This is a genomic window from Burkholderia sp. AU4i (genome assembly GCF_000466765.1).
Lineage (GTDB): Bacteria > Pseudomonadota > Gammaproteobacteria > Burkholderiales > Burkholderiaceae > Burkholderia > Burkholderia cepacia.
The window spans coordinates 1-55,847 of sequence record NZ_ASSI01000083.1 but is presented as its reverse complement, the minus strand read 5'-3'; the positions used below and the strand labels follow the sequence as shown (position 1 = coordinate 55,847).

At 67.2% G+C, this 55,847-nt stretch carries 54 protein-coding genes, 1 pseudogene and 1 riboswitch (1 of these 56 running past the window's edge); of the genes and pseudogenes, 21 read left to right on the top strand and 34 right to left on the bottom strand.

Features of this window, described 5'->3' with window-relative positions; translation table 11 throughout:
- Positions 1 to 208, bottom strand: partial view of a hypothetical protein gene (locus L810_RS19570; RefSeq protein ID WP_021159999.1) — the 5' portion only. It extends 149 nt beyond the left edge of the window; the window shows 208 of its 357 coding nt (coding positions 1-208); it begins with the start codon at positions 206 to 208; its stop codon lies beyond the left edge, outside the window.
- A gap of 266 nt (positions 209 to 474) precedes the next feature.
- Here L810_RS19570 and L810_RS19565 point away from each other — a divergent pair, with 266 nt between their 5' ends.
- Entirely contained in the window at positions 475 to 1,146 is a 672-nt protein-coding gene (locus tag L810_RS19565; protein WP_042975392.1) for a heavy metal response regulator transcription factor, read from the top strand.
- On the top strand, positions 1,143 to 2,555 hold the full coding sequence (locus L810_RS19560) for a heavy metal sensor histidine kinase (protein WP_021159997.1): 1,413 nt from the start codon (positions 1,143 to 1,145) through the stop codon (positions 2,553 to 2,555). The genes L810_RS19565 and L810_RS19560 overlap by 4 nt, the downstream gene beginning before the upstream one ends.
- 73 nt (positions 2,556 to 2,628) lie before the next feature.
- Here L810_RS19560 and L810_RS19555 read toward each other — a convergent pair whose 3' ends face one another.
- The 3 genes from L810_RS19555 to L810_RS19545 are packed head-to-tail and all read right to left on the bottom strand — an operon-like array spanning position 2,629 to position 4,109.
- Complete coding sequence (locus tag L810_RS19555; protein ID WP_021159996.1) at positions 2,629 to 2,814, bottom strand: DUF1289 domain-containing protein; 186 nt, start codon at positions 2,812 to 2,814, stop codon at positions 2,629 to 2,631.
- A gap of 2 nt (positions 2,815 to 2,816) precedes the next feature.
- The gene (gene dmeF / locus L810_RS19550; RefSeq protein WP_021159995.1) at positions 2,817 to 3,821 is read right to left on the bottom strand and encodes a CDF family Co(II)/Ni(II) efflux transporter DmeF; all 1,005 of its coding nucleotides are present in this window, start codon (positions 3,819 to 3,821) and stop codon (positions 2,817 to 2,819) included.
- 12 nt (positions 3,822 to 3,833) lie between these two features.
- Positions 3,834 to 4,109 carry a metal/formaldehyde-sensitive transcriptional repressor gene (locus L810_RS19545; protein ID WP_021159994.1) on the bottom strand — a complete coding sequence of 92 codons (276 nt, stop codon included), beginning with the start codon at positions 4,107 to 4,109 and terminating at the stop codon, positions 3,834 to 3,836.
- Between the two features lie 119 nt (positions 4,110 to 4,228).
- Positions 4,229 to 4,403, top strand: a riboswitch (yybP-ykoY riboswitch).
- Positions 4,404 to 4,477: 74 nt separating this feature from the next.
- Here L810_RS19545 and L810_RS19540 point away from each other — a divergent pair.
- Positions 4,478 to 5,488 (top strand): sodium:calcium antiporter, encoded by a 1,011-nt coding sequence (locus tag L810_RS19540; protein ID WP_021159993.1) that lies wholly within the window; start codon positions 4,478 to 4,480, stop codon positions 5,486 to 5,488.
- A 73-nt stretch (positions 5,489 to 5,561) separates the two neighbouring features.
- On the opposite strand, the gene arsH is transcribed toward L810_RS19540, so the two are convergent.
- The 10 genes from arsH to gstA all read right to left on the bottom strand — a co-directional run bounded on the left by arsH (position 5,562) and on the right by gstA (position 15,954).
- A complete protein-coding gene (gene arsH, locus L810_RS19535) occupies positions 5,562 to 6,299 on the bottom strand; it encodes an arsenical resistance protein ArsH (protein WP_081057066.1) in 738 nt (245 codons plus the stop codon).
- Complete coding sequence (arsC, locus tag L810_RS19530; RefSeq protein WP_042975391.1) at positions 6,277 to 6,699, bottom strand: arsenate reductase (glutaredoxin); 423 nt, start codon at positions 6,697 to 6,699, stop codon at positions 6,277 to 6,279. The genes arsH and arsC overlap by 23 nt, the downstream gene beginning before the upstream one ends.
- 20 nt (positions 6,700 to 6,719) lie before the next feature.
- Positions 6,720 to 7,790, bottom strand: coding sequence for an ACR3 family arsenite efflux transporter (gene arsB / locus L810_RS19525; protein WP_021159990.1), 1,071 nt, complete (start codon positions 7,788 to 7,790; stop codon positions 6,720 to 6,722).
- Positions 7,787 to 8,119, bottom strand: coding sequence for an ArsR/SmtB family transcription factor (locus L810_RS19520; protein ID WP_042975389.1), 333 nt, complete (start codon positions 8,117 to 8,119; stop codon positions 7,787 to 7,789). The genes arsB and L810_RS19520 overlap by 4 nt, the downstream gene beginning before the upstream one ends.
- A 209-nt stretch (positions 8,120 to 8,328) precedes the next feature.
- A complete protein-coding gene (locus L810_RS19515; RefSeq protein WP_021159988.1) occupies positions 8,329 to 8,697 on the bottom strand; it encodes a copper-binding protein in 369 nt (122 codons plus the stop codon).
- Positions 8,694 to 11,900 (bottom strand): efflux RND transporter permease subunit, encoded by a 3,207-nt coding sequence (locus L810_RS19510; protein ID WP_021159987.1) that lies wholly within the window; start codon positions 11,898 to 11,900, stop codon positions 8,694 to 8,696. Before L810_RS19510 ends, L810_RS19515 begins: the two co-directional genes overlap by 4 nt.
- Complete coding sequence (locus L810_RS19505) at positions 11,897 to 13,438, bottom strand: efflux RND transporter periplasmic adaptor subunit (protein WP_021159986.1); 1,542 nt, start codon at positions 13,436 to 13,438, stop codon at positions 11,897 to 11,899. The genes L810_RS19510 and L810_RS19505 overlap by 4 nt, the downstream gene beginning before the upstream one ends.
- 11 nt (positions 13,439 to 13,449) lie before the next feature.
- Entirely contained in the window at positions 13,450 to 14,742 is a 1,293-nt protein-coding gene (locus L810_RS19500; RefSeq protein WP_021159985.1) for a TolC family protein, read from the bottom strand.
- Positions 14,743 to 14,835: 93 nt separating this feature from the next.
- Positions 14,836 to 15,219, bottom strand: a complete 384-nt coding sequence (locus tag L810_RS19495) for a hypothetical protein (protein ID WP_042975387.1) — start codon at positions 15,217 to 15,219, stop codon at positions 14,836 to 14,838.
- A gap of 102 nt (positions 15,220 to 15,321) precedes the next feature.
- The gene (gstA, locus tag L810_RS19490; RefSeq protein WP_021159983.1) at positions 15,322 to 15,954 is read right to left on the bottom strand and encodes a glutathione transferase GstA; all 633 of its coding nucleotides are present in this window, start codon (positions 15,952 to 15,954) and stop codon (positions 15,322 to 15,324) included.
- A 136-nt stretch (positions 15,955 to 16,090) separates the two neighbouring features.
- Here gstA and L810_RS19485 point away from each other — a divergent pair, with 136 nt between their 5' ends.
- Both L810_RS19485 and L810_RS19480 read left to right on the top strand, forming a co-directional pair.
- Positions 16,091 to 16,483 (top strand): winged helix-turn-helix transcriptional regulator, encoded by a 393-nt coding sequence (locus L810_RS19485; protein ID WP_021159982.1) that lies wholly within the window; start codon positions 16,091 to 16,093, stop codon positions 16,481 to 16,483.
- Between the two features lie 31 nt (positions 16,484 to 16,514).
- On the top strand, positions 16,515 to 16,883 hold the full coding sequence (locus L810_RS19480; RefSeq protein ID WP_021159981.1) for a hypothetical protein: 369 nt from the start codon (positions 16,515 to 16,517) through the stop codon (positions 16,881 to 16,883).
- Here L810_RS19480 and L810_RS19475 read toward each other — a convergent pair.
- On the bottom strand, positions 16,880 to 17,614 hold the full coding sequence (locus tag L810_RS19475) for a YbhB/YbcL family Raf kinase inhibitor-like protein (RefSeq protein WP_257008911.1): 735 nt from the start codon (positions 17,612 to 17,614) through the stop codon (positions 16,880 to 16,882). The genes L810_RS19480 and L810_RS19475 overlap by 4 nt on opposite strands.
- A 32-nt stretch (positions 17,615 to 17,646) precedes the next feature.
- Between L810_RS19475 and L810_RS19470 the strand changes: the two genes are divergently transcribed.
- Positions 17,647 to 18,507 carry an XAC2610-related protein gene (locus tag L810_RS19470; RefSeq protein ID WP_021159979.1) on the top strand — a complete coding sequence of 287 codons (861 nt, stop codon included), beginning with the start codon at positions 17,647 to 17,649 and terminating at the stop codon, positions 18,505 to 18,507.
- Positions 18,508 to 18,688: 181 nt separating this feature from the next.
- Entirely contained in the window at positions 18,689 to 20,074 is a 1,386-nt protein-coding gene (locus L810_RS19465; protein ID WP_021159978.1) for an MFS transporter, read from the top strand.
- A gap of 57 nt (positions 20,075 to 20,131) precedes the next feature.
- Here L810_RS19465 and L810_RS19460 read toward each other — a convergent pair whose 3' ends face one another.
- The 4 genes from L810_RS19460 to L810_RS19445 all read right to left on the bottom strand — a co-directional run bounded on the left by L810_RS19460 (position 20,132) and on the right by L810_RS19445 (position 26,074).
- Positions 20,132 to 21,208: an acyl-CoA--6-aminopenicillanic acid acyl-transferase gene (locus L810_RS19460; protein WP_021159977.1), complete on the bottom strand. Its 1,077-nt coding sequence runs from the start codon at positions 21,206 to 21,208 to the stop codon at positions 20,132 to 20,134.
- Positions 21,209 to 21,324: 116 nt separating this feature from the next.
- Positions 21,325 to 22,923: a DUF3138 family protein gene (locus tag L810_RS19455; RefSeq protein WP_021159976.1), complete on the bottom strand. Its 1,599-nt coding sequence runs from the start codon at positions 22,921 to 22,923 to the stop codon at positions 21,325 to 21,327.
- A gap of 97 nt (positions 22,924 to 23,020) precedes the next feature.
- On the bottom strand, positions 23,021 to 24,136 hold the full coding sequence (locus L810_RS19450) for a polyamine ABC transporter substrate-binding protein (protein WP_021159975.1): 1,116 nt from the start codon (positions 24,134 to 24,136) through the stop codon (positions 23,021 to 23,023).
- A 213-nt stretch (positions 24,137 to 24,349) separates the two neighbouring features.
- Positions 24,350 to 26,074, bottom strand: a complete 1,725-nt coding sequence (locus tag L810_RS19445) for an amidohydrolase (RefSeq protein WP_021159974.1) — start codon at positions 26,072 to 26,074, stop codon at positions 24,350 to 24,352.
- Positions 26,075 to 26,312: 238 nt separating this feature from the next.
- Here L810_RS19445 and L810_RS19440 point away from each other — a divergent pair, with 238 nt between their 5' ends.
- Positions 26,313 to 27,143: a helix-turn-helix transcriptional regulator gene (locus L810_RS19440; RefSeq protein ID WP_042975384.1), complete on the top strand. Its 831-nt coding sequence runs from the start codon at positions 26,313 to 26,315 to the stop codon at positions 27,141 to 27,143.
- A 15-nt stretch (positions 27,144 to 27,158) separates the two neighbouring features.
- On the opposite strand, the gene L810_RS19435 is transcribed toward L810_RS19440, so the two are convergent.
- The 4 genes from L810_RS19435 to L810_RS19420 form a co-directional block, all read right to left on the bottom strand.
- Complete coding sequence (locus tag L810_RS19435) at positions 27,159 to 28,079, bottom strand: LysR family transcriptional regulator (RefSeq protein ID WP_042975417.1); 921 nt, start codon at positions 28,077 to 28,079, stop codon at positions 27,159 to 27,161.
- Positions 28,080 to 28,208: 129 nt separating this feature from the next.
- Positions 28,209 to 29,405, bottom strand: a complete 1,197-nt coding sequence (locus tag L810_RS19430; protein ID WP_042975382.1) for an MFS transporter — start codon at positions 29,403 to 29,405, stop codon at positions 28,209 to 28,211.
- 87 nt (positions 29,406 to 29,492) lie between these two features.
- Positions 29,493 to 30,950, bottom strand: a complete 1,458-nt coding sequence (locus tag L810_RS19425; protein ID WP_042975380.1) for an NAD(P)/FAD-dependent oxidoreductase — start codon at positions 30,948 to 30,950, stop codon at positions 29,493 to 29,495.
- An 84-nt stretch (positions 30,951 to 31,034) separates the two neighbouring features.
- Positions 31,035 to 31,379: a cupin domain-containing protein gene (locus L810_RS19420; RefSeq protein WP_042975378.1), complete on the bottom strand. Its 345-nt coding sequence runs from the start codon at positions 31,377 to 31,379 to the stop codon at positions 31,035 to 31,037.
- Positions 31,380 to 31,577: 198 nt separating this feature from the next.
- Between L810_RS19420 and L810_RS19415 the strand changes: the two genes are divergently transcribed.
- From L810_RS19415 to L810_RS19405, 3 genes are all read left to right on the top strand, one after another.
- Complete coding sequence (locus L810_RS19415; protein WP_021159967.1) at positions 31,578 to 32,477, top strand: helix-turn-helix transcriptional regulator; 900 nt, start codon at positions 31,578 to 31,580, stop codon at positions 32,475 to 32,477.
- 158 nt (positions 32,478 to 32,635) lie between these two features.
- On the top strand, positions 32,636 to 33,586 hold the full coding sequence (gene speB / locus L810_RS19410; RefSeq protein ID WP_021159966.1) for an agmatinase: 951 nt from the start codon (positions 32,636 to 32,638) through the stop codon (positions 33,584 to 33,586).
- 28 nt (positions 33,587 to 33,614) lie between these two features.
- Positions 33,615 to 35,096: an aldehyde dehydrogenase family protein gene (locus L810_RS19405; RefSeq protein WP_021159965.1), complete on the top strand. Its 1,482-nt coding sequence runs from the start codon at positions 33,615 to 33,617 to the stop codon at positions 35,094 to 35,096.
- A 157-nt stretch (positions 35,097 to 35,253) separates the two neighbouring features.
- Here the strand turns inward: L810_RS19405 and L810_RS19400 are convergent, their stop codons facing one another.
- Positions 35,254 to 36,138 (bottom strand): patatin-like phospholipase family protein, encoded by an 885-nt coding sequence (locus L810_RS19400; RefSeq protein ID WP_021159964.1) that lies wholly within the window; start codon positions 36,136 to 36,138, stop codon positions 35,254 to 35,256.
- A 517-nt stretch (positions 36,139 to 36,655) separates the two neighbouring features.
- Between L810_RS19400 and motA the strand changes: the two genes are divergently transcribed.
- The 4 genes from motA (at position 36,656) to L810_RS19380 (ending at position 40,952) form a co-directional block, all read left to right on the top strand.
- Positions 36,656 to 37,525, top strand: a complete 870-nt coding sequence (gene motA / locus L810_RS19395) for a flagellar motor stator protein MotA (protein WP_042975376.1) — start codon at positions 36,656 to 36,658, stop codon at positions 37,523 to 37,525.
- Between the two features lie 10 nt (positions 37,526 to 37,535).
- Entirely contained in the window at positions 37,536 to 38,492 is a 957-nt protein-coding gene (motB, locus tag L810_RS19390; protein WP_021159962.1) for a flagellar motor protein MotB, read from the top strand.
- Between the two features lie 431 nt (positions 38,493 to 38,923).
- Positions 38,924 to 39,475, top strand: a complete 552-nt coding sequence (locus L810_RS19385) for a hypothetical protein (RefSeq protein WP_021159961.1) — start codon at positions 38,924 to 38,926, stop codon at positions 39,473 to 39,475.
- Positions 39,476 to 39,605: 130 nt separating this feature from the next.
- A complete protein-coding gene (locus tag L810_RS19380) occupies positions 39,606 to 40,952 on the top strand; it encodes a DUF2325 domain-containing protein (RefSeq protein WP_021159960.1) in 1,347 nt (448 codons plus the stop codon).
- Positions 40,953 to 41,054: 102 nt separating this feature from the next.
- Here the strand turns inward: L810_RS19380 and L810_RS19375 are convergent, their stop codons facing one another.
- The 4 genes from L810_RS19375 to L810_RS19360 all read right to left on the bottom strand — a co-directional run bounded on the left by L810_RS19375 (position 41,055) and on the right by L810_RS19360 (position 43,632).
- Positions 41,055 to 41,378 (bottom strand): winged helix-turn-helix domain-containing protein, encoded by a 324-nt coding sequence (locus L810_RS19375; protein ID WP_021159959.1) that lies wholly within the window; start codon positions 41,376 to 41,378, stop codon positions 41,055 to 41,057.
- A gap of 120 nt (positions 41,379 to 41,498) precedes the next feature.
- Positions 41,499 to 41,999: a molybdopterin-dependent oxidoreductase gene (locus tag L810_RS19370; protein WP_021159958.1), complete on the bottom strand. Its 501-nt coding sequence runs from the start codon at positions 41,997 to 41,999 to the stop codon at positions 41,499 to 41,501.
- Between the two features lie 141 nt (positions 42,000 to 42,140).
- Positions 42,141 to 42,908: a DeoR/GlpR family DNA-binding transcription regulator gene (locus tag L810_RS19365; protein ID WP_042975374.1), complete on the bottom strand. Its 768-nt coding sequence runs from the start codon at positions 42,906 to 42,908 to the stop codon at positions 42,141 to 42,143.
- A 43-nt stretch (positions 42,909 to 42,951) separates the two neighbouring features.
- Positions 42,952 to 43,632 carry an MgtC/SapB family protein gene (locus L810_RS19360; protein ID WP_027789870.1) on the bottom strand — a complete coding sequence of 227 codons (681 nt, stop codon included), beginning with the start codon at positions 43,630 to 43,632 and terminating at the stop codon, positions 42,952 to 42,954.
- 269 nt (positions 43,633 to 43,901) lie between these two features.
- On the opposite strand from L810_RS19360, the gene L810_RS19355 reads away from it, so the two are divergent.
- Complete coding sequence (locus L810_RS19355; RefSeq protein WP_021159956.1) at positions 43,902 to 44,846, top strand: choline ABC transporter substrate-binding protein; 945 nt, start codon at positions 43,902 to 43,904, stop codon at positions 44,844 to 44,846.
- A gap of 23 nt (positions 44,847 to 44,869) precedes the next feature.
- Entirely contained in the window at positions 44,870 to 45,550 is a 681-nt protein-coding gene (locus L810_RS19350; protein ID WP_021159955.1) for an HAD family hydrolase, read from the top strand.
- Positions 45,551 to 45,627: 77 nt separating this feature from the next.
- Here the strand turns inward: L810_RS19350 and L810_RS47330 are convergent, their stop codons facing one another.
- Positions 45,628 to 45,822: a hypothetical protein gene (locus L810_RS47330; RefSeq protein WP_021159954.1), complete on the bottom strand. Its 195-nt coding sequence runs from the start codon at positions 45,820 to 45,822 to the stop codon at positions 45,628 to 45,630.
- Positions 45,823 to 45,900: 78 nt separating this feature from the next.
- Here L810_RS47330 and L810_RS19340 point away from each other — a divergent pair, with 78 nt between their 5' ends.
- On the top strand, positions 45,901 to 48,351 hold the full coding sequence (locus tag L810_RS19340) for a phosphocholine-specific phospholipase C (RefSeq protein ID WP_021159953.1): 2,451 nt from the start codon (positions 45,901 to 45,903) through the stop codon (positions 48,349 to 48,351).
- A gap of 73 nt (positions 48,352 to 48,424) precedes the next feature.
- Here the strand turns inward: L810_RS19340 and L810_RS49775 are convergent.
- A pseudogene (locus L810_RS49775) lies at positions 48,425 to 48,559 on the bottom strand (porin); the annotation flags it as partial.
- A gap of 746 nt (positions 48,560 to 49,305) precedes the next feature.
- Between L810_RS49775 and L810_RS19330 the strand changes: the two are divergent.
- Entirely contained in the window at positions 49,306 to 49,896 is a 591-nt protein-coding gene (locus tag L810_RS19330; RefSeq protein ID WP_021159949.1) for a GNAT family N-acetyltransferase, read from the top strand.
- Positions 49,897 to 49,925: 29 nt separating this feature from the next.
- On the opposite strand, the gene tam is transcribed toward L810_RS19330, so the two are convergent.
- Complete coding sequence (gene tam, locus L810_RS19325; protein WP_042975414.1) at positions 49,926 to 50,711, bottom strand: trans-aconitate 2-methyltransferase; 786 nt, start codon at positions 50,709 to 50,711, stop codon at positions 49,926 to 49,928.
- A 139-nt stretch (positions 50,712 to 50,850) separates the two neighbouring features.
- On the opposite strand from tam, the gene L810_RS19320 reads away from it, so the two are divergent.
- Positions 50,851 to 51,747 carry a LysR family transcriptional regulator gene (locus tag L810_RS19320; protein WP_021159947.1) on the top strand — a complete coding sequence of 299 codons (897 nt, stop codon included), beginning with the start codon at positions 50,851 to 50,853 and terminating at the stop codon, positions 51,745 to 51,747.
- Positions 51,748 to 51,887: 140 nt separating this feature from the next.
- A complete protein-coding gene (locus L810_RS19315; protein ID WP_021159946.1) occupies positions 51,888 to 53,171 on the top strand; it encodes a cystathionine gamma-synthase family protein in 1,284 nt (427 codons plus the stop codon).
- 139 nt (positions 53,172 to 53,310) lie between these two features.
- Here the strand turns inward: L810_RS19315 and L810_RS19310 are convergent, their stop codons facing one another.
- The 3 genes from L810_RS19310 to L810_RS19295 all read right to left on the bottom strand — a co-directional run bounded on the left by L810_RS19310 (position 53,311) and on the right by L810_RS19295 (position 55,847).
- A complete protein-coding gene (locus L810_RS19310; protein WP_021159945.1) occupies positions 53,311 to 53,745 on the bottom strand; it encodes a GNAT family N-acetyltransferase in 435 nt (144 codons plus the stop codon).
- 369 nt (positions 53,746 to 54,114) lie between these two features.
- Positions 54,115 to 54,954: an ABC transporter permease subunit gene (locus tag L810_RS19300; RefSeq protein ID WP_027788939.1), complete on the bottom strand. Its 840-nt coding sequence runs from the start codon at positions 54,952 to 54,954 to the stop codon at positions 54,115 to 54,117.
- Positions 54,951 to 55,847 (bottom strand): ABC transporter permease subunit, encoded by an 897-nt coding sequence (locus L810_RS19295; protein WP_042975366.1) that lies wholly within the window; start codon positions 55,845 to 55,847, stop codon positions 54,951 to 54,953. Before L810_RS19295 ends, L810_RS19300 begins: the two co-directional genes overlap by 4 nt.

The following is a 55,847-nucleotide window of genomic DNA, read 5'->3' as shown; positions in this document are numbered from 1 at the left end:
AGGACACGCACGCGGAACACGCCGGCGCATGCCGGGCGTGGCTGTCGGCATCGTGATGGCCGTCCTGCGCGGCCGCCATCGTGTGCGACGCCGCTTCCATCGGCGCTATGGCAACGCGTTCGCACTGCATCGAAACAGTCGCGAACGACTGGATCGGCAGGCTCAGCGCCAGCAGCACGACGACGAGGAATTTGCGCCAGTACGACATGGATGCGGAATCAGGCAGGCAACGACCGGATGGGCCGGCGCGGCGCCGTGACAGCGCGTGCCGGGGGACAAGACGGCCGCAGCTTAGCGCCGTCGCGGTGACGACGACATGGCCGAAACATGACCGGATTTTCATGAAACTCGGGCGACGCGGCGCAAGCGCTTCATGACCATTCCGTCATCCGGCGGTCATTCTTCGCGCACGCTCGGCGCCCTATGCTCACGCGTTACACTGACCGGCTGGAATCACGGACAGCCTGCCTCACCATGCGGATACTGATAGTCGAAGACGAACCCAAGATGGCGTCGTACCTCCGGAAAGGGATGATGGAGGCGAGCTACACGGTCGACATTGCGGAAACCGGCAAGGACGGGCTGTTCCTTGCGCTGCACGAGGATTTCGATCTCGTCGTGCTCGACGTGATGCTGCCGGAAATGGATGGCTTCGAGGTGCTCCGGCGCCTGCGCGCGCAGAAGCAGACGCCGGTGCTGCTGCTCACGGCGCGCGAGGCGATCGAGGACAAGGTCGCCGGGCTCGAGCTGGGTGCCGACGACTACCTGCTCAAGCCGTTCGCGTATGCCGAGTTTCTCGCGCGCATCCGCTCGCTGCTGCGACGCGCGCCGCGCAACGTGCGCGACATCCTGCATGTCGCCGATCTCGAAGTCGACCTGATCCGCCGCCGCGTGCGGCGCGCCGACACCCGCATCGACCTGACCGCGCAGGAATTCGCGCTGCTGCAGTTGCTCGCCGAACGCGAAGGCGAAGTGCTGACGCGCACCTTCATCACGTCGCAGATCTGGGACATGAATTTCGACAGCGACACGAACGTCGTCGATGCCGCGATCAAGCGCCTGCGCGCGAAGATCGACAACGCCCATGAGAAGAAGCTGATCCACACGATCCGCGGGATGGGCTACGTGCTCGAGGATCGTTCGTGACGCGCAGCAGCCCGGCCTCGTATTCGCTGCTGCGGCGCCTGACGCTGGCGTTCGCCGTCGTCGCCGCGCTCGTGTTCGCGCTGACCGGCGCGTACCTGTATCGCTCGCTGTCCGCCGAGCTGACGCGGCGCGACGACATCGAGATCTCCGGCAAGCTCAACCAGTTCCTGCAGCTTGCGCACGCGAGCGGCTCGGCTGCCGCGCTGCGCGCCGATCCGGCCGTGTTTCATGAAGTGCTGCTGTCGCATCCGGGCGTCTATCTCGGCATCTACGACGCGCGGAACCGCGCGCTCGTCGAGCATTCCGACGAAGCCGGCCACTCGCTGGCGTCGGTGATCGCCGCGCCCCATCCGGCCAGCGCAACCGGCACGCCGTTCACGTGCGCGCCGCCCGGCATCGGCACGTCGCGCTGCGTGTATGCGCGCGCCACGCTGCCGTCCGGCGATGCGATCCAGGTTGCGCTTGCACGCACGGCGACCGATCGCCAGTCGTTGCTCGAAAGCTATCGCGTCGACATCTGGCTCGCGGCGGCCGCGGGCGCGCTGCTGGTCGGCGCGCTCGGTTACGCGGTCGCGTCGCGCGGCCTGCGCCCGGTCGAGAGCCTCGGTCGCCAGACGTCACGCATCGAGGCGCACAACCTGAACGCGAGGCTCGACGCGCGTGGCGGCCCGGTCGAGCTGCGTGAACTCGCGACGTCGGTCAACCGGATGCTCGACCGCCTCGAACGCGCGTTCGTGCGGCTCTCCCAGTTCTCGTCCGATCTCGCGCACGACATGCGCACGCCGCTCGCCAACGTGATCAGTTCGTCGCAGGTCACGCTGTCGCGCGCGCGCACGACCGAGGAATACGAAGCGCTGATCGATTCGAACATCGAGGAATGCGAACGGCTGCAGCGGATGATCGAGAACATGCTGTTTCTCGCGCGCACCGACAATGCGCGCCAGCACCTGAAGACCGCCGAACTTGACGCGGGCGGCGAACTGCGCCGGCTCGCGTCGTATTTCCAGGCGCTTGCCGATGAAGCCGGCGTGCGCATCGACGTGCAAGGCGAAGCGACCGTCGTCGCCGATGCGACGCTGTTCCGGCGCGCCGTCAGCAATCTCGCGTCGAACGCGCTTGAACACGCGCAAGCCGGGTCGACGATCGAGCTGGCGGTGTCCACGCAAGGCGGCTATGCGGTCGTCGAAGTCACCAATCGCGGTGCCGCGATTCCGCCCGAACAGGTCGAACGGATCTTCGAGCGTTTCTACCGCATCGATTCGTCACGGCACGGCGCGGCGCGCAACGCGGGCCTCGGGCTCGCGATCGTGAAATCGATCATGGAGCTGCATCGCGGCAAGGTCGAAGTCGCAAGTCGTGACGGGCGCACGACGTTTGCGCTTCATTTTCCGCTCGGCGCCGAAGGGTAAGGCGCTTCCCGCGCGTGTCGCATCGGCATGACGGCCGGCGCGACACCAGGCGAAGCACGACGACGACGCCCCTTCACTCCCCAGGTTCGCGCCGGATTTTCGCCTGGCGGCGATTGCGATCGTTCAGTATCTGGTGCCGGCGATGGTCGGTCAGCTTCTTCCAGTCACGCGCCTCGTCGCGCGTGCGCAGGCAGCCGACACAAAAGCCCGTCCGGCCGTCGAACGCGCACAGCTCGATGCACGGTGATTTCACGGCCACGGTCAGGCCTTCGCAGGCGTCATCACTTCGACGGTCACGTGCGACACGCCGTCGAAACCCTCGATCAGCGCATGGTAGAAACGCGCGTCGCGCACCGTCTCGACGGTCTCGACCGACACGATCGCACTCATGTGGCCCGGCCCGACACGCCACACGTGAAGATCGTTGACCTTGTCGCCCAGCGCCTCGATCGCATCACGTATGCGCGCCGCCAGCTTGCGGTCGACGTTGACGTCGAGCAGGATGCCGCCGGTATCGCGCATCAGCCCGTACGACCAGTTCGCGATCACGAGCGCGCCGACAATGCCCGCGACAGGGTCCATCCAGACCCAGCCGAATGCATGTGCGAGCAGCAGGCCGACGATGGCCAGCACCGACACGGCCGCGTCGGCGATCACGTGAACGTAGGCCGACCGGATGTTGTGGTCGCGATGGGCCGCCGTGTGCGAACCGTGATCGTGATGCGCATGATGGTCATCGTCGTGATCATGGTCGTGGTCGTGCCCATGATGATGACCGTGCCCATGGCCATGCCCGTGGTGATGGCCGCCGCTCAGCAGCCACGCGCTGGCGAGATTCACCGCGAGCCCCAGCACGGCAATCGGAATCGCTTCGCCGAAGTGAATGGGCACGGGCGCCAGCAGACGCGCAACCGCCTCGTAGCCGATCAGGATCGCGATCATCGCGAGCACGATCGCGCTCGTGAACCCGGCCAGATCGCCCAGCTTGCCGGTGCCAAACACGAAGCGCGGATCGTCCGCATGCTTGCGCGCATAGGTATAGGCCAGCGCGGCGATCAGCATCGCGCCCGCATGCGTCGACATGTGCAACCCGTCGGCGACGAGCGCGAGCGACCCGAACAGTGTGCCGCCGACGATCTCGGCCACCATCATTGCCGAGCACAGGCCGATGACCATCCACGTCCTGCGTTCGTTCTGCTCGTGCGCCGCACCGAGAAAGATATGGTCGTGCCCGGCGCCGAATGCGTCATCCTGGAAAGCGTTCATGTCCTGCCCCGATTACTTGAAATAGCTGTGCACCACGTCGATCAGCTGCTCGGTCGCGCTGCCTTCGTGTGCGTCAGGCTCGTGCGCATCGACCAGATGCTCGCGAATGTGGTCTTCCAGCACGACGGCCAGCAGCCCGTTCATCGCGCCGCGACAACTCGTGATCAATTGCAGGACCTCGTTGCAGCCGCGCTCCTCCCCGAGCGCGCGCTCGATGGCCTCGACCTGGCCCTTGATCCGGCGCACGCGGTTCAGCAGCTTCTGTTTTTCACGAACGGTATGGCTCATCGACGACGGGCTCCTGGATAGGGAGGGGGAGTATATATCCGGAAGGGTTCCCGTATAGGGGAGAGGGGTATATTTTTTGGGATGAAGGCTTGTCGAAAGGTATCCGCTCGGCTAGACTGCCCTTCGTCTTTGGGGAGTAGCCTGCTTTCCGTCTCCGGAAAGCGAACGCGTCAACACACTCGGCCTGCGGCCGTGGCGCGTTCAGCCTGATCGGCCTGGCGAGACCATCGGCACATCGCGTCGTTCCTGGTCGGACGTCGGCGGATGTGCCATGGTTCGTCAACGTCCGACCACGGAGTCCCCATGTTCCCCGCCACCCTCTCCCCGCGTTTCGCCGCCGTCCGCACGCATGCCTGCGGAGGTGCCGCATGACGTTCATGTTCGTCGAACTGGCGGTCATGCTGATCGTCATCCTCGTCGCCGCCGAGGTCTTCACCAATGCGCTCGAACATCTCGGCGAACGCCTGAAGATTTCCGAAGGCGTCACCGGTTCACTGTTCGCCGCCGTCGGCACCGCGCTGCCCGAAACGATGGTGCCGCTGCTCGCGCTCGCCGGCGGCACGGCGAACCCGGCCGTGAACGAGGAGATCGGTGTCGGCGCGATTCTCGGCGCGCCGCTGATGCTCGCCACGCTCACCACGTTCCTCATGACGCTCGCGGTGATCCGCTCGCGCGGGCCGCGCGGCACGATCACGCCCGAACGGACGGGTTTCGTGCGCGACCTGAACTACTTTCTCGCCGCGTTCTCGCTGGCCACCGCCGCGATGTTCGTCCCGCATCACAACAGCGCCGTGCGCGCGCTGCTCGCCGCGATGCTGGTCGGGATCTACGTGATGTATGTCGTGATGACGTTCCGTGCGTCGAACCAGCTCGTCGATGCCGGGCATGGCACCGAGGCGCCGCACAAGATGTTCCTGTCGCGCGTGGGCTTGCCGACCAACCTGGCAACCATCGCGCTGCAGCTGCTCATCGGCGTCGCGCTGCTGGTCGGCGGGGCGAAGGGTTTCATTCACGGCGTGGAAGGCGTGTCGCACGTGCTCGGCGTATCGGCTCTGCTGCTGTCGCTGATCATCGTGCCGATCGCGACGGAGTTGCCCGAGAAGGTCAACAGCGTGCTGTGGATCCGCCGCGGGAAGGACACGCTCGCGTTCGGCAACATCACCGGCGCGATGGTGTTCCAGGGCACGCTGCTGCCGGCGATCGGCATCATGCTGACGCCGTGGGAGCCGCGCCTCGAAGTGCTGACCGGCGTGATCGTCACGCTCGCGGCGGCCGCATGGCTGCGCGTCAATGCGCGCACGCGCGGGCTCGCGATCTGGGCGTTGCTGGCGAACGGCGTGGGTTACGCAGCCTATCTGTTCCTGACACTGGCCCGGTAACCCGGCTCACGCGGCACGGGCACGCTGCCGCGGTGCGAACGATGCACCGCCGCGCCGCGTGCCCGCGAACGGTTCAGATGCGTGCCTGGTTCACACGCTGCGACAGCTGTTCGGCGCTTTCCTTGCGCTCGCTGTACCGGTCCGTCAGGTACGCGCCGACGTCGCGCGTGAGCAGCGTGAACTTGACCAGTTCCTCCATGACGTCGACGACCCGGTCGAAATAAGCGGAGGGCTTCATCCTGTCATCGTCGCCGAACTCCATGAACGCCTTCGCGACGGACGACTGGTTCGGAATGGTCAGCATGCGCATCCAGCGCCCGAGTACCCGCATCTGGTTGACCGCGTTGAACGATTGCGATCCGCCGCTGACCTGCATGACCGCCAGCGTCTTGCCCTGCGTCGGCCGTACCGCGCCGACCGACAGCGGAATCCAGTCGATCTGCGCCTTCATCACGCCGGTCATCGCGCCGTGCCGCTCGGGGGAGCACCACACCATGCCCTCCGACCATTGCACGAGCTCGCGCAACTCCGCCACCTTCGGGTGATGCTCGGGTGCATCGTCGGGCAACGGCAATCCGGCCGGATTGAAGATCCTGACATCGGCGCCCATGGCCGTCAGCAGCCGCGCCGCCTCCTCGACCAGCAGCCGGCTGAACGAACGCGCGCGCAACGACCCGTAGAGCAGCACGATGCGTGGCGGATGCGTCGACGGGCGCGCGGGTTGCAGCAGGCTCGCGTCCGGCACGCGAAACAGCGCGGCGTCGAGTTGCGGCAGATCGTTCAGGCGGTCAGACACGCTTGCCCTCCGCATCGATCACGATTTCGCCGTCTTCCTTCGCAAACGGCCCGTTCTGCGGATCGGGCAGGATATCGAGCACCCGTTCGGACGGGCGGCACAGCCGCGTGCCGAGCGGGGTGACGACGATCGGGCGATTGATCAGGAGCGGATGCGCGACCATGAAGCCGATCAGATCGTCGTCGCTCCATTTCGGATTGTCGAGATCGAGCGCGTCATACGGTGTGCCCTTGCGACGCAGCACGTCGCGAACGGGGATGCCCATCGCCGCGATCAGCGCGCGCAACGCCTCTTTCCCGGGCGGCGTGTCGAGGTACAGCACGACACGCGGTTCGACGCCGCTGTTGCGTATCATCGCCAGCGTGTTGCGCGACGTGCCGCAATCGGGGTTGTGATAGATCGTGATGTCGGTCATTTCCGGAATCCTGATTGATTTCACTTGCGCTCGTACCAGCCCTTCGAACGGTTGACGACGCGCACGACGAGCAGCATGACCGGCACCTCGATGAGCACGCCGACGACGGTCGCGAGCGCCGCGCCCGAGTGGAAGCCGAACAGGCTGATGGCCGCCGCCACGGCCAGCTCGAAAAAGTTGGACGCGCCGATCAGCGCCGACGGGCACGCGATGCTGTGTTTCTCGCCGACGATGCGATTGAGCCCATAGGCGAGCGCTGCGTTGAAGAACACCTGGATCAGGATCGGCACCGCGAGCAGCGCGATCACCAGCGGCTGCTTCAGGATCGCCTCGCCCTGGAACGCGAACAGCAGCACCAGCGTGGCCAGCAGCGCGGCGATCGACCAGGGGCCGATCTTCGCCATCGCGCGGTCGAACGCCGCCTGCCCCCTGGCGAGCAACAGCCTGCGCCACGCTTGCGCGAGGATCACCGGGATGACGATGTAGAGCACGACCGACGTGAGCAGCGTCGCCCATGGCACCGTGATGGCGGACATTCCCAGCAGCAGGCCGACGAGCGGCGCGAAAGCGATCACCATGATGCTGTCGTTCAGCGCGACCTGCGACAGCGTGAACAGCGGATCGCCGCCGGTCAGCCGGCTCCACACGAACACCATCGCCGTGCACGGCGCGGCGGCCAGCAGGATCAGGCCGGCGATATAACTGTCGATCTGGTCGGCCGGCAGCATCGGCGCGAACAGCTGCCGGATGAACAGCCAGCCGAGCAAGGCCATCGAGAACGGCTTGACGAGCCAGTTCACGACGAGCGTGACGCCGATCCCCCGCACGTGCTGGCGAACCTCATGCAACGCGCCGAAGTCGACCTTGACGAGCATCGGCACGATCATCACCCAGATCAACAACCCGACGGGCAGGTTGACCTGCGCGTATTCCAGGCGGCCGATGCGCTGAAAGAGCCCCGGCAGTGCCAGGCCCAGCGCGATGCCGAGCACGATGCACAGCGCCACCCAGACGGTCAGGTAGCGTTCGAAAAATCCGATGGCGGGCCTGGCCGCCGCAGCTTGCGACGGGGCCGCGTGCGAGCCGCTCATGTGCGATCCCCGCAACAGGCCGGCGCCGCCGGCACGCCGCACGCAGCGCCGGCGCAGCAGTTTTCGGTCAGGAACCCGATGAGGCCGCTCATCGATTCGAAGTTCGCCGCGTAATAGATGAACCGGCCGTCCTGACGCGCGGTGACCAGCTCCGCATGCGACAAATCCTTCAGATGGAACGACAGGCTCGATGGCGACAGCCCGATCTGCTGGGCGATCGCACCGGCCGGCAGCCCTTGCGGCCCGGCGACGACCAGCGCGCGAAAGATGGCCAGGCGCGCTTCATGAGCAAGCGCGCCCAGGGCGCGCACGACGAGATTGGAGTCCATGGCGCGAAGGATAGCGCCTTCATTTCCATATTTCAAGAATTGTTGAAATAAAGGTGCCGATTCCCTGTCGAACGGCATAACCGGGCTGCCCCCGACCCGCCGCGCATCGTCGAACGCCGCCGCGCGAGCCGCATCCGGCCCGACATGCGCGGCGCCGGTGCAGCCGCCGCCCCGGTTCGCCGGCGGCGAGGCACCGGCATGCCGTCAGGTCAGGACGCCTTCACGAGCTTGACGATCGTCAGCGTGCCGTCAACCTTCTCGATCCGCACCTTGACCTTGTCGCCCGCATGCGCGTGCTCGAGCATCGCCGCGTCCTTCGCCTTGAACGCCATCGTCATCGGCGGCATCCCGACGTTGTCGAGCGCGCCGTGCTTCAGCGTGATCCGGCCGCTCACGGCATCGACCTTCTTCACTTCGGCATCGGTCAGCGCGGCGTTCGACTCGGCCGCACTGCCCGACGACATCTTCATGCCCGACATGTCCATGCCGGCCATGTCGCCGGCGGCGAAGGCCGGCGCGGTGAAAGCGCCGCTCGCGAGAACGGCTGCGGTGGTGGTGACAGTGATCCACTTCTTCATCGTGATTCTCCGGTTGGGATGGATGGCACGTTCGTGCCGTGAGGTACTGCATCGGAATGCCGCACGCGGCCCATGCTTCGCGCATGACGGCGCTGCAGCAGGAGCCAGGCGGCGGGAATGACGAACATCGACAGCAGCGGCGCCGTGATCATGCCGCCGACCATCGGCGCGGCGATGCGCTGCATCACTTCTGAACCGGCACCGTGGCCGACCATGATCGGCACGAGGCCGGCGAGCACGACGGCGACCGTCATCGCCTTCGGCCGCACGCGCAGCACCGCGCCTTCGCGGATCGCGTCGAGCAGCAGCGCGTCGGTCAGCGGTTCGCCGGCATCGAGCCGGCGCTGCAGCGCGCCCTTCAGGTACAGCAGCATCACGACGCCGAATTCGGCGGCCACGCCCGCGAGCGCGATGAAACCCACCGACGTCGCGACGGACACCGCATGGCCGAGCGCCCACACGAGCCAGAAGCCGCCGACCAGCGCGAACGGCACCGTCGACATCAGCAGCAGTGCATCGGCCGCCGAGCCGAACGTGAGAAACAGCAGCACGAAGATCACCACGAGCGTGACCGGCACGACGGTGCGCAGCCTGGCCGCCGCGCGTTCGAGATACTCGAACTGCCCCGACCACGCGATCGAATAGCCGGGCGGCAACGCGACCTGTTGCGCGACGGCCTGCTGCATCGCGCGCACGGCGCGCTGCAGATCTGTGCCGCGGATGTCGACGTACACGTAGCCGGAGAGTCGCGCGTTCTCGCTGCGGATCATCGGCGGCCCGTCGGCGATCGCGATGCGCGCGACGTCGCCGAGGCGGATCTGCGCGCCGCGCGCGGTGACGACCGGCAGCTGCCGCAGGTTCTCGACCGAATCGCGCACCTCGCGCGGGTAGCGGAGGTTGATCGGAAAGCGCTCGCGGCCTGCGATCACTTCGCCGACATCGTCGCCGCCGACCGCCGACGACACCACCGACTGGATGTCGGCCACCGACAATCCGTAGCGCGCGGCGGCAAGCCGGTCGATATCGACGTCGATATAGCGGCCGCCGTTCAGCCGTTCCGCAAGCGCGGACGTCACGCCCGGCACGCGCTTCACCGCGGCCTCGACCTGCTTCGCGACCGCGTCGATCCCGGCCAGGTCCGGCCCGGAAATCTTCACGCCGACCGGCGTCTTGATGCCGGTGGACAGCATGTCGAGCCGGTTGCGGATCGGCGGCACCCATACGTTCGACAGGCCCGGCACCTTCACCGTGCGGTCGAGTTCGTCGACGAGCTTCTCCGGCGTCATGCCGGGCCGCCATGCGCTGCGCGGCTTGAACCGGATCGTCGTTTCAAACATCTCGAGCGGCGCTGGATCGGTCGCGGTATCGGCGCGGCCCGACTTGCCGAACACCGTGTCGACCTCGGGCACGGTCTTGATCAGCCGGTCGGTCTGCTGCAGCAGCTCGCTCGCCTTGTCGGCGGAGATGCCCGGCAGCGCGGTCGGCATGTACAGCAGGTCGCCTTCGTCGAGCGGCGGCATGAATTCGCCGCCGAGCCGCGACAACGGTACGGCCGTCAGTCCGAGCGCGACGACCGCGACGCCGATCGCGACCCACGGCCGCCGGAGCGTCGCTTCGAGCAGCGGCCGGTACACGCGGATCAGCACGCGGTTGATCGGGTTCGCGTGCTCGTGCGGAATGCGGCCGCGCACGAGATAGCCCATCAGAACCGGCACCAGCGTCACCGACAGCCCGGCGGCGGCGGCGATCGTGTAGGTCTTCGTGAACGCCAGCGGCGCGAACAGCTTGCCTTCCTGCCCTTCCAGCGAAAACACCGGGATGAACGACAACGTGATGATCAGCAGCGAGAAGAACAGCGCGGGCCCGACCTCCGCGGCCGACGTCGCGACGAGTTCCCATCGTCGCGCGGCCGTGACCGGTTCGCCGGGATGCGCGTGGTCGTACGCCTCGAGATGCTTGTGCGCGTTCTCGATCATCACGATCGCCGCGTCGATCATCGCGCCGATCGCGATCGCGATCCCGCCGAGCGACATCAGGTTCGCGTTGACGCCCTGGTAGCGCATCACGATGAACGCGGCCAGCACGCCGAGCGGCAGCGACAGGATCGCGACGAACGCACTGCGCAGATGGAACAGGAACACCGCGCAGACGATGCCGACGATGACGAATTCCTCGATCAGCTTGTCCTTCAGGTTGCCCACCGCGCGCTCGATCAGTTGCGAGCGATCGTAGGTCGTGACGATCTCGACGCCGGGCGGCAGCGAACGCTTCAGGTCGGCCAGCTTCGCCTTCACCGCGTCGATCGTCGTGAGCGCGTTCTTGCCCGAGCGCATCACGACCACGCCGCCCGTCACCTCGCCCTGCCCGTTCAGCTCCGCGATCCCGCGCCGCATCGCGGGGCCGACCTGGATGCGCGCGACGTCGCCGAGCAGCACCGGCGTGCCGGCGTCGTTCGTGCGCAGCACCACGTGCCGGAAATCGTCGAGCGTGCGCAGGTAGCCGGTCGAGCGCACCATGTACTCCGACTCGGCCAGCTCGACGACCGAGCCGCCGGACGCCCGGTTCGCGTTGCCGAGCGCGTTCGCGATTTCCGCCTGCGTGATGCCGTAGGCGCGCAGCCTGTCCGGATCGAGCACGACCTGGTACTGCCGCACCATGCCGCCGATGCTCGCGACTTCCGAGACGTCCGGCACGGCCTTCAGCTCGAACTTCAGGAACCAGTCGTTGAGCGCGCGCAGTTGCCCGGGATCGTGACGGCCGGTGCGATCGACGAGCGCGTACTCGTACACCCAGCCGACGCCGGTCGCATCCGGCCCGAGCGACACGGTCGCGCCGGCCGGCAGCCGGCTCTGCACCTGGCTCAGGTATTCGAGCACGCGCGAGCGCGCCCAGTACGGATCGGTGCGGTCGTCGAACAGCACGTAGACGAACGCGTCGCCGAACGACGAGTACGCGCGGACGGTTTTCGCGCCGGGCACGCCGAGCAGCGTGGTCGTCAACGGATAAGTCACTTGGTCTTCGACGATCTGCGGCGCCTTGCCCGGATACGACGCCTTGACGATCACCTGCGTGTCCGACAGGTCGGGCAACGCATCGAGCGGCGTCTGCCGGAGCGAGTGGACGCCCCATGCGGCGATCAGCGCGGTGGCGAGCAGCACGAGGAAGCGGTTGTGGACCGACCAGCGAATGATGCGCGCGATCATCGTTCGCCTCCCTGCGGCTCGACCTTCGTCAGCCGGTAGCCGTCGTCGCTTTGCGTGAACGCGAAACGCACCGTCTGGCCCGGCTTCACGCCAGGGAACGCGGTGGCCGACGGCTTGCCGAACGTCATCGTCATCGCACCCCAGCCGAGCGCCGGCACGGGCTGGTGCGAGAACGTGATGTCGTCGGCCGTGACCTGTTCGACCTTGCCGATGGTTTCGTAGATCGGTGCCGCCGCTTTCGGCGCCGGCTCGGAAGTCACCGCCGCCCCGCTTGCGCTGCTGCCGCTCTCCAGCTTCGGCAGCACGCTCTTCAGGCTCGCCTCCGAATCGATCAGGAACTGCCCCGATGCAACGACCGTATCGCCTTCGTTCAACCCGCCGAGCACTTCCGTGTCGCCGCCGATGTCGTTGCCGGTCGTCACCTGCACCGGCTGGAGCCGGCCGTCGCCGTTCTTCACGATGACGATCGTGCGCTTGCCCGTCGCGATCACCGCTTCGGACGGCACGAGCAGGCGCGACACGCTCGCCTTCCCGGCGACCCGCACGCGCATCAGCATGCCGGGCGTGAGCTTCAGCGCGGTGTTGTCGATCTCCACGCGCGCCTGCAGCGTGCGGCTGCTCGTGCTGATGCCGGGCAGCACTTCGCGGATGCGTCCGGTGAAATGCTGCGCAGGATCGCCCGCGAAGGTCGCGTCGACGGCCATCCCCGGCTGCACGTTCAACGCAAGCGCTTCCGGCACCTCGACGATGAGCCACAGCGTAGACAGCCCCGCAATCTTCGCCAGCGTCTGTCCGGGCGCGACCATCGCGCCGTCCCGCACGTTCAGCTCGCTGACGACGCCGGTTTCCGGCGCGCTCAGCACGACGTGCGTCTGCGCGCGGCCGGTGCGATCGAGGCTCGCGATCATCCCGTCGGGAATCGACAGCGCGCGCATCCGCGCACGCGACGCATCGAGCAGGCTGCCGTCCGTCCCGCCGCGCTTGAGTGCGAGGTATTCCTCCTGCGGCGCGAGCCAGTCAGGCACGAACAGCGACGCCACCGGCGCGCCCTTCGCGATGCGCTGCATCGGTGCGCGCGCATAAAGGCGATCGATGTAGCCGGTGACACGCGACTGGACGACCTCCGTACGCGATTCGTCGAACTGCGTGGTGCCCACCGCGTCGAATCCGGCCGCCGTCTGCTGGCGTCTTACCGTCGCATAACGGATGCCGAGATTCTGCTGCAGGCCCGGATCGATCCGGATACCGGACGCGCCGCCGCCCTCGTCCGCATAGACAGGCTGCAACTGCATGTCCATGAATGGCGACTTGCCCGGTTTGTCGAAATGCTGGTTCGGCACCATCGGGTCGTGCCAGTACAGCACCTTGCGGCCCGTGCTCGGGTCGGTGTTGCCGGACGGTGCGGCGCCGGGCGCTACGGACGACGCGGTCGATGCGCCGCCCGCCGCATTGCGCATGCCCGCGACGTAACCGGCGCCGAGCAGCGCCGCGGCGGCAAACGTCAACAGCACCGCGCGCGCCAGTGATTGCTTTTTCATGAGGTTCTCCTTCACTGCGCGGCGGCCATCGTCGACGGCACGACCTGATATTCGAGCTGCGCCCAGGTCTGCGACACGTCGCGCCTGAGATCGAGCACCTGCAATTGCGCGTCGAGTTGCGCGCGCCGCGCGGCGAACGTATCGGCGAGTGAACCTGTGCCCGCCCGGTAGGCGGCATTGGCCAGTTGCACGCGCTGGTCGGCGGCGGGCAACAGCGATGCACTCAGGTTCGCGATGCGTTCGCGGCCGCTCGCGAGCGTTTCGGACTGCGTGCGGATATCGGCCTGCACCTGGCGCAGCGTGTCCTCGTACACCAGGCGCGCCTTCGTCGCCAGTTCGGCCTTCTCGGCGACATCACGGTTCTGGCGGTTCCTGCGATTGAGCGGCAACGGAATCGTGACGCCGACGGACACCATGTTCGAATACGCGCCGCCGCGCTGCTGGTACGCAACCTCCCACGTCCAGTTCGGGCGGCGTTCGCTGTTCGCGACGGCGGTATCGGCTTCGGCGACGGCGATATCGTCGGCGGCCGCAATCAGCGCCGGCTGCGATACGCGCAGCTCGTCCGGCGGCAACGACGACACGAACGACTCCGGCGCGGGCGGCGTGCCCGTGACGTCCGACGCCGGCACGGCGGTCCAGCGCGACAACGCGATGAGCGCGGTCTGGTAGACCTGCCGCGCTTTCAGCCATTGATCCTGCGTCTGCGCGAGCATCGCCCGCGCCTGGACGACATCGGCCGCACTCGCCTTCGCGCCGCGATACGACGCCTTCGTCGCGTCGAATTCATGGTGCATGTGATCGAGCAGCGCCTGCTGCAGCGCGAGCGCCTGCTTCGCGTAGACGGCGTTCAGCCACGCCGTTGCGGTTTGCTGGCGTACGCTCGCGAGCTGCGCGAGATAACCGGCGCGCTCGCGCCCGAGCTGCTCGTTGGCCAGTGCCGAACGCAGGCGCCGCTTGTCGCCGGACACCCACTCCTGCTCGATGCCGATCCGGCGCATTGTCATGAAGTCCTGGCCGACGGTGAAGCGCTGGCCGCCATTGACCGGCAGGTTGTCGATGCCGGCCTTGAGCATCGGGTCGGGCAGCTGGCCGGCCTTCACGGCCGCCTCCGAGCTCGCGCGCACCGACGCCTGGGCGGCCTGCATCGACGCGGAATGATCGGTGGCGGACTGCAGCGCGGCGTCCAGCGTAAAAGGCGGTTGCTGCGCGTGAACCGCGCCCGCAACCAGCAGCGCCGCCCAAAGCATGGGCGCGCGCCGGCGCGCACGCCGCGCAAGCGGCGTGCCGGGATGGAATGACATGGTTTAACCCCAACGACGGAACCCCATGGGGATTCCACGTCCTGCGCACAGGACGAACCTCACCGCGAATGCGGCGAACCTATCGGATCGGGATCAGCTGATGCGTGGAGGGCGCCACAATCCGTTCGGATCGCGGACCGGGAGAATTTGCGCGTAATGGAAGGCAACGACGCTGGCGAATGCAGCGGGACGACTGACTTCGGCGCGAGCGGCCGGATGATAGAGACTGCCGAACTGGCATTGCGCCGTCAGCTTGCAGGACAGGCCCTTCGCTTTCGCGTGGGCCTTGCCGGTGGACGACGACTGCATCGAATCGCAACCCGGCATGTCGGCGGACATGCCGGCGTCCATGTCCGTCGACATCGACATGCCCTGCTGCATCATCGGGCATTCCCCGGCCAGGCCGCTGGCTGCCAGCCCGCTGATGGGCAGCACCGCGCAGAGCAGCAGCAGAATGACGGTCCGGAGAAATTTCATGCGGGCGATTATAGCGCGGGGTTTTGCTGTGTGGCGGCGCATCGATACGGCGGAACGACGCGCCGTAGCCGTACCCATCGCGCTCATCGCACCCATCGCACGCTACCGCGCCAGCGCGTCGGCCTCCAGCACGGCGCGCACCGCCGGCCGCGCACGCACCCGCTCGTACCACGCACGCAGATGCCCATACCGGGTCAGGTCGATATCCGCGTTGTACACCGACTGCATCCAGTCGGCCTTGCCCCAGCCGGTCAGCGCGAACAGGTAGGCATCGGCAACGGTGAACGTGTCGCCGGTCAAGCATGCGTTGCCGTCGAGCTGGCGGTCGATCCATGCAAAACGGCTGTCGAGCTTCGTTCTCGCCGGATCGACGTATTTCCCCGCCTGTACCGCATACAGCAGCGGAATGAACCCCTTGTGGATCTCGGTGCCGAGAAAATTGAGCCATTCCATCAGCCGGTAGCGCGCGAGCGTGCCATACGCAGGCGCGAGCGCGGCTTCCGGGCACAGATCCGCGAGATACTGCGCGATCACCGGGCCTTCGCGCAGCAGCGTGCCGTCGTCGAGTTCGAGCAGCGGCACGTAGCCGAGTTCGTTCACATCGTAGTAATTGCGCCCGTCTTCAATGACGTGCTTGCGTGCGTCGACCTTGATGATCTCCGCGTCGACGCCGCCTTCGCGCAGCACGATGCAGATGGCCTGCGAACAGCTTCCGGGAGCGTGATAGAGCTTCATGCGTTTCCTTCGTGGGTTGTCCATGTATCGATTCGCCGCGACGCGGGCGCTAATATCTCGCATCGGCGCATCGCCGGGAAGACGGCAGTCGTTTGTGCCGTAGTCACAAAAAATTTACCGACCAGGATTCAGCACGATGAAAACGAGTGCGACCGGATGTTCCGTTGAAGAAGCGATGCGCCTGCTCGGCGGCCGCTGGCGGTTGCTGCTGGTGTCGTATCTGCTCGACGGGCCGCGACGCTTCAGCGACCTGCGCCGCGACATGCCCGGCATCTCGCAGCGCATGCTGACGCTCGACCTGCGCGCACTCGAAGACGCCGGGCTCGTGCGGCGCACCGTCTATCCGGAAGTGCCGGTGCGGGTCGAGTACGACCTGAGCGCCGACGGCGACCGGCTGCGGCCCGTCGTCGAGGTCATGCGCGAATTCGGGCTGTGGCTGAAGGCGCGCGATGCCGCTGCGTCGTGCGACACCGGCGCGACGCCCGGCGCGGCGGCAGCGACCGGAACGGCCCTTCATTCGAACCGATAACCCCTATCACCCTTACGCAGGAACCCCGTTCATGGAACTTCACGCTACCGTCGGCGCGGCGACGTCCGACCTCGACGACGACGAAAGCTTCGCCAACATCTACTGTCACGACGCCGAGCAGGACTATTGCGTCGCGCTGTCGCGCTTTCCGGACGACACGCTGATCGAAGTGATGGTGCGCGACCAGATCACCTGGCGCGTCAAGGATCTGTCGGTGACGCTGACGGACGACACGATCGACATCGAGATCGAACCCGGCATCGCCGCGCGACTCGACGGCCAGACGCGTTACGTGATCCATCTCGCGCCCGGCCAGTACGATCCGGCCACGCTGCGCGCCGCGCTGAAGGAGATCTTCGCGGGGAAAAGCGGGTTTCAGGACGACAGCACGCGCGGTTAACGGCTCAACCGCACCGTCATCGTCGCCTTCGCGAGGGCCTGGTAGTGAGCGGTATAGCCGACGACCGCAGGCGTCGCGTCAGGTTCGACCGGCAGCTTCGCCACCTTGAGCGCGGTCAGCGTAATGACGTAGCGATGGGTGTCGCCCTGCGGCGGGCACGGGCCAAGATAGCCGACATGGCCGGTGTCGTTCTTCATCGGGACGGCACCCGCCGGCAGTCCGGCAACGTCATTGCCCGAACCGGGCGCGATGCCATGCGCCGACGCCGGTATGTCGGCAACGACCCAGTGCCAGAATCCGGAGCCCGTCGGTGCGTCGGCATCGAACATCGTCAGCAGGTAGCTTTGCGTGCCTTCCGGAACACCGCTCCACCGTATGGATGGCGAAATGTTTTGACCGTGACAGCCGAAGCTGTCCGATACCTGCGCGCGACCGAACGCGCCGCCGGCAAGCTCCGCGCTTTCGATCGAGAAATCGCCCGCCCGTGCCGTACCGGCAGCGAGCATCGCCACGCAAAGGGCGAAACCGGGCTTGACTATCGTCATCGTCACCTCACCAGCAAGCAGGAATGGAACGGACATTCTTGCAATCGCGCCGGCCCCGAACAAGACAAGCAAAGGTACCGGTATCGCGACTACCCGGCAACATCCGGCCATGCCGGCCCCGCTCGCGGAAAGAGCCGGATGCCGGTACATTGGCGGCAAACGGAAGTCCGGGCCGGCCGCTTCCATCCTCATTCACGCCCTTCATGCCTGATCCGACCATGACGCGCCCTTCACGACTGCGTTCGCTGCTCCACGGCTCCATGCTGTTCGTCGCCTGCGCATCGATCGCGCCCGCCGCGCAAGCGGCCAAACCGCTGCTCACGTTCAAGGTCGACGACACCGTCACGGCCCGCGTCGAACGGGCGGACAGCGAGCACGTTACCGTGCGCTTCCTGCCGAGCGGCAAGACGCAGACGCTCGACGTGACCGCCGCCGACGAAGAAGGCCGCTATCACCTCGCGTCGGACGACTACAACTTCGACGGCCACCGCGATCTTGCGATGCATGCCACGCTCGGCATGGTGAACGATGGCTACGGCATCTACCTGTACGACACCACGCGCCAGCAGTTCGAGCCATTGCGGATGCCCGCGAGCGACATGCCGCACGGCAATTGCGACGGGCTGGTCAACGTCCAGGCGAAGCCGAAGGAGCGCACGCTGTACAGTTCGTGCCGCGGCGGCCCGATCTGGTACACCGATGCGTATCGCTTCGACGGCAGCGGCAGGATGTACCTGTACCAGTCGAGCGAAGCGATACCGGACGACCTGCGCGACCTGCTCGACACCGACAACGGCCCGTCGTCGATGCTGCTGACCTACGACGCGCAAGGCAAGCGTGTCGCGCGCCGCCCCGACGCCTATGGCGGCGGCACCGTCACGTTCAAGGTGCGCCCGGCACGCCTGCCGCTGCACGATGCGATGTCCGATGCACCCACGCGCCGTTATGTCGTCGCGGGCGACACGGTGGAGGTGATCGACGCGAGCGCCGATTTCCAGTGGCTGAAGGTGCGGTATCGCAACCCGCATGCGGGCGCGGTGCAGGGCTGGGTCAGTGCGAAGGAGGCGATGGGCAACTGATGCAAGCGGTCGCGCATTCGCCACGCTTCCCACATATTGAACGCCGAACATCCCATTAATAGGGATACCTGCCCAAATGTTGACGCGCTTCCCGCCGCGACTCTAACGTTCTCCCCAACGCCATTCGATTCGGCCGCCCCGCTCGCGGGCGACGGCCGGGCATGGAACACAGGAGACAACCGTGGGCCAATCCGCGTCGCGCACCCACGCGAACCCGCCGGATCGATTGCCCGCCCACGCCGGCATCGCATCCGATTCAACCGCCCGCGCGGCCGCCGCGCAGGCAGCGCCGCCCAGCCGCAAGCGCCTGCTGATCCTCGCGCTGCTGTTCATCACGGTCGTGATCAACTATCTCGACCGCAGCAACCTGTCGATCGCCGCGCCCGCGCTGTTCAAGGCACTGAACATCGATCCCGTGCGCGCGGGCCTCGTGTTTTCCGCGTTCGGCTGGACCTACGCGCTGATGCAAGTGCCGGGCGGCTGGCTCGTCGACAAGGTGTCGCCGCGCGTGCTGTATGCGGGCGCGCTCGCGCTGTGGTCGGCCGCGACGTTGCTGCTCGGCTTCGCCGGTTCGTTCGTCGGGCTGGTCGTGCTGCGTCTCGCGGTGGGCGCGCTCGAGGCGCCGGCCTACCCGATCAACAACCGCGTGGTGACGACGTGGTTCCCGACCCGCGAGCGCGCGAGCGCGATCGGCGGCTACACGTCGGGCCAGTTCGTCGGCCTCGCGTTCCTCACGCCGGTGCTCGCATGGCTGCAGGTGCATCTGGGCTGGCACATGGTGTTCGTCGCGACCGGCCTCGCCGGCATCGCATGGGCCGCGATCTGGTATGCGGTGTATCGCGAACCGCGCGCGTTTCGCGGCGTCAATGCGGCCGAGATCGCGCTGATCCGCGACGGCGGCGGCCTCGTCGATCTCGAAGACCGCATCGCGGCACGCACCGAACGCGCACCGTCGACGTGGCGCGACCTTGGCGTCGTGCTCGGCCGGCGCAAGCTGTGGGGCATCTATCTCGGCCAGTTCGCGCTGAACTCGACGCTGTGGTTCTTCCTCACGTGGTTCCCGACCTACCTCGTCAAGTATCGCGGAATGGACTTCATCAAGTCGGGCTTCCTCGCGTCGCTGCCGTTCCTCGCCGCGTTCGTCGGCGTGCTGTGCTCGGGCGTGCTGTCGGACTGGCTGATGCGTCGCGGCGCGTCGCAGGGCTTCGCGCGCAAGCTGCCAATCATCTCGGGGCTGCTGATCTCGACCTGCATCATCGGCGCGAACTACGTCACGTCGACCGGCTGGGTGATCGCGTTCATGACGATCGCGTTCTTCGGCAACGGCTTCGCGTCGATCACGTGGTCGCTCGTGTCGGGGCTCGCGCCCGCGCGGCTGATCGGCCTCACGGGCGGCGTGTTCAACCTGATCGGCAACCTGTCCGCGATCGCGACGCCGATCGTGATCGGGCTGCTCGTGAACGGCGCGGACTTCTCGCGCGCGATCACCTACATCGCCGCGATGGCACTCGCGGGCAGCCTGTCGTATGGCTTGCTCGTCGGCAAGGTCGAACGCCTCGACGCATGAGCCTCGCGAGGGCGGCACACGCATGCCGCCCTGCCTTGCCGCCGCTCGCGTGCCGCATCAGAACCGCTGAAACCCGTCGTGCGCGAGATCGTGCGGATTGCCCGCCACGTAGTCGAGTGCGCACGCGTCGGTATCGATGCCGACGGTCAGCAGCGTCTCCCAGCGCTCGGTGTCGGGCATCGACGGATCGGCGCGGAAACACACGACGGCCTGATCGCCGGCCGCACCGCACATTGCCGCCGCGCGCTCGCGCACATCGGCGCTCGTCATCCCGTTCACGACTTCGCTGAGGTGCGCGAAGCGTTCGCGCGTGGTCGAGCTGTCGGGCATGCACTCGCCGCCGCTCAGCGTGCGATCGAGGAAGTGGTTCGTATGCAGCAGCCAGCCGTCCGGACGCGGCACCACCACGGCGACACCCGACGGGCTCAGCTCGATGCTCGCCGCGCGCGGGTTCGCGTCATGCCGCGTGAACACGGTCAGCACCGTGGATGCGCTCACGCGCGCGGTGCGCGCGAGTTCGATCGCCTCCTGCACCGTCGCCGCATCTTCCAGCAGGCGCCGCGCGATCGCGTGCACGGGCACACCGGCACTGTCGTTGTCGCTCGCGTGATGCAGGATGTTGAAGTGCAGCCCGAGCCCCGCGCTGTTCACGCCGAGCTTCGCGAGCATCCCGAACTCGGAGAACAGCTTGACGGTGCGGCCGTGCGGCGTCGCGAACCGCATCAGAAACCCCTGCGGCGCGAGGCTGTCGTGCCAGTCCCACGTCTGCAGCGTGCGCGGCGCGTGCGGGCCGGCCGGCGCGTAGACGGTCGTCGAGCACTCGCCTTCGTCCGACGCGGGCGCGGTCGCGAGAATCTCGGTGCGCGCGTTCAGGCACGCGAGCTGCCAGCGCGGCAGGTCGACGCCGTCGGCGATCGCGTCGACTTCGGCGGCCAGGCGCGGGCACCATGCGTCGAGCGCGGCCAGGCTCGCTTCACCGATCTCCCGCGCGCGCTGCGGATCGATGCCGAGCTTCGGGAAGAACGCGAGGTAAAGCGCGACCGTCTCGCGAATCTCGGCGGCGAAACGCGCGCCGATCAGGCGGCCGCGCTCGTGCGGATCGGTGAGGTCGGTCGCGAAGGTGTGCAGCTTCAAGGTCAAATCTCCTGGGTTGAATGGGTTCCGGGCCCGCGCGGCCCGGAACGTGATGCATGGCGCAGCCGGTCGACCGGCATGCGCGCCGGCCGGAACGGCGAGACCCGTCAGAACGGTCAGAACGAATAGATGAACTGCATCCCGGCGAGGTCGTTGCTGCGCGCGTACGTGCCGTTGCTCTTCAGGAACACCGGATGGTTCGCCGCGTCGTGGCGATACTCGAGCTTCACGGTGATCTGCTGCGTCGGATAGAACAGCAGGTCGGCCGTGATCGCGTAACGCTGCGCGCCCTTGCACTCGGTGCCGTTCGTCGACGAACCCTGGAAGCACGCCGGATCGATGCCGAAGCCGCTCGACCCGTTCACCGACGGATTGCCGCCCGCGAGCCCGTACTGGATGTTCGTGCCGCCGCCGCCGTTCGACGTGTTGTTCAGGTAGTCGAAACGCAGCGTCGCGCCCATGCGGCCGACCCACGCCTGCGTCCACTTCGTATGGCCGAGCAGCGACATCCCGTACCAGCGTGCGGTACCGCCGTTCCACGCACCCTTCTGCAGCTCGCCGTAGTCGACCTGCGCGTTGACCTGCGTCTTGTCGTGCGTATAGGTCACGTCGGCTTCCACGTACTTGTAGAGGCCGGTCGGCGACGAGCCGTTGCACTGGTAGCCGTAACCGCCCGCCGTCGCGCACGGCGAGAACAGCGACTGCCGGCCGAGCATCGCGGAAATGCCGAAGTCGAAGGCGGTCGACGTCGCGTTGTCGAAACGCGCGGTGATCGTCGGCGTCCAGTTGGTCTTGGTCGTGTTGTTCGCCGCATTCGCGATCGCGCCGGCGGTGCGCAGCACCTCGTTGCCGATCACGACCTGCCAGAAGCGCGTCATCGCCGCGTTGGAGCCCTTCAGGCCGACGCCGATCAGGTTGCCCGGTTCGCTGAAGTCGTACAGCAGCCCGTGCGTGAGCGTCAGCATCTGGGTCGACGGCTGCACCTCGTAGCCGGCGAGGCTCGGCATCATCCCGATCTCGAAGGTGCGCGTCGTGCTGAGGGGCACGGTCACCACGGCCTGCGTGACGATGTTGTTGCCCACGCCGCCGTGCGAATTGCTGAACACGTTGCCGAAGCCGCGGTTCGGCTGGATCACGACCTCCGCCGACGGTGCCATCGGGCCGACGCCGAAGGTCTTCTTGATGTCGAGGTAGACGTCGCCGATCGTGCTGTTGAAGTAGTCGTACGCGCCCGGATCGTGGTTCAGGAACTGGAACCCGGACGTGCGCTGCGCGCGGTTGAACAGGTACACGGGATCGACGTAGCCGGTGATGCTCAGGCCCGCGAGCGGGCCGGTCGTCGCGGCTTCCTGCAGCGAGTCGACCTTCAGCGACGCGTTCGCGATCTGCTCGCGCATCTGCTGCAGGTCGTCGTTCGTGAACGCCGGTGCGGAATCGGCGGCCGGCGCGGCGGCGGCGGCCGTGTTGATCGAACCGATCCTTGCGCCGCTCGATGTTGCGGTGGCGGCGGTGGCTGCGTTGGCGGCCGTCGCGGTGCCGGGCGCCTGCGCGGCCAGCATGCTCGCGCGCAACTCGTTTACCTGCTGCTGCAGCGCGGTGACCTGCGCCTGAAGCGCCTTCATCCTGCTCGCATCGGTCGCCTGCGGCGTGTGCGCGAATGCCGTGGCCGCGTCGAACGCAAGCAGGCACAGCGCCGTCATGTGTTTGAGTGTCATGTTCTGGGTGGTCGTCGGGACGAGCGCGCCCCCGCCCGCCGCGATCAGCGGCGGGGCGCGCGAAAGGTGTGCGGGAATCGGGGAAGCGGCGGCCGGCTTACTCGGTCTTCAGCTTCGTCCAGAGACGGTTCTGCAGGCGCATCAGCTCAGGCGGAACCGGCTTGCTGAGGCTCAGCTTGCGGATCACGTCGGCGGGCGGGAACACGGCCGGATCGCTCGTCACTTCGGCGCGCACGAGGCGCTTCGACGACGGCACGGCCGACGGGTACGACGTGTCGTTGGTCAGGTTCGCGCTCTCCTTCTCCGACAGCACGAAGTTGACGAACTTCAGCGCGGCGTCCGGGTGCGGTGCATCCTTCGGCACGGCCATCATGTCGAACCACATCGCGCTGCCCTCGGTCGGGATCACGTACTTGATGTGATACGGCTTCTTCGCGGAAGCGGCCGCGATCCGCGCGGAGTTCACGTCGCCCGACCAGCCGAGCGCGAGGCAGATGTCGCCGCCCGCGAGATCGTTGATGTAGCTGCTCGAATTGAACTGCGTGATGTACGGGCGCACCGACTTCAGCAGCTCGTACGCAGCCTGGTAGTCGGCCGGGTTCGTCGTGTTCGGGTCCTTCTTCAGGTAGACGAACGCCATCCCGAACGCATCGACCGGCGAATCGAGCACCGACACGCCGCAGTGCTTCAGCTTCTGCGCGTACTTCGGATCGAACAGCAGCGCCCAGCTGTCGAGCGGCGCGTCGTTGCCGAGCGCGGCCTTCACCTTCTCGACGTTCATCCCGAGCCCGTCGGTGCCCCAGGTCCACGGAATGCCGTACTGGTTGCCCGGATCGTCCTTCGCGAGCGCCTTCAGGATTTCCGGGTCGAGCAGCCCGTAGTTCGGCACCTGGCTCTTGTCGATCTTGCGGAAGATGCCGGCCTGCAGTTGCCGCGCCCAGAAGATGTCGGACGGCACGACGACGTCGTAACCCGACGTGCCCGACAGCAGCTTCGCCTGCAACGTCTCGTTCGAATCGAACTCCTGGTAGACGACCTTGATGCCGGTCGCCTTCTCGAAGTTCGCGATCGTCGCCTTGCCGATCGAGTTGCCCCAGTTGTACACGTTGACGACGTCCGCCGCGTGCGCAACCGGCGCGCCTGCCCACAGCACGCCGCCCAGCGCGAGCGCCGCGCATGCCGTTCCCAGATGCCTGCTCCAATCCCCTGCCATGGTTTCCTCCGTCGATATCATGGTCCGTTCTCGATGAACGGGTGTGTGCTTCGGTCCGGAAAAATGTAGCCAGAGGAAATTGGCCGGTCTGCCCTGCCAATAGGGGGACACGCCGCACAATCGGCGCATCCGGTTCCGGCCGGATGCGCCGAGCCGCGAAAACGAAAGCATTCCGAAAGACTCCGTCACCGCTTCGTCAGCCGGGATGCGCGTTCAGCATGCCTGCATACCCGTGCGCGCGCCGAAATCGTCGCCCACGTGCGTGATGCGGCCGCCCATCATCGTCAGCCCGACATCGATGCGGCCGATGTCGTACTGGCCGACCTCGAACAGGTCGTTCTCGAGCACGACGAGATCCGCGCGCTTGCCGGGCGTCAGCGAGCCGACCTCGTGCTCCATCCCGAGCTGGTACGCGCCGTGGATCGTGTACGCGGCGATCAGTTGCGGAATGCTCAGGCGCTCGGCGATGTCCGGGAACACCGGCGCATCGGGCTCGCCCGCGAGCTGACGCGTATGGCCCGACTCGATGTGTTCGAGCGGCTTGTGCTGGCAGCGGCACTGGCATGCGAGACCGTCCATGCCGATCGACACCGTCACGCCTTCGTCGAGGAACGTGCGGAACTTGTACATGTTGCTCCAGCGCTCGTGGCCGTAGTGGTCGCGCAGCTGCTCGGTGTACGCGTCGACCACGCCCCATTGCAGCTGCGTGTTCGCCATCACGCCCGCGCGGCGAAAGCGCGGGATGTCGTCCGGATGCGTGAGGAATGCGTGCGTGATCACGTGGCGGCGGTCGCGCGGCGGGTTCGTGCGGTTCACCGCGTCGAAGCCGTCGAGCGCCATCCGCACGGCCGCATCGCCGACGCAATGGACCATCACGTTCGCGTTCGCGCGATCGGCTTCGACCAGGTAACGGTTGAACGTGTCGGCCGGCATCGTCGGTGCCCCGCAGGTGTCCGGGCGGTCCGCGTACGGTTCGAGCAGGTACGCGGTGTGGTTCGCCTCGGTGCCGTCGAGGAAGAGCTTCAATGCGCGCGCCTTCACGAGCGGCGAATCGTACTGCTCGCGATACCGGACGAGCGTGCCGACCGGATCGTCGATCTCGCCGATCACCGCGACGCTGCCGACCACCCGCAGCTTCAGGTCGCCCGCGCGCTCCATCGTCTGCAGCGTCTCGTACAGCAGCGACTGGTCGCCGCTCGCGTCGAAGAAGCCCGCGTCGAACACGGTCGTCACGCCGGCCGCGCACAGCTTCTTCTGCCATGGCGGGATCGATTTCAGGTACAGGTCGATGCCGGTCGGCAGCAGGCCGGCCGCGCTGATCCGCTGCATCAGCAACGAATACGCGGCGCCGTCGACGATCAGGCCGGTCGGCTCGCCGGTCACCGCGTCCTTCTCGAACCAGCTCGCGCCTTCCTGCACGGGCGGCGTCGACGCGTCGACGCCGGCGATCTCCAGCGCCTTCGAGTTCACCCACATCGTATGGAAATCGGTCGACAGCAGGCACACGGGGCGATCCGCACAGATCGCGTCGAGCGTCTCCTTGCGCAGCAGCGCGGGCGGAATCGTCGCCTGCACCCAGCCCATCCCGGTGATCGCCGGCTCGTCCGGATGCGATTCGACATACGCGCGCAGCGCGCCGAGCACCTTCTGCGGATCCTCGTAATTCACGAACGCCTGGAACGCGAACGCGGTCGTCTCGAAGTGCCAGTGCGATTCGACGAAGCCCGGCAACACGAGCCGGCCGGCCGCGTCTACGACCTTCGTCTGCGCGCCGACAAACGCCTGCACGGCCGCCGTGTCGCCAACGTAAACGATCCGGCCGTCGCGCACGGCGACGGCCTGCGCCCAGGGCTTGTGCGGATCGACGGTATAGACCTTCGCGTGGGTCAGAACGAAATCCGCCGGCGTCGTGGCGGCGTGCGTCGGTTGCATCTGCATGGCCTGTCCTTTCTGGTCATCAGGTTTTCGAAGTGCTTTCACTATAGGCAGACGATTCGCGCCGGTATGCCCCCCCGCCGCCGGGGCTTCTGCGAATTCCGGCCGCCGCACGCACGGTCTTGTCGTCGTTTTGGGGACAACGCACGAAATCCGTGGGGTTGATCCGGTGAATTCCCGGCTGACGCGTGCACGGCGTTCGCGTAACGTCGCGCTGTCCCCCGACCGCCTTCGTCCGACCATGCGACTTCTCCAGCCCGACCCTGCCGCCCGCGGCCACTACCTGATCGGCGTGCGTCCCGACTCGCTCGGCGCGACGCTGCGCGCGGTCGGCACACCGGATTTCGTCGGCGCGGTCACGGAGTTCGTCAACGACAGCATCGACGCCGACGCCGTGCACCTCGAGCGCTGGCGCGCCGACACGGGCAGCACGTCGGGTTTCGTCGTCGAATGGCTCGGCAGCGGCAGCCTGCGCTTCGCGGCCGATACGCTGCGCGTGATGGATATCTACTACCAGGACTACTGCCAGGCCGATCCGCTGGTCGCGCCACTGCGCGGCAAACCCGGCACGCTGCTCGTGCAGCGCCATGTCGACGGCATCGCGCAGGGCGAGTTCCGCCGCCGGATCTTCGACGAGCCCGGCATCGGGCAGGAATGCCTGCTCGTGCACGGCAACGCGCACCTGCAGTACGCGCTCGGGCTCGCGCGCACGGTCGGGCGCGCCGCTTTCACCACGGACGAGCTGTTTCACTTCCGGCAGATGGTCGACCTGCTGTTCCCGATGTTCGAGCTGCATGCGCGCACCTGTGCGGCGCGGCGCGTGGCGGCGGTGTCGGTGAATGCCGCGTCGCAGGCGGGCTTCGACGCGCGCCTCGAACGCCAGGACGTGCAGCTGTCACGCCGCGAGCACGAGATCTGCCGGCTGATGCTGTGCGGGCGCTCGGTGCCCGAGGCCGCGCAGCAGTTGGATGTGAAGCTGTCGACAGCCGAGTCGTACGTGAAGCGCGCGTTCGCGAAGCTCGGCGTGCGCACGCGCCGCGAGCTGTTCGACTGGGTACTCGTCGACTGCTGAACGCGCGGCCCGGATTTACGCGGCCAGCGCGGCCGCCTTGATGTTGAACGCGCGCAGCAGGTCCTCGCAGAACGCGTCGACGATCGGCTTGTCGCTCGTGCTGCGCTTCATCGCGAGATGCAGCGGCACGTCGAAGCTGAACGTCGCGCGGCCGACGGCCTTCACGAGCCCGCGCTGCTCGAACGGCTCCGCGTAGTGCGCGGGCAGGTAGCCGAGATGGCCGCCCGACAGGATCAGGATCGTCGCGGCCTCGATGCTGTCCGCGCTCGCGGTCACGCGCCGCTCGGGCAGCGGATACTGCTCCTCCGGCACCGGATAGGTGCGCCATACCCAGTCGTGCAGTTGCAGGTCGTCCGCCGTCACGGGCCGCGACGCATGGAACAGCGGATGCCCGCGCCCGCAGTAGATCACCTGCTGCTCGGTGAACAGCGGCGTGTAGAGCAGCCCGGGCACGCGATGCCAGAAATACCCGATCGCGAGATCGAGCTGGTTGTTGACGAGGCTTTCCTCGAGTTCCTGCGGCGACGCGACCTTCATCGCGAACGTGACGGCCTGGTCGCGCTTGCGGAATGCGCCGATCGCGTCGGCCACGCGCGCGTTCTCGACGAGCGGCGCCTGGCCGATCAGGCCGATCGACAGCGTGCCGACCAGCTTGCGGTCGATGTCGCGCACGCGCGCGACGAATTCGGAGGTCGCCGCGACGAGCGTGCGCGCGGTGGCCGCGAAGCGTTCGCCCTTCGACGTCAGGCGAAAGCCGCCGCGCCCGCGATCGCACAGCTTGAAGCCGACGCGCGCTTCGAGCGCCGACAGCTGCGTGCTGATGGTCGACTGGCGCACGCCGAGCGACGCCTCGGCGGCCGTGATGCCGCGTGCGTCGACGACGGCCAGAAAGACCCGGATGAGCCGGAGATCGAGATCGGAAGTATTCGAGAACATGCCTGAAGCCGCTGCGCGTGTGCGCGTTGCCCGGCCGGCACGACGCGCATCGCGCGCCACGCCCGCCGCCTTCGCCGATGAACTTGACCGGATGCGCGCCGCCATCGGCAGCGGTGCGCGTCGAAACCGTCATTCAGGTGCCACCGCGAGCGCGTGTTCCATGCCGAACACGGCCGGCCGCAGCCGCCGGTAGCACAGGAACGCCACCGCGCACAGCACGATCGCCGCGATCAGCGCCGACTGCGTGCCTGCGCGCTCGATCAGCGAGCCGCCCGCGACCGAGCCGACGCCATAGCCGAGCGCGACGCAGCCCGGCGACAGCGCGGCCGACTTGCCGACCAGGTCGTACTGCGGAATCGTCGCGTAGATCAGCAGCGCGCCGCCCGTCCAGCAGCCGATGAACACGACCGCGCCGAGCGTGAACGTCATGGCCGATGCCGGCATCGCGAGCAGCACGGCCGCGACCGCGCAGCCGCCGAGGTTGACGAGCGCCCAGCGGCGCAGGCCCGCGCCCGCGCCCGCGCCGAGCTTCGGCATCGCCGCGCAGATCACGAGGCTCGCGATGTTCGCGACGCCGAGCACGAGCGACACCGACCTGCCGCTCAGGCCCGCCGCGGTGCCGATCTTCTCGAGGAAGGTCCACACGACGCCGACGCCGCCGTACAGCGCGAGCTGCGCGCACAGCACGAGCATCGCGCCCCGGCGGTCGATGCGGCCGGCGACGCCGGCCGGTGCCGGGGCGGCCGGCGTCTCGCCCCGGCGAAACAGCGGCGTCGCGAGCACGAATACGCCGAGCACGCATGCGACGAAACCGAACACGCCGTGCGCGCCCCATGCGTCGCTCAGCATCGGGAAGATGTAGGCCAGCAGCACCATGCTCCACGCCACCTGCCCCATCAGCATGATCCCGAGATTGCGTTCCGGCGCGCGCGAGTACGACAGGTAGCGCAGCGCGATGCCGTTCAGCCCGCCCGAGCCGACGCCCGCGATGAACTGCAACGCGGAATACGCGACGAGCCCGTGCGTCGCGAGCGTGCCGAGGTTCGCGCCGGCCGCGAGCGTCACCGCGCCCGCGAGCACCCACCGCACCGGCTGGCGGCCAAGCACGAACGCGACGAGCAGCGTGCCCGTCGATTCGCCGAGCACCTCGATGAAGCTCGACAGCCCGAGCGCCGCTTCGCCGAAGCCCCAATGGCGTTCGACCTGCCCGACGATCGCGGGCAGGCCGAGGAAGACCGTCGGCCCGAGGATGCCGAGCAGCAGCATCACGACGACGAACGGCGCGCTTTCCTGTCGCGCTTCGTCCTGCAGGTTCACTACGTTCATTCGGTGTCTCTCTCCGTGTCCGCGGCGCGGACCGTCTCCTCGGGGGAGCGGGTTATGGCGGCGGCCCGGCCCGGGCCGCCGTGTCGCTTACATCGGGAAGCCCATCGCCTTGATGCCGCTGATCCACGCGCGCTTCCAGCCGCCTTCCGCATCGGCGCCGTCGAACGCATGGAACGTGATCTTCGCGGCGACCCAGCGCATCGGCTCGGGCGGGATGTAGCTCGGGCTCTGGTTCGCGATGTCGAGCTTGCGCTCGGGGCTGTCGCGATCGAACAGGATGTTCAGCCCCATGAACGCGCCGAACCGGCTCGCCGCGACGCCGAAACCCGTATAGCCGGCGACGAACACGGCCTTGTCGCCGAGATAGCGCTTCGCGAACACCGAGCCGCGCGAGCAGTAGTCGATCGGCCCGCCCCACGCATGCGAGAAGCGCACGTCGCTCAATTGCGGGAAGGTGCGGTAGAACGCTTCCGCGAGCCGGTAATAAGTCTCGCGCTGGCCGTCCTGATGCGGTTCCGGATCGCCGTCGAAGTGATAGCTCACCAGGCCGCCGAAGATGATGTTGTTGTGCTTCGTCAGGCGGAAATAGTTGAGCTGCGTGCGCGTGTCGTACACGCCCTGGCGATTCTTCCAGCCGATCCGCGCGAGCTGTTCGTCGGTGAGCGGCTCGGTGGCGAGCACGTGGTCGCGCACCTGCATCACGCGGCGGTTGATGTCGGGAATCCCGACCTTCGCGGTGCCGCTGCCGAACACGACGCGCGGCGCACGCACGCTGCCCTTCGGCGTCTTCACGAACACGGTGCTGCCTTCGTCGGTCACGGTCACGAGCGGCGTGTGCTCGTACAGCTTCACGCCGAGCGACAGCGCCGCGCGCTTCAGCCCCCACGCGAGCTTCGCCGGATGCACGATGCCGCTGCGGTTACGCGACCACAGCGCGCCCGCGAACAGCGGTGAATTCAGTTGTTCGAGCGTTTCGTCGCGGTTCAGCAGCACGACGTTGTGGCCGTACTCGCGATGCAGGTCGTAATCGCCCTTCAGGTGCGCGATGTGCTCGGGATCGACCGCGACCGTCATCTCGCCGTTCCATTCGATGTCGGCGTCGATGTCGTAGCGCTTCAGCGTTTCCTCGAAGCCGTCGAGGTTGTGATGGCCGAACGCCTCGAGCTGCGCGATGTCGTTCGGGAACACGCGCACCGCATTCGGCAGCCCGTGCATCACCGACGTCGAGATGATCCCGCCCGCGCGGCCCGATGCGCCGTGCGCGACCTTGCCGGCCTCGATCAGCACCACGTTCAGGTGCGGCATCTGTTCCTTCGCCTGCACGGCCGACCACAGCCCGGTGAAGCCGCCGCCGACGATCAGCAGGTCGGCCGTCACGTCGCCGACGAGTTCCGGCTCGGTGGCCGGCGCGGCCGGGTTGTCGAGCCAGTACGGGAACAGCTTCGTATTCGCGAGCGCCGCCTCGACGCCCAATGCGACCGGCGCGCCACGCAATGCGTGCGCCTGCGCCGGTGCAGTCTCTCTTGCCTTGACTTCCATTTCCATGATCCCTGCCATCACACGCGGAAACGAAACCGCCGCCGGGCGCGCGTCACACGGACGACGACACCACGGCGGCGGCTTCGGCCATCACGACTTCTCGAGCAGCACGTAGAACTTCTTCGCGTCCTCGATCGTCTCCCAGCGGCCCGCGAAGCCGGCCGGCAGCAGGTAGCCCTGGCCAGGCGTGAATTCCTTGCGGTTGCCTTCGACGTCGGTCAGCGCGATCCGGCCCTCGACGAGCCACACCGCTTCGTCGGCCGCGGTTTCCGGAAACTCCACCGAGCCGACCTTGCCTTCCCACCAGCCGATGAGGTAGTTGCCGCTCTTGCCTTCCGCCGCGCGCCAGTCGCTTTCGTCCATCCCGAAGTCGAGCTTCGTGAATTCGCCGATGCCTCCGCCGAGCGGCAGGATGTCCTTGATCAGTTTGGTCATCAGAATCTTTCGTCTCTTGATTGAAAAAAGCAGAGACAAAGTTACTCATTTACACTGCCCCGGTATGCCCCCCTCCGGGGGGGACAAGCGGTGTTTTCCGGGGCCGGGCAGGTCGCCGGGACACGCGCCGGGATTTCCCCCTAATGACGTTTTGCGTGGCCGACGCTACAATCCGCCGGCTTTTCACCGGGGAACCGCATGCTGCTCAACGTGAACCCCTTCCACCGCGACAACGACCGCTTCAACGTGTCGTTCAAGGCGCTGGGCGAGCTGATCGAGACGGTCGGCACGCCGCACTTCGTGCCGCGCCTCACGCAACTGCTCAATGAAGTGGTGCCGCTCGACGTCGCGCACGTCGAACGCTCGCGCGTCGACGGCTCGATGCCTACCGGCTACCGATGCGAATGGATCGGCAGCAGCGGCATCGGCGCGGCGAGCGCCGACGTCTCCGACGTGATGACGCTCTACTACGAGCGTTTTCTCGACAGCGACCCGCTGTTCGCGGGGCTGCGCGGCAAGACGGGCACGATGCTGGTGGTGCGCGACATCGCGGCGATCCCGCCCGGCGAATTCCGCCAGCGGCTGTTCGACGACGTGCAGATCGGCCACGAATGCGTGCTCGCACGCGGCACGCGTTATTCGCAGCATTCGATCGCGCTGGAGCGCGGCCGCGACCGGCCGCCGTTCACGCTCGCCGAGATGAACCGCTTTCGCAGCATCAGCGACGTGCTGTTCCCGCTGCTCGAACTGCACGCGTCGACCACGGCCGCGCGGCGCATTGCGCACCCGACACCCGAAGTCCACCCGCTCGCGCAGTTCGACGCGCGCATCGCGGCCGACGGCGTGAAGCTGTCGAAGCGCGAATACGAAACCTGCAAGCACCTGCTTTCCGGCAAGACCGTGCCGGAAACGGCGGAGATCCTCGGCGTGCGCGTCGCGTCGGCCGAGTCGTACGTGAAACGCGCGTTCGCGAAGCTCGGCGTGCGCACGAAGCGCGAACTCGCCGCGTGGGGTTCGGCTACCACCGCGTTCCCTTCGTCCGGCCCGCACGACGACGTCACGCCGCCGGCCCTCTCGCGCCGGCCTGATCCGGCCTGACCTGGCCGCGCGGCCGCGTTCGGTTGCGCCGCGTCGATGCGGCGGCGCCACTTGCATCGAGCCCCGTCGATGTAAACGTTGCGACTTCAAAATCTTCGCGCGAGCGTTCTCCTCTACCATCGGCCGATCGCTTGACCTCAGATAAAGGAGACGGCCCCATGCCCCGCGAACTCAATCAACCGATGGGCGGCAACGAGATGCCGCGCTTCGGCGGCATCGCCACGATGATGCGCCTGCCGCAAGCCGAGACGACCGACGGCCTCGACGTGTGCTTCGTCGGCGTGCCGCTCGACCTCGGCACGTCGAACCGCTCGGGCTCGCGCTTCGGCCCGCGCCAGATTCGCACCGAATCCGTGCTGCTGCGCCCGTACAACATGGCCACCCGCGCCGCGCCGTTCGATTCGCTGCAGGTGGCCGACATCGGCGACGTCGCGACCAACCCGTACGACCTGAAGGACTCGGTGCGCCGCATCGAAGACGCATACGACGAGATCGTCGCGAACGGCTGCCGGCCGATCACGCTCGGCGGCGATCACACGATCGCGTGGCCGATCCTGCGCGCGCTGCACAAGAAGTACGGCAAGGTCGCCGTCGTCCACGTCGACGCGCACGCGGACGTGAACGACACGATGTTCGGCGAGAAGATCGCGCACGGCACGCCGTTCCGCCGCGCGGTGGAGGACGGGCTGCTGCAATGCGACAAGGTCACGCAGATCGGCCTGCGCGGCACCGGCTACCACGCGGACGATTTCGACTGGTGCCGCCAGCAGGGCTTCACCGTCGTGCAGGCGGAGGAGTGCTGGAACCAGTCGCTCGCGCCGCTGATGGCGCAGGTGCGCGAACGCGTCGGCGACACGCCGGTGTATCTCAGCTTCGACATCGACGGCCTCGACCCGTCGTTCGCACCCGGCACCGGCACGCCGGAAATCGGCGGCCTCACCGTGCAGCAGGGCCTGGAAATCATCCGCGGGATGAAAGGCCTGAACATCGTCGGCGCGGATCTCGTCGAAGTCGCGCCGCCGTACGATCCGACCGGCACCACCGCGCTCACGGGCGCGAACCTCGCGTTCGAGATGCTCTGCGTGATGCCGGGCGTCGCCTACCGCTAACCCGACCGACCTCGACAGGATGAACCTCATGTCTACCGCCGAGCTTTCCCCTTCCGCCGCGACGTTCGTGCTGCCCGCCGCGCGCATCGCCGGGCAGTCCGTGCACACGCATTCCGACCAGGCCGGCGCGCCGGTCTTCAACGCGTCGACCGGCGACGCGATCGGCTGGCAGGAATTCGCGACGGCCGCGCACGTCGACGCCGCGGTGCGCGCTGCGCGCGACGCATTCGCCGGCTGGCGCGACACGCCGCCGGCCGAACGCGGCCGGATGCTCGCGACGATCGCCGAACGTGTCGAGGCATCGCGCGACCGCCTGGCGGCGCTGCAGATGCAGGTGAGCGGCAAGCCGCCGTTCGAGGCCGAGGCCGATGTCGGCGACGTCGCCGCCACGTTCGCGTACTACGCGAAGCTGTGCGAAGACCCGGCGCTGTTCGCGGCCGAACCGGTCGCGCTGCCGAGCGACGCCGTCACGGCAGAACGCTTTTACGACGCGGTCGGCGTCGCGGCGCTCGTCATGCCGTGGAACTTCCCGATGGTCACGACCGCGTGGAAGCTCGCGCCCGCGCTCGCGGCCGGCTGCGCGGTCGTGCTGAAGCCGTCCGAACTCACGTCGCCGACCGAGCACGCGCTGCTCGAGATCGTCGAGCAGGCAGGGCTGCCGGCCGGCGTCGTCAACGTCGTGAACGGCGGCGCCGAGGTCGGCGCGGCGCTGACCGCGCATCCGCTGATCGACAAGATTTCGTTTACCGGCAGCACGGCGGCCGGCCGCAAGGTCATGCAGGCCGCGGCCGTCGACATGAAGCGCGTGACGCTCGAACTCGGCGGCAAGTCGTCGCTGATCGTGCGCGACGACGCCGATCTCGACGTCGCGGTGTCGCTCGCGGTTGCGGGCGCGTTCACGAACGCGGGCCAGATGTGCTCGGCCACCGCGCGCATCCTCGTGCACGACAGCGTGTACCGCAGCTTCATGGCCGCGTTCGAGACGGCCGTGCGTGCGCTCGTCGTCGCGCCGCCCGCCGCGGAACAGGTCGTGATGGGGCCGCTGATCTCGGCCGCGCAGCGCACGCGCGTCGAAACGATGCTCCAGCACGGCATCGATGCGGGCGCACGCGTCGCCTTCAGCGGCCGGGTGACGGATGCCGGCGGTGCGGGCTTCTTCATGGCGCCCGTCGTGATCGCCGAGCCCGCCGCCGACAACCCGCTGTGGACCGACGAAGTGTTCGGCCCCGTCGCGTGCGTGAAATCGTTCCGCACCGACGACGAAGCGATTGCGCTCGCGAACGACACGCGTTACGGGCTCGTCGCGACCGTCGTGACGCGCGATGCCGGTATCGCGAAGCAGTTCCAGCAGCGTGTGCGCGCGGGGCTCGTGTGGATCAACGCACCGCAGCTCATCTATCCGCACGTGTGCTGGGGCGGGTTCGGGCTCAGCGGAATCGGCCGTGAGCTCGGCGTCGCGGGGCTGCGCAGCTATCAGGAACTGCGCCACGCGATGCGCGCGATCGACTGACCAGTGCGGCCGTTCAGGCCGTTCAGGCCGTTCAGGCCGTTGGCGGCACCGTGACTCGTGCACGGTGCCGTTTTTTGGTTCTTCGGGGATTTTCGGGGAGAGCGCCGGGGTGTTAGGCATGCGCCGATCATGAGATTTCAACGCGCGTGAGCCACCCTCAATGCGACAGCACGGCGGCATGGTCGTGCTCGCGAAGCTGGCCGGGGATCTCGCACTGCGCGAGGCCGCCCGCGTCGATCCACGCACGCGTGCGTTCCGCGGCCTTGTCGATCAGTTGCGCGCACTGCGAGTAATCGTATGACGACACGTCGAGCGGACAGAGCGGCGGCACGACGTGGATTTGCGCGCGTGCCCCGTACAACTCCAGATCGCGCACCAGTTGCCGCGCGATCACGAGCGTCAGCGCGTGCGTCGCATGCGCGATCGCGCTGCGCGGCGGTACACGCAACGCGCAGGCGAACCCGGCCGGCAGCACGACGATCCGCTTGACGCCGAGCGCGATCGCAACGGAGATCGGCGTATTGTTCGCGACGCCGCCGTCGACGAGTTCCACGCCGCCGATGCTGACCGACGGAAACACGCCGGGAATCGCCGCGCTGGCCTGCACGGCATCCACGACCGGGCCGGCGGACAGCACGACTTCCCGGCCGTTCAGCACGTCGGTCGCGACGATATGGAGCGGCAACGCGGCCTGCTCGATCCGCCGGTACGGCAGGTTCCTTTCCAGCAGCAGGCGCAGCGCATCGGCCTCGACCAGATGCGGCCGGTTGCGCAGCAACATCGCGACGAGGCTGCGCATCGAGAACGGCATGATGTCCTGGCGGCGGATCCGGCACCACAGCGCGGCGAGCATCGCGACGCCGTCCTCGTCCGGCCGGCCGGCGAAATAGGCGGCGTTGATCGCGCCCGCCGACGCGCCGACGACGCAATCGGGCCGTTCGCCGCTCGCGACCAGTTCGCGAAGCATGCCGACCTCGATCGCGCCGAGACTGCCGCCGCCGGCGAACACGAAGGCGGTCGAGGAAGTGGGATCGGACGTCACGGTGCGCCCTCCTGCGATTGGCTGCGACGGTGCTTTCTCCATGATGGATCGTGCGGCGCCCCGGATGTCCTGATGAAAACCCTGCCGGCGCGCGAACCCGCGCCGGCCGGGGAACGCGCCGCGCGCCGCGTTCCCCGGCATTCCGCGCGGCGCCTTCCGTCGCGATGGGTGTGTCATTCGCCGCCGTGTTCCGGGCCGCCTCCATACGGAAATTCACGCGAAGGCGCTCAATTTTTGACTTCGATCAAGCAAATCGCGCATACCGCCGCTCGCAAACGTGTGCCACGCGTGAATCGTGCGCGCTACGTGGAATCACGGGTTCAGTCGCCACGGCGACCGCCGTTATTGCATCAACACCCGCCGACCCGCGTCGCGCCGCGATACATCGGGACGGCCGCCGGATTCGCATTCGACACGCAACGATCCGGCGCCGTCGCGGGCATGGAGCGGGATGGCCGGACGTCCCGCCCGCTTTTCGACAACAGATGAAGCCGCGCGAGCCGCGCAAGAGGTAATCATGTTTGTAGCCATCGGGTGGATCGTCGTGATCGGATCGGTGATCGGCAGTTTTATCGGCGTGGGCGGCCACTTGCCGGCCTTGCTGCAACCGTTCGAACTGCTGTGCATTTTCGGCGCCGCGCTCGGTGCGTTCGTCGTCAGCAATCCGGTCGCGACGCTGAAGAAAACGATCAAGAGCCTGCCGACCTGTTTCAAGGGCGGCGGCTATACGAAACAGCAGTACGTCGAACTGATCGCGCTGCTGTACGAGCTGCTGCAGAAGGCGCGCAAGGACGGCATGATGGCGCTCGAGGCCGACGTCGACGCGCCCGAACAAAGCCCGCTGTTCCAGAAGTATTCGCACGTGCTCGAAGACCATCACCTGCTCGACTTCATCGTCGATTATCTGCGGATGATGTCGGGCGGCAACGTGAACGCGCTGGAGATGCAGGACCTGATGGACGAAGAACTGCATACGCACCATGCGGAGGCATCCGTCGCGGCCAATGCGATCCAGAAGATGGCGGACGGCCTGCCGGCGTTCGGCATCGTCGCGGCTGTGATGGGCGTCGTGCATACGATGGGCTCGGTCGGTGCGCCGCCCGCCGTGCTCGGCAAGATGATCGCCGGCGCGCTCGTCGGCACGTTCCTCGGCATCCTGCTCGCATACGGCTTCGTCGGCCCGCTCGCGGATCTGCTCAATGCGAAGGGCCGCGCCGCGGCCAAGCCGTTCCAGTGCGTGAAGGCCGTGCTGCTCGCGTCGATGAGCGGCTACGCGCCGGCGGTGGCGGTGGAGTTCGGCCGCAAGGTGCTGTTCACGGCCGATCGCCCGAGCTTCAAGGAGCTCGACGAGGCCGTCCGCGCGACGAAGTCGCCCAGACCCGCATAACGGAGGCGCCATGGCCGACAATCGCTCCAACCCGTCGAAACAGTCCGCCTCGGCACCGCTCGTCGTCGTGCGCCGCAAGAAAGGCGAGGACCACGACGCCCACCACGGCGGCGCCTGGAAAATCGCCTACGCCGATTTCGTCACGGCGATGATGGCGTTCTTCCTGCTGATGTGGCTGCTCGGCTCGGTGTCCAAGTACGACAAGCAGGGGATCGAGGATTACTTCAACACGCCGCTGTCGACGCTCCTGTCCGGCGGGAAAGACGCGCAGGCGCCGCGCCCGAGCGTCGTGCAGGGCGGCGGCCGCGACCTGTCGGACCCGGCGCCGGCCATCGACGCGAAAGCGCAACCGGTGCCGGCCAGCTCGCCCGCAGCCCCTGCCGACATCGTCGATACGCAGAAGCTCGAGCGCCTGAAGGCGAAGCTGACCGCGGCGATTGCACAGAGCCCGTCATTGCGCGCGTACCAGGACCAGATCCGGATCGCGATCACTCACGAGGGCTTGCGCATCGAGATCGTCGATTCGCTCAAGCGCCCGATGTTCGCGTCGGGCAGTTCGCATCCCGAAGGGTATGCCACCGCGATCCTCACGCAGATCGGTACGGCACTCGACGATGTCGACAACCGCGTGTCGATTGCGGGCCATACCGATTCGACGCCGTATCGCGACGGCCCCACGGGTTATTCGAACTGGGAGCTCTCCAGCGATCGTGCGAACGCCGCGCGGCGCGCGCTGGTCGCGGGCGGATTGCGGGAAGAAAAGCTGCTCCAGGTGCGCGGGCTCGCGGATGTCCTGCCGCTCGACCGCAACGTCGCGGACGAGCCGACCAATCGCCGCATCAGCATCCTCGTGATGAACAATGCCGCCGAGCAGGCGTTCTTTCGGGACGGCGGCAGGACGACCGTGGACGAATCGGCCGGCACCCGGGCCGCCGTGCTGCCGGCGGCGCTCACGCGGCAGCATTAGGCGCGGGCGCATTCACGAACGCGGGGCGGATGTGCCCGATGGGGCCGGGGGCCGCGTACAGCCCTTGTGCGACAGCGTGGTTCTCGGCGTCGTGGTCGTGGTCGCGTTCGGAACGGTCGGGCGCGACATCGAGTGACTCGGGCTGTTGCTCGGGCGGTTGCGAGGGCCGTTGCGAGGGCCGTTGCGAGGGCCGTTGCGAGAGTCGTTGCGAGAGTCGTTGCGAGGGCCGTTGCGAGGGCCGTTGCTAGGGCCGTTGCGAGGGTCGTTGCGAGGGTCGTTGCGAGGGCCGTTGCGAGGGCCGTTGCTAGGGCCGTTGCGAGGGCCGTTACCAGGGCCGCTGACGGCACCATGTCTCCTGCACGGTGCCGTTTTTTCGCGCACCCGATATGTTCCGTAAAATATATCGCAACCAGCACTTCCGGAGATTCGCCATGCCCCGCACGCCGACGGATCGTGCCCCGCAGCGCCCCGCACGGGAACAGCCGCTCGCGCACAAGATCAGCGCGCTCAGGCCGCTGTCGAGCGACGCGCGTGCACAGCAGATCACGGATGTCGTCGACGCGTTCCGGCGCCTGCGCGGCAGCGTCGTGCGCTTCATCCGGATGTTCTCGGCTGCGCACGCTGAAAACGCGCAGGACGATGCGCTGTCCGCGATGGGCTTTCGTGAACTGCTGTCCACGCTCGAAGACGACGCACGCACCGCCCGCTTCACGCGCCTGCCCGAACTCGAACGGGCGATCGGCCAGGCGCGCCGCCTCGAACGCACACGCGACGACGTGTTCTCCGACTCGTTCAGCAACGACCCGGCCGCAATGCGCGACGCGGTTGCCGCGCTGGAGCGCGTCGACGTGCTGTTCGTCGGGCTGTGCGTCGAGTACGTGATGGAGCGGCACGCGCCGGCATCGCGTCCCGTTTCACCGTCCGCCCCGGCATCGCCCTCCGCCGCCCTGCCGCTCACCGACCGCCCGACCGCGCTCTGCTGACCGCACCACGCCGCACCACGCCGCATTACCCGGTGATTTCCCCCGAATTTCGTTCGTTATATTCCGTGGTATATTTCGCAAATCTTTCGCGCATCCGTCTCCGGCCCGACCATGCCGGACAGAGGTCAACATGCACGCTCCGCCCTTTCGCCTTGCCCGCACGGCGGATCTCTCGTCGCCCGGCGGTAATCCGCCCGCGGCAACCGGCACGCGGGTCGACGCATGCTGCGCGCCGTCGCGCGCGCAACTGACCGAGCTGAAGCGCCGCACGCGCCTGTCCGAGCTCGACGCGAACCTGCACTGCTCGATCATCGGCACCTGCCTGACCACGCACGAGCTGCGCAGGCTCGTGCCGAAATACACCGACCTCGATCGCCAGCACGCGACCGACCTCGACATCCATCACGCCGCCGTCGAGCTCGCGATCGACGGCACGGCCGGCGCCAAGGCATTGCACAAGGCGCTCGACGAGCGTTACGCCGGCGCGATCCGCGCATTCGACAGTGCACAGGATGCGGATGAACTCCTTGCACGCTGGAAGGAAGCGCTCAAGAGCGGCGACATCCCGCCCGCCTACTGGGCGCTGATGACGCATCCGCGCACGACAATGGCCGTGCGCCAGGCCGCGTTCGGCGACCTGCACATGCTGTCGCACCTTGTCGGCGCGGCCAATCGCGCCGATATCCGGCGGCTGGTCGTGCTGGAGGAGGAGAATGCGGCGCTGCACGCGAAGATCGACCGGCAGCAGGCACGCCTGCAAGAAATGAGCGCGCAGCGCGACGCGGCGCTGCACGAGCGGGATGCCGTCGTTGCGCGCCGCAATGCACAGCCGCCGGCGGCTGAAAGCGCATTGCGCGACGAAGTCCACGAACTGCGCGACGCACTGGCCGCGCGCGATGAACGACTCGCGCTGCATACGAGCCGCCGCGAGGCGGCCGAGCAGCGGATCGCCGCGGAACAGGCGAGCGCACGCGCGATGCGCGCGCGGCTCGACGACCTGATGGCGATGGTGAAGACGCTGCGCGCCGAAGCGAGTGCGATCGAACAGGCGGTGCAGGCGTCGGCGGACGATCCCGCCGAACACGCGGCCGATCCGCTGTCGATCCTGCAGGGCACACGTCTGGTCTACGTCGGCGGGCGCCCGGGCTCGAACCGTGCGATCAGGCGGATCGTCGAAACGGCGGGTGGTGACGTGACGCTGCATGACGGCGGTATCGAGGATCGCAAGGGCCTGCTGGCCGCCGCGCTACCGGGCGCGCACATGGTCGTGTTCCCGGTCGACTGCATCGACCACGATTCGATGAACCTGCTCAAGCGCATCTGCGAACGCCACCACGTCGCGTACTACCCGCTGCGGACGGCCAGCGTCGCCAGCTTCGTCGAACTGATCGGGCGGCTCGATGCACAGGCGCGCGACGTCATGGCGCCAGATGCCGCCGCGGGCGGCACGCCGCGCTTCTGCCTGCGGCACGGCTAGACCTGATTCGCTTCGACACGCTCCTTCTGCCCTTCAGCCGGTGTGTGCAAGCGCGTCTCCAGCATCAACAGGCCCCGGGCAAGCGCTCGCGCAGCGCGCGCATCAGCGCCGCACCATTTTCGTGAGCGCGGCGATTTCGTCGGCACACGCCGCGTAGGCACGCGCCTCGATCCCGCGATAGAGACGGATGATCTCCTCGCCGACCGGCGTGAGCACGCTGCCGCCGCCGCTCTGCCCGCCATGCTCGGACACCGTCGCCGGCGATTTCAGCGAGCGGTTCAGTTCGTCCATCAGCAGCCACGCGCGCCGGTACGACATCTTCAGGCTGCGCGCCGCCGCCGAAATCGAACCGTGTTCGTGCACGGCTTCGAGCAGCGCGACCTTGCCCGGGCCGAGCGCGATCGTGTCGGCCTGCTGGATACGCATCCTGAATCGCACTTCAGGCTTGGGGTGTGCCGGTGTCTTCATGTTGTGCCGCCCTTTGAACGATGCGGGCAAGCATACACGATGGCCGATGCGACGCATGCCAGCCGCCCGCGCGCCGGTTCAGACCTCGAGCACGCGGGCGACGATGCCGGCCAGCCGCTTCACGTGGCGCGGCGCGGGCAGGAGGTCGGCGCCCGAGAACAGCAGCGGCGCGCCGTCGTCGATCGACAGCGGCGCGTCGCCGCATTCGCACGCGACGATCACATGTTCGCCGACCGGCGTGTTGAACAGTTCATGCCAGGAAAACGTGACCGCGTAACCGTCGTGCGCATGCGCGATGAACACCATGCGCTTGAAGTCGCCCGGCGTGTCGTTGCGCAGCCCGGCCGCGTCGAGCAGGTCCTTCAGCCGCGCGCCGCGATACGGCGCGACCGAGCGGATGAAGCGGTTCGTCGTGAAGCAGCGCAGGTCGAACGGCCCGGCCGTCGCGCTCGCGTGCCGGCGCAGATCGTCGAGCGTCAACGTCATCGGCCGCACGAATGCGCCCGTCAGCGCGATCGTGCCTGCCGCCGCCTGTTGCGCCTGTTGCGCCGAAAGCGCCGCCGTCCCTGCCCTCTCCATCGCCCGCCTCCATGACGGCCTGCCGATGGGCAGGCCTGCGTCGTATCGGCGGATATATTACGCCGCGAAAAGACCGGCCGGCGGAATGCGCGCCGCATGGGCGGCATAACGGCGGCCGATCGTGCTCGGCGCCGCCCAGCACTACGACAGCACGATGTTCTTGACGACCTTTTTCAGGCTCTTGAAACTGTCGACCGATTCCGCCTTTGCGTCCGTCACCAGTGCGCCGATCCGCGCCGGCTCGCAGAAGCTGATCCGGCTGTTCGTGCCGAGCTTGCTGAAATCGGCCAGGATCGCGACGTCCGCCGCGTTGCTCACCATCGCGCGCGCCACTTCGGTTTCCATCCGGTCGTAGTTGGTCGCGCCGCGGACGGCATCGACGCCGACCGGCGACAGCAGCGCGAGATCGGCGCGATAGCGGAAGATCTCGGCGACCGTGCCGTCGCCGACGGTCGCGGCCGCGCGGGTGCCGATCATCCCGCCGAGCAGGATCGTCTCGTTCCTCGCCTGCCCCGGGTCGCTCGACCGCATCTTCAGCGCGACGTCGATCGAGTTCGTGACGATCGTGAGGCCCGACAGCTTCGCCAGTTCCTCGGCCAGCAGTGTCGTGGTCGTGCCCGCGTCGATGAACAGCGTCTGCGAGCCCGTGACCAGCCTGGCCGCCGCGCACGCGATTGCCAGCTTCGCTTTCACGTGGGTCTGCGCGCGTTCGGCGATCGGCGCTTCGTCGCCCACCTGCACCGCGCCGCCGTGCACGCGCTTCAGTTCACCGAGCGCTTCGAGATCGACGAGATCGCGACGCACGGTTTCCCGCGACACGTTCAGGTCGGCCATGATCCGGTCGGTGGAAACCCGCTGCATCTTCGATAACAGAAGCCGGATTCTCTGGTATCGCTCTTCTTGCCACATGGAATGTCCTCGGAATGAACGTCAATGTTATTCGAACGGCGAACTACGCAGCGCTCTCCTCCAGTTTTTTGATGCCGACGAGGGTCTGCAGGGATTGACGCACCGCCTGGCACTCGCTGCTCGTCATCTTCGAAAACACCACGTGGATGCGGTCGTCGTCCGGCGCGGCGTCGTCCTGTTCGATGATGAACCGGACGATGCGCGCCTGGTCGATGCCGGGCATCGCCTGCAGCGACGTCAGCTTCACGGCGCCGCGGCTCGCGAGGATACGCACGCCCCAGCGCTGCCGCGTCGCGAACAAGCGTTTCTCGATCGGCTTCAGGCCGGCCAGGATCGCGAGCACGATCGCCGTCGCGGCAATTGCGGCCACATACATCCCGCCGCCCACGGCCAGCCCGACCGCCGCCACGACCCACAGGCTCGCCGCGGTCGTCAGGCCGCGGATGATCTCGCCGCGCAGCATGATCGAACCGGCGCCGAGGAAGCCGATGCCCGACACCACCTGCGCGGCGACGCGCGACGGGTCCAGCGACACGTTTTTCGCGTTCTGGACGTCCGCGAAGCCGAACGCCGACACGACCATCACGAGCGCGGCGCCCACCGCCACCAGCATGTGGGTGCGCAATCCGGCCGCCCACGACAGGCGCTCGCGCTCGATGCCGACGAGGCTCCCGAGCAATGCCGCCAGCAACAGGCGGGACACGATTTCCAGCTGACTGATCATTCGAATTCTCCTTGCTTTGCCTGGTCCATCCGATGAAGCGCGGCCCGCATGGGGCCGCCGTCCGGTTCTTCCTGCCTGCGCCCGCCCGTTGCCGCACCCGGCACCCGGCGAGTTGTATTTTTGTGCAATCTTGCGATTTTGTGCTTTCTAATATACGGTACGAAAAACTGCAAAGCCAGACCCAGGTTCGTTTGTTTCATCCGATCGGCACGATCAATCGTCAGACCATTCAGGCAACACGATCCGGAACACTTGCTTAGGAGACCAACATGATGAAGAAGGCATGGATGCTGGCCGCAACCCTGCTGGCGGCGCTGGCGACGGCCCCCGCTCACGCATCGGAAGGCGACGTCTGTAAAAAGGTGACGCTCGGCGACGTCGGCTGGAGCGACATCGCGGCCACCACCGGTGTCGCGATGATGCTGCTCGACGGGCTCGGCTACGAGGCGACCAAGACGATCGCGTCGCCGCCGATCGTGCTGGCCGGCGTGAAGAAGGCGCAGATCGACGCGTTCCTCGGCTACTGGGATCCGAGCATGACGCCGACGGTGAAGCCGTTCGTGGACGCCGGCGCCGTCCACCAGTTGCCGGAGCCCAACCTGGTCGGCGCGCGCTATACGCTGGCCGTGCCGCAATACGCATCCGACCAGGGGCTCAAGCGCTTCGCCGATATCGCCAGGTTCCGCGACCAGCTCGACGGCAAGATCTACGGGATCGGCGCCGGCAACAACGGCAACGCACTGATCCAGCGAATGATCGACAGGAACGAGTTCGGGCTCGGCGGCTTCAAGCTGGTGGAATCGAGCGAGGCCGGCATGCTCGTGCAGGTGACGCGCGCCGTGCAGGAGCACCGGATGATCGTGTTCCTGGCCTGGGAGCCGCATCCGATGAACATCGACTACCGGATCACCTATCTCGACGGCGGCGACACCGTGTTCGGCCCGAACTACGGGTCGGCGAAGGTCTACACGCTCGTCACGCCCGGCTATCTCGAACGTTGCCCGAACGTCGGCCGGCTGCTGGCCAACCTGAAGTTCACGACCGACGAAGAGAACCAGCTGATGGTGCCGATCATGAATCACGCGGACCCGGTCGCGGTGGCCAGGGAATGGGCGAAGAAGCATCCCGGCGTGCTGTCGAAGTGGCTCGACGGCGTGACGACCATCGACGGAAAGAATGCGAAGGATGCGATCGACAAGCGGATCGGCGCGTAAGCCCGCAAGACAAGGAACCCGGCATGTACAAGAATCTCGCGCTGTTCGATCTCGACCACACGCTGCTGCCGCTCGACAGCGACCAGGCCTGGGCCCGCTTCATCTCGCGGGTCGGCTGGCGCGAGGACGACGCGCACGCCGCGCTGATCGACGAGCACTACGGTCATTACGCGGCCGGCACGCTCGACATGAACGCGTATCTCGCCGTGACGCTCGCGCCGCTCACCCGCTATCCGCGCAAGGTGCTCGAGCGCTGGCATGCGCGGTTCATGGACGAAGTGATCCGTCCGGCGATCACGCCGCAGGCGCGCGAGCTGGTCGGGCGGCATCGCGAAAACGGCGATCTCTGCTGCATCGTGACGGCGACCAACGTCTTCGTCACGCGGCCGATCGCGGCCGAATTCGGCATCGAGCACCTGCTCGGCATCGAACTCGATACCGACGACGGCACGCCGGACGGCGCGTTTACCGGCCGCAGCACCGGCGTGCCGAGCTTCCGCGAAGGAAAGATCGTGCGCACGACCGCGTGGCTGGAATCGCTCGGCTACGCGCCGTCGGATTTCGAGCGCACCTACTTCTACAGCGACTCGATCAACGACGTGCCGCTGCTCGATTACGTCACGCATCCGGTCGCCACCAATCCCGATTCGAGGCTTTTGCAGGTGGCAGGCACGCGCGGGTGGCCTGTCATGAAGTTGTTCTGATTCGGGCGATATTCTCTGCTGTCCATTTTCATGTCGGGAGGGGTAATGAAATACGGAACACGCATCACCGGCCTCGATCATTCAGGAATCCGATTCGAGTCGAATAGAAAGCCTGTCGTCAGGTCGCGCCGTTCGGAAAGCCGCTTTCCGCACTGGCGCGGCGTTTTCATGATCGCGCTGCTGTGCACGCTGGCCGCTTGCGGCGATGGCGACTCGGGCACCGCGGCCAACGTGGCGGCCGCGCGCGCGGCCGCACCGGGTTCGGCATCCACGCCCGTCCTCCACTGCGCGAGCACGTGCCACTGACCGACGCTGGCCCCGGGGCCGGCCATCCACGACAGAGAGCGATCATGCAAAACAAACCCACGACACGACGTCAGTTCCTCGCCGACGCGTTGAAGCTCGCCGGCGCGACCGCGATCACGGGCATGCTGCCCGAAAGCATCGCGCGCGCCCAGGCCATTCCGGCAGCCACCGTCACCGGCACGATCCAGGACGTGAAGCACGTCGTGATCCTGATGCAGGAAAACCGTTCGTTCGACCACTACCTCGGCACGCTGGGCGGCGCGCGCGGCTTCGGCGACCCTCGGCCGGTCGTGATTTCGAGCGGGTATCCGGTGTGGCGCCAGCCCTGGCTGACGTCCTACGTGTTTCCGTTCAACCCGTCCCCGCCCTCCGGCACGGCGAACGGCGACACCTACTACGGCGACCTGGATCACAGCTGGAACGGCACGCACAGTGCCTGGAACAACGGCCGCTACGACAACTGGGCCGACGCGAAAACCAGCGGCACGATGTACTACTTCACGCAGAAGGACATCCCGTTCTACTACGCGCTGGCGAGCGCGTTCACGGTGTGCGACGCGTACCACTGCTCGATGCTCGGCCCGACGGACCCGAACCGCCTGTATCTGTGGACCGGGTGCTGCGGCAACGTCGCCGGTTACTCTCCGTACACGACGAACACGATGACGGGCACCGGCTGGACCACGATGCCGGAGCGCCTGAACACGGCCGGCGTGACGTGGAAGTTCTACCAGGACAAGGGCAACGGCCTCGATGCCGCACATGGCTACGGCGAATACAACGGCTCCAAGAGCGATCTCTGGTGGAACGGCAATTACGGCGACAACGTCATCCTGAACTTCAGGCAATACCAGAACCTCGGTGCAGGCGACCCGCTCGCGCCGGCGCTCAACGGCACGCAGATCGACCCGTCAGGCGGCGGCAAGGAATACGACACGAACCTCTTCAGCCAGCTGCGGGCCGACGTCGCCAACGGCACGCTGCCGCAGGTATCGTGGATCGCCGCGCCCTACGCATACTGCGAGCACCCGTCGTGGGCCGCGAGCGGCGGCGAATGGTACGTCAGCAGCGTTCTCGATGCGCTGACGTCGAATCCGGCGGTATGGGCCAGCACGGTGCTGCTCGTCATGTACGACGAGAACGACGGGCTGTTCGATCACATGCCGCCGGCCGTCCCGGCCAGTTCCGCTGCCGGCACCGGCCGCTCCACGGTCTCGACGGCCGCCGAATTCGTCTCCGGCAGCGGCGCCGCATCGGACGGCTCGGCGAGCGGCGACGTGCCGATCGGGCTCGGCCCGCGCGTGCCGATGTTCGTGATCTCGCCATGGTCGAAGGGCGGCAAGGTGAATTCGCAGGTCTTCGATCACACATCGGTGATCCGCTTTCTGGAAGCGCGCTTCGGGCTACAGGAAACCAACATCACGCCGTGGCGACGCACGGTCTGCGGCGACCTGACGTCGGCCTTCGATTTCTCGAACGCCGACCAGACGGTTCCCGCGATCCAGCCGCCGGCAAGCAACATGAACCCGAACGGCTCGACCGTCCCGATCCCCTACCCGACCACCACTGCGGTGCCGGCGCAGACGGCCGGCCGCAGCACCGCCTGCCGCCTGCCCTACGAGTTCTTCGTGCAAGGCAAGGTCAACCGCGCCGGCAACGCGCTGTCACTGACGATGACCAACACCGGCACCGCCGGCGTCCACCTGCAGGTATGGGTCGACGGCACGAGCGCGATCCCCCGGCACTACACGATCGCGGCCGGCGCGGGCCAGTGCGCGAACCTGTCGGATTCGCTCGCGCTGAATGCCGGCGGCAGCTACGACTATTCCGTCTACGGCCCGAACGGCTTCCTGCAGACGTTCCGCGGCAGCATCGGCTCGTCCGGCAACACCGGATCGACCGCCGAAGTCAGCCTGTGCTACGACGTGGCCAACGGCAACGTACAGATCACGCTCGACAACGCCGCCGGCTCGGTCGCGACGACGTTCCAGCTCACCGACAATGCGTACGGCATGAACACGCGGCAGTCGATCACCGTCGCCGCCGGCGCGACGCAAGCCGTCACGTGGTACGGCGACGGCGGCTGGTACGACGCCAGCATCCGCGACGCGAACGACCCGAATTTCCTGCGCCGCGTAGCCGGCTGCGTGCAGGCGCAATCCGGCACCCTGCTCACGGATTCGGCGATCGGCAATACCGGCAAGAAGTTCGTCGCGTCGATCGCGTCGCAGGGCTCGACGTTCGGCACGCTGCGGTTCGACTATGTCGCGCCGCCGTGGAGCCACAGCCCGAAGAACTGGGTGGGCATCTTCGCGCATGGCGCGCAGCCGACCAAGGGCAGCTACAAGTCGTGGGCGTACCTGCCGAAGAGCACCGGCTCGCTGCTGTTCTCGTCCACGGCCAACAGCACGCTGGCGTCGGGGCAGTACGACGCGTGGTATCTGTTCGACGATGGCTACACGCCGCTCGCGGGGCCCGTCACGATCAACATCTGACGGTGGCTTGACCGTGCCGTGCCGGCCGCCTGCATGGGGCCGGCACGCATTCGGGCGCGACGTGCCGCGTTGCGCCCGAATGCGTTCCCCTTCGCGCTGCCCGCGCGACGGGCGCATCGATCAGCCCGTAGAGCGTGACGCTGCTTTGCGCGTGCGCGACGGTACCGAACATCCCGAGTGCGGCTGCGGCCGCGATGGTCTTGTTCATGTTCACTTCCTGTTGTGGTCGACGCGCGTCTGCGTCGCAGCGTGACGCGCGGCGTGTTGACGAATCACCGACTGATTGACGAACGCGAGCCACCGGATCGCCGCGCGCACATACGCGTCATGCGCATGCACGATGCTTCGCTTCGGTACCGGTATGGGCCTGCTGATGTGGCATGCCGCGAGCGGCCGCCTGTGTTGCAGCGCCGGCGAGCGTGCGCACCGATTGCGCATGCCGCGACGACGCGTTGCTCCGGCGATGCAGGTCAGCATCTCTTCCGGCTTTCGTGGAGCGGGTGGACGACGTAGCGCCTGACGACGCCACGCCCTTCGATATATTTTTCGGAATATATCGAGTCGTCACGAAACGGTAAACAACTATTCGGAATCCTGTCGTCTTTCCTCCGCAGGCGGCCGGCGGTCACCCGGATCGAAGTCGCGACGCACGGCAGCCCGCATCGCGTCGATGCCGGCGATGGCCTCATGCCGAAATCCAGCATAATCAGGCGGTTGAAAGTGCGCCCTGGCTGGCGCGCGCATCCCGCACACGTTTGCGTCGCCATCCGGTTCACGGTTTGCCCGCGTTTCGCCGTCACGAGAGGAGCCAGTCTGTGCCGGTCTCGCGCGCGGCGAATTGTGCGGGCGCAAAAATCCGCAGCACGCACACACTCGATGCGGCGCACCTCACGATGCCGGCGATCGCATCACCGACAACACCACGCCATCCCGCAGAAGACAGGACACCGACACATGGACCGAGCCGAACACATCAGCATCGAACAGACGAGCGCGATTCCCGCCGACGAACTGGATCGATGCGACTTCTCGTTCGACATCGCGTGGGAATTGAACGCGCCGTATCAGGACTTGCTCGATCTGCGCGCGCTGCCGGCGCGCCGCAAGCACTACGGCTTCGATCCGGCCGGCTGGGCGGACGAGGCAACCGGCAAAACGGCGCTCTTTCGCGCGACGGCCGGCGGCCGGCTCGCCGGCTTCGTGGCGATCAGCCAGAGCTGGAACGGGATGGCCGAGATCGCGGAGCTGGCCGTCGACCGCCGCAGCCGGCGGCAAGGCATCGGACAGTTGCTGCTCGCGGCCGCCGAATCCTGGGCGCGCAGCCACGGGTTCGGCTTCATGCGGCTGGAAACGCAGTCGAACAACGTCGCCGCGTGCAGCACCTATGCCCGCTCGGGCTTCGTGCTGGGCGGCCACGATCGCCTGCTGTACGCGGACGACGAGAACGACGGTGAAGTCGCACTGTTCTGGTACAAGGACCTGCGCGACGGGCAGACCGCACGGATCCGCACGGTCGACCCGGAATCGATGCGGCCGGCGCGCTGACGCACCGCCGAACGCGCATCACATCCGGATCATGCCCGCGTCGCCACGATGAACAGACGCGGGAACGGCAGCAGCACGGTGCCATCGGCAAGCGCCGGATAACCGCCCGGGCCCGCGATCGCGTCGCGATACCGTGCGAGAAACGCCGCGCGCTCGCCGTCGTCGAGCGCCGCGAGGAACGGCCGCAGCGCGCTCCCCTTGAACCATTCGACGACCGCATCGGCACCGCCGCGCAGCGGGTGGTAGTAGGTCGTGCGCCACACGTCCACGCGCGAGCACAGCGGCGACAGCAGCGCGTGGTAATGACGCGCATCGAACCGCTCGGTGCGTGCCGCGCCTTTCAGCTTGTCCGCCCACGGCCCGGCCGCGGCGACCTCGCGCATCAGCCGATGCGCGGGTTCGTCGAGGTTGTCGGGCATCTGCACCGCCAGATGGCCACCCGGCGCGAGCCGGCCGACGAGCGACGGAAACAGCGTGTCGTGCGCGGGCACCCATTGCAGCACCGCATTCGCGAGAATCAGGTCGTAGCCGCCGGGATCGTCCCACGTCGAAATATCCACGACGTCGAAACGCAGGTCCGGCAGGCGCGTGCGCGCGGCGTCGATCATGTCCGCCGACGCATCGATTCCGTGGACCGTTGCGTCCGGCGCACGCGCGATCAGCGCCTCCGTCGAATTGCCGGGCCCGCAGCCGATGTCGATCGCGGTACGGATCGGCGTGTTCGGCACAGCGGCGAGCAGATCGCGGATCGGCCGCGTGCGTTCGTCCTCGAATTGCACGTACTGGGCCGCGTATCGATCGAGTGGGGTCGTCATGTCGTTCTCCTCCTGGTCGGCGTGGACGGCCGTGCCGCTGCCCGCGTGCGCGGTGCGGGGGCCGTCGATGCGAAGCATTCTGCGGTTGTCGTGAAGTTCAGTAAAATGAATTTAATATCGTGATTGATTCAAAATTCTGATGAAAATCGATACGCTCGGTGTCCAGGCTTTCGTCGCGATCGCCGACGGCGGCAGCTTCCGGCAGGCGGCCGATACGCTGCACGTCACGCAGACGGCCATCACGCAACGGCTGCGCAAGCTCGAAACCTTTCTCGGCGTCGCGCTCGTCGAGCGCACCACGCGCCGCACCACCCTCACCGAAATCGGCCGCCGTTTCCTGCCGCAAGCGCGCCGGCTGCTGAACGAGCTGTCCGACGCGCTCACCGAAATTCGCGAAACCGGCCTGAGCCAGCGCGGCGACGTCACGATCGCGTGCGTGCCCACGGTCGGCGTGCAATACCTGCCCCGCATCCTGCGCGCATTCTCCGCGCACCGCCCGCACGATCGCGTGAAGATCCTCGATCACGCGTCGGCGTCGGTGCTGCAGGCCGTACTGCATCGCGAGGCCGAGTTCGGCATCGGCATCGCCGGCGACCAGCATCCCGAACTGGTCAACGTCCCGCTGACGAGCGACCCGTATGTACTGGTGTGCCGCGACGATCATCCGCTCGCGAAGCGGCGGCGCATTCGCTGGGCCGCCCTGCAACCGCATCCGCTGATCTTCGCCGGCGAAGTGAGCGGCAATCGCGGGCTGCTCGACGGCGCGCTGAAGACGAGCGGCGTGTCGCTGCATTCGTTCTACGAAGTACAGCGCAGCTCGACGGCGCTCGGGCTCGTCGCGGAGGGGCTCGGCGCGGCGGTGGTGCCGAAGCTCGCGATCCAGAAAAACGCGTACCCGATGATCCGCACGATCGAACTTGTCGAGCCCGCGGTGTCGCGCACGCTCGTGCTCGTCACGCGCCGGAGCGCGCAACTGTCGCCGGCCGCCCGTGCGCTGTACGACATGATCGTCGAACAGGCGACACCCTCTCGATAGTGACAGCCCCGCGTCACGAAGGCCATGCCTTCGGGTAGTATCGCGTCACGCGGTCGCGACGAACGGTGCCTACCCGGTGCCGCACACGTCGTGCCGCCGCTGCAACGGCCGTTCCTCACCACCCCTGCACGGAGCACCGCATGGCCTATCGCAACTACCACAAGCGCAAGATTGCAGACCGGGAACTCCATCCCGAAACCCAGATGATGTCGTACGGCTACGATCCGTTCCTGTCGGAAGGATCGGTGAAGCCGCCCGTGTTCCTCACGTCGACGTTCGCGTTCCGCACGGCCGAGGACGGCGCCGAATTCTTCGACGTCGTGGCCGGGCGCAAGCCTTCGCCGGAAGGCGAAGGCGCGGGCCTCGTCTACAGCCGTTTCAATCACCCGAACCTGGAGATCGTTGAGGATCGCCTCGCGCTGCTCGACGATTCCGAAGCCGCCGTCGTGACGTCGAGCGGCATGTCGGCAATCGCCACGATCCTGCTGACGTTCCTGCGGCCGGGCGACTGCGTCGTCCAGTCCGTGCCGTTGTACGGCGGCACCGAAACGCTGATCTCGAAGTTCCTGCCCGAGTGGGGCATCCGCTCCGAAGTGATCGCCGACGGGCTGTCCACCAGCGCGATCCGCGCCGCGCTCGAAGCGGCCGCCCAAAAGGGCAACGTGCGGATGTGCTACATCGAGACGCCCGCCAACCCGACCAACGCGCTGTTCGACCTCGACGGGCTGCGCAGCGAAATCGATGCGTTCGAAGCGCGGCACGGCTATCGCCCGCTGTCGGTCTGCGACAACACGCTGCTCGGGCCGCTGTATCAGAAGCCGTCGCGGCAAGGCATCGACCTGAGCGTGTACTCGCTGACGAAATACATCGGCGGGCATAGCGACCTCGTCGCCGGCGGCGTGACGGGCACCCGCAGCCTGATCACGAAGATCCGCTCGGTCCGCAGCACGCTCGGCTCGCAACTCGACCCGCATTCGTCGTGGATGATCACGCGCTCGATGGAAACGCTCGTACTGCGCATGCAGCAGGCCGCGCGCAGCGGCAGCGCCGTCGCCCGCTGGCTCGCCGGCAATCCGCATCGGCCGGTGCGCGTGCTGCATCCCGAGCTCATCGACGATCCGGCCTACCAGGCCGTCTACCGGCGCCAGTGCAGCGGGCCCGGCTCGACGTTCGCGTTCATCCTCGACGGCGGCCGCGAGCAGGCGTTCAGGTTCATCAACCACCTGACGCTGTTCAAGTCCGCGGTCAGTCTCGGCGGCACGGAGTCGCTGATCTGCCATCCGGCATCGACGACGCATTCGGGCGTGCCGGCCGACGCGCGCGCAGCGGCCGGTGTGTCGGAAGGGTTGATTCGCGTGTCGGTCGGGCTCGAACATCCGGACGACCTGATCGCCGACCTGTCGTACGCGCTGGAGCGTTGCTGATCAGACGCTCGTATCCGACGCGAACGGCGACGGATATTTCAGAGGCCGGTTCGTCGATCCGGCCACTCTCGCCAGCTACACGCGAAAGGTGATCGCCACGACAATCTGACCGCACGACGCGCGCCGGCCGAGCCGGTTTTCAAAGCACCTTCACCATGAACACGCGCGACGTGCCTTCCGGTTCGCACGGCACTTCGCCGAATGCTTCGTAACCCTGCTTCCGGTAGAAATCCGGCGCCTGGAACGAGATCGTGTAGAGCACCGCCCGCGCGCATCCGCGTCGTTTCGCTTCCGCTTCGGCCTCGCGCAGCAGCCGGCTGCCGAACCCGCCGCCGCGCAGCGATTCGGGCAGGTAGAACAGATCGATGAAGAAGAGGCCGAGCGACGTGCGCCCCGTCAGGCCGCCCACGATCTCGCCCGTCGCGGGATCGGTCACGTACACGTCGAGCGTGGCCGCGTCGGCGCGCCCCGTCATCGCGTGATTGAATTCGCCGAGCTTGCGGCTGATGAAATCGTGTACCGCCGGCTGTTCGGTGTCGGTCAGTCGCAGGGTAACGTCGGGAAGGGCTGTCATCGGCAGAGCGCGTCAGTGAATGGGCCGCCGGGTGTATCGCACCGTCGGCGGGCGTCGCACGACTATAGCGCGTCGCCCGCCGCATGGCGACCGCGCTGCTCGCGGGCGATGTGGCATTCCCACACGTCGATTGGCCAAATCGGGAACCCGAAACCCGGCGCCAAGGGCACCGTTGCGAATCGCGGCGGCTGCGCCGCCTTGCACGTGGCGTCGCCACCGTCACCGTAGCCGACCCGCTCGGTCATGAGCGCGCACACCGCACACGATCGCCCCGCTTCCCTCCCCGCGAGCAAGCGACCCACGCAAACGGCGGGCCCGTCATGCGCCCGCCGTCGCTTTCGTCGTGCCGTCACACCATCATGCCCGCGCTCACGCCACCGCGAACGCCGCCTTCATGTCGGCCACGCGGCGCCGTTCCCGCGCGATCATCATCCGGTTCACGACGATCACGCCGATCGTCACGGCCGTGATGAACAGCGTCGCCAGCGCGTTCATCTCCGGGTTCAGCCCCAGCCGCACGCGCGAGAACACCACCAGCGGCAGCGTCGTCGACCCCGGCCCCGACAGGAACGCCGACAGCACCAGGTCGTCGATCGACAGCGTGAACGACAGCAGCCACCCCGACAGCAGCGCCTGCGAGATCAGCGGCAGCGTCACCACGAAGAACACCTTCAGCGGCGTCGCGCCCAGGTCGAGCGCCGCCTCCTCCAGCGACTTGTTCATCTCCTTCACGCGCGACTGCACGATGATCGCCACGTACGACACGCACAGCATCACGTGGCCGATCCAGATCGTCACCATCCCGCGCCCCTTCGGCCAGCCGAACATCTGCTCCAGCGCAACGAACAGCAACAACAGCGAGATGCCCTGGATAACCTCCGGAATCACCAGCGGCGCGTTGATCATCCCCGTGTACAGCGTGAAGCCCTTGAAGCGGCCGAAGCGCGCGAGCACGAAACCCGCCCACGTGCCGATCACGACCGACGCGGTGGCCGTCAACAGGCCGATCTTCAGCGACAGCCACGCGGCGGTCAGCAGCTCGTCGTCGTCCAGCAGCGCGCTGTACCACTTCAGCGAGAAGCCCGACCACACCGTCACCAGCTTCGACTCGTTGAACGAGTACACCACCAGGCTGATGATCGGGATGTACAGGAACAGGAAGCCGAAGGCGAGGACGCCCGTCGACAGCGGTTTGCTCGGCTTGATCATTTCGCGTCCTCCAGTTCCTTGACCTGGTAGTACTGGAACAGCGCCATCGGCACCAGCAGCAGCATCACCATCGCGACCGTCACCGCGGACGCCATCGGCCAGTCCATGTTGTTGAAGAATTCATCCCACATCACGCGCCCGATCATCAGCGTGTCGGCGCCGCCCAGCAGTTCCGGAATCACATACTCGCCCACCGCCGGGATGAACACCAGCAGGCTGCCGGCGATGATCCCGTTCTTCGACAGCGGCAGCGTGATGCGCGTGAACGCGACCCACGGCTTCGCGCCCAGGTCGTATGCGGCCTCGAGCAGCGTGAGGTCCATCTTCACGAGGTGCGCGTACAGCGGCATCACCATGAACGGCAGGTACGAATAGACCATCCCGATGTAGACGCCCGCGTCGCTGTGATAGAGCCGCAGCGGCGTGTGGATGATGCCCAGCGCGATCAGCGTGTGGTTCAGCAGGCCGTCGTCCTTCAGGATGCCGATCCATGCGTACACGCGGATCAGGAACGACGTCCAGAACGGCAGCATCACGGCCATCATCAGCACGTTGCGGCGGTTCGGTTCCGAGCGCGCGATGTAGTACGCCATCGGATAACCGATCAGCAGGCACAGCACGGTCGACACGGCGGCCATCTTCAGCGAGCTGAGGTAGGTCGCGATGTACAGGTCGTCCTGCAGCAGGAACGCGTAGTGCGACAGCTGCAGCGCGAAGTGCACGACGCCGTCCTTGATCTCGACGAGCGACGTGTACGGCGGGATGCCCATCACCTGGTCGGCGAAGCTGATCTTCAGCACCAGCACGAACGGCAGCGCGAAGAAGATCGCGAGCCACACGAACGGCACGCCGATCGCGACGCTGCGGCCCGACGGCAGGAAGCGCGACAGCAT

Excerpts from the sequence above, each read along its gene's own strand:
- arsC (WP_042975391.1), bottom strand. The coding sequence starts at position 6,699 with ATGACCGACATCACGATCTATCACAACCCCGATTGCGGCACGTCGCGC.
- L810_RS19475 (WP_257008911.1), bottom strand. The coding sequence starts at position 17,614 with ATGGAAGCGGCCGGCCCGGACTTCCGTTTGCCGCCAATGTACCGGCAT.
- motA (WP_042975376.1), top strand. The coding sequence starts at position 36,656 with ATGTTTGTAGCCATCGGGTGGATCGTCGTGATCGGATCGGTGATCGGC.
- L810_RS19500 (WP_021159985.1), bottom strand. The coding sequence starts at position 14,742 with ATGTCATTCCATCCCGGCACGCCGCTTGCGCGGCGTGCGCGCCGGCGC.
- L810_RS19440 (WP_042975384.1), top strand. The coding sequence starts at position 26,313 with ATGCGACTTCTCCAGCCCGACCCTGCCGCCCGCGGCCACTACCTGATC.
- L810_RS19365 (WP_042975374.1), bottom strand. The coding sequence starts at position 42,908 with ATGTGGCAAGAAGAGCGATACCAGAGAATCCGGCTTCTGTTATCGAAG.
- L810_RS19485 (WP_021159982.1), top strand. The coding sequence starts at position 16,091 with ATGAAAACGAGTGCGACCGGATGTTCCGTTGAAGAAGCGATGCGCCTG.
- motB (WP_021159962.1), top strand. The coding sequence starts at position 37,536 with ATGGCCGACAATCGCTCCAACCCGTCGAAACAGTCCGCCTCGGCACCG.
- L810_RS19375 (WP_021159959.1), bottom strand. The coding sequence starts at position 41,378 with ATGCGTATCCAGCAGGCCGACACGATCGCGCTCGGCCCGGGCAAGGTC.
- L810_RS19380 (WP_021159960.1), top strand. The coding sequence starts at position 39,606 with ATGCACGCTCCGCCCTTTCGCCTTGCCCGCACGGCGGATCTCTCGTCG.
- tam (WP_042975414.1), bottom strand. The coding sequence starts at position 50,711 with ATGACGACCCCACTCGATCGATACGCGGCCCAGTACGTGCAATTCGAG.
- L810_RS19565 (WP_042975392.1), top strand. The coding sequence starts at position 475 with ATGCGGATACTGATAGTCGAAGACGAACCCAAGATGGCGTCGTACCTC.
- L810_RS19355 (WP_021159956.1), top strand. The coding sequence starts at position 43,902 with ATGATGAAGAAGGCATGGATGCTGGCCGCAACCCTGCTGGCGGCGCTG.
- L810_RS19370 (WP_021159958.1), bottom strand. The coding sequence starts at position 41,999 with ATGGAGAGGGCAGGGACGGCGGCGCTTTCGGCGCAACAGGCGCAACAG.
- L810_RS19455 (WP_021159976.1), bottom strand. The coding sequence starts at position 22,923 with ATGACACTCAAACACATGACGGCGCTGTGCCTGCTTGCGTTCGACGCG.
- L810_RS19515 (WP_021159988.1), bottom strand. The coding sequence starts at position 8,697 with ATGAAGAAGTGGATCACTGTCACCACCACCGCAGCCGTTCTCGCGAGC.
- L810_RS19385 (WP_021159961.1), top strand. The coding sequence starts at position 38,924 with ATGCCCCGCACGCCGACGGATCGTGCCCCGCAGCGCCCCGCACGGGAA.
- L810_RS19295 (WP_042975366.1), bottom strand. The coding sequence starts at position 55,847 with ATGCTGTCGCGCTTCCTGCCGTCGGGCCGCAGCGTCGCGATCGGCGTG.
- arsH (WP_081057066.1), bottom strand. The coding sequence starts at position 6,299 with ATGCGGAGGGCAAGCGTGTCTGACCGCCTGAACGATCTGCCGCAACTC.
- L810_RS19310 (WP_021159945.1), bottom strand. The coding sequence starts at position 53,745 with ATGACAGCCCTTCCCGACGTTACCCTGCGACTGACCGACACCGAACAG.
- L810_RS19425 (WP_042975380.1), bottom strand. The coding sequence starts at position 30,950 with ATGGAAATGGAAGTCAAGGCAAGAGAGACTGCACCGGCGCAGGCGCAC.
- L810_RS19480 (WP_021159981.1), top strand. The coding sequence starts at position 16,515 with ATGGAACTTCACGCTACCGTCGGCGCGGCGACGTCCGACCTCGACGAC.
- L810_RS19300 (WP_027788939.1), bottom strand. The coding sequence starts at position 54,954 with ATGATCAAGCCGAGCAAACCGCTGTCGACGGGCGTCCTCGCCTTCGGC.
- L810_RS19330 (WP_021159949.1), top strand. The coding sequence starts at position 49,306 with ATGGACCGAGCCGAACACATCAGCATCGAACAGACGAGCGCGATTCCC.
- L810_RS19445 (WP_021159974.1), bottom strand. The coding sequence starts at position 26,074 with ATGCAGATGCAACCGACGCACGCCGCCACGACGCCGGCGGATTTCGTT.
- L810_RS19435 (WP_042975417.1), bottom strand. The coding sequence starts at position 28,079 with ATGTTCTCGAATACTTCCGATCTCGATCTCCGGCTCATCCGGGTCTTT.
- L810_RS19405 (WP_021159965.1), top strand. The coding sequence starts at position 33,615 with ATGTCTACCGCCGAGCTTTCCCCTTCCGCCGCGACGTTCGTGCTGCCC.
- gstA (WP_021159983.1), bottom strand. The coding sequence starts at position 15,954 with ATGAAGCTCTATCACGCTCCCGGAAGCTGTTCGCAGGCCATCTGCATC.
- L810_RS19495 (WP_042975387.1), bottom strand. The coding sequence starts at position 15,219 with ATGAAATTTCTCCGGACCGTCATTCTGCTGCTGCTCTGCGCGGTGCTG.
- L810_RS19320 (WP_021159947.1), top strand. The coding sequence starts at position 50,851 with ATGAAAATCGATACGCTCGGTGTCCAGGCTTTCGTCGCGATCGCCGAC.
- L810_RS19315 (WP_021159946.1), top strand. The coding sequence starts at position 51,888 with ATGGCCTATCGCAACTACCACAAGCGCAAGATTGCAGACCGGGAACTC.
- L810_RS19350 (WP_021159955.1), top strand. The coding sequence starts at position 44,870 with ATGTACAAGAATCTCGCGCTGTTCGATCTCGACCACACGCTGCTGCCG.
- L810_RS19505 (WP_021159986.1), bottom strand. The coding sequence starts at position 13,438 with ATGAAAAAGCAATCACTGGCGCGCGCGGTGCTGTTGACGTTTGCCGCC.
- L810_RS19360 (WP_027789870.1), bottom strand. The coding sequence starts at position 43,632 with ATGATCAGTCAGCTGGAAATCGTGTCCCGCCTGTTGCTGGCGGCATTG.
- L810_RS19420 (WP_042975378.1), bottom strand. The coding sequence starts at position 31,379 with ATGACCAAACTGATCAAGGACATCCTGCCGCTCGGCGGAGGCATCGGC.
- L810_RS19540 (WP_021159993.1), top strand. The coding sequence starts at position 4,478 with ATGACGTTCATGTTCGTCGAACTGGCGGTCATGCTGATCGTCATCCTC.
- dmeF (WP_021159995.1), bottom strand. The coding sequence starts at position 3,821 with ATGAACGCTTTCCAGGATGACGCATTCGGCGCCGGGCACGACCATATC.
- arsB (WP_021159990.1), bottom strand. The coding sequence starts at position 7,790 with ATGAGCGGCTCGCACGCGGCCCCGTCGCAAGCTGCGGCGGCCAGGCCC.
- L810_RS19415 (WP_021159967.1), top strand. The coding sequence starts at position 31,578 with ATGCTGCTCAACGTGAACCCCTTCCACCGCGACAACGACCGCTTCAAC.
- L810_RS19430 (WP_042975382.1), bottom strand. The coding sequence starts at position 29,405 with ATGAACGTAGTGAACCTGCAGGACGAAGCGCGACAGGAAAGCGCGCCG.
- L810_RS19450 (WP_021159975.1), bottom strand. The coding sequence starts at position 24,136 with ATGGCAGGGGATTGGAGCAGGCATCTGGGAACGGCATGCGCGGCGCTC.
- L810_RS19340 (WP_021159953.1), top strand. The coding sequence starts at position 45,901 with ATGCAAAACAAACCCACGACACGACGTCAGTTCCTCGCCGACGCGTTG.
- speB (WP_021159966.1), top strand. The coding sequence starts at position 32,636 with ATGCCCCGCGAACTCAATCAACCGATGGGCGGCAACGAGATGCCGCGC.
- L810_RS19545 (WP_021159994.1), bottom strand. The coding sequence starts at position 4,109 with ATGAGCCATACCGTTCGTGAAAAACAGAAGCTGCTGAACCGCGTGCGC.
- L810_RS19510 (WP_021159987.1), bottom strand. The coding sequence starts at position 11,900 with ATGATCGCGCGCATCATTCGCTGGTCGGTCCACAACCGCTTCCTCGTG.
- L810_RS19520 (WP_042975389.1), bottom strand. The coding sequence starts at position 8,119 with ATGGACTCCAATCTCGTCGTGCGCGCCCTGGGCGCGCTTGCTCATGAA.
- L810_RS19470 (WP_021159979.1), top strand. The coding sequence starts at position 17,647 with ATGACGCGCCCTTCACGACTGCGTTCGCTGCTCCACGGCTCCATGCTG.